We start from the raw sequence: 55,811 nt of genomic DNA on the forward strand, positions 1-55,811 counted from the left end.
CCAGACCCGCATGACGGGGTCGATACGGGCCGCGGTGTTCCGTACGTACTCCGAAGCGTCCGGCACCGAACGGTCGATCTTCACCAGGGCCCGGGTCTCGGCCTCCGGCAGCTGCGCCATGCTGATCGCGGACGGTGTGACGAGAATGCCGTCACGTTTCTCGCCCATCGGGTCGGTGCGGGCCACGACCGTGCGGGAACTCTTCGGGAGCGTCCACAGCACGGGTTCGTCGTCCAGGCTGACGTTCAGCTTGCCGCCCGGTCGCACGGTTTGATCGACCCAGTCGTTGGACTTCCGGTGGCCCTTGATGTGGGCGACGAAGGTGTCCCCGTCCCGGCAGGAGGGCAGCTGGGCGAGTTCGTGCAGGGTCGGGCAGTCGCCGACCGTGATGGTGGTGGTGGGCCAGGGGCCGGCCGCGTCGGCGTCGCCGCCCGGCTTGTCGGCGTAGGTCTCGATGGTGCCGAGGACCGCCTCGACGCCCTTGGTCGCGCGCAGCGCGGTGATCATCTGCTGGGCGCGTTCCCCGCTGGGGTACGTCGCGTCGATGTGCATCTGGGCCCGGGCGGGGTCCTGATCCGTGGTCTTGTTGAAGTCGTCGTGCAGTCCGACGAAGTACATCTGCAGCGCGACCGCGCCGGCCACCGCGATGGTGATGCCGCTGACCGCACGGGCCGCCGAGCCGCTGTTCAACTGAAGCCTGCGGGTGGCCAGCTGGAACGGGACGGGACCGCCGCTGATCCGGGCGACGACCGCCTCGACGACCCAGGGCAGCAGGGTGGTGAGCCCCACCAGGACCAGGAGCGCGCCGATCACGATGGGGTAGGGGTCGACAGCCGGGGCCTGGCCGGTGACTCGGCCCGTGCCCAGCAGGACGGCCGGCCCGGCGACCGGCATCACCAGCCGCCACCAGAGACGGCGTCGGCGGGTGACCCGCTGCCGGGTCACCCCGAGCGGTTCCATCACGACCGACCGCATCGCGGCCAGCGTGACGAGGACGGCGGACACCGGGACGGCCACCGAGAGCAGCACCGCCAGTGGGGTCACCGGGCTCAGGTCGGAGGGGAAGGCGGACATCCTCCACAGCTGGATGCCGCCGATGAACTGCCGTCCCACCAGGAAGAACACCCAGCCGAGCAGCAGCCCCAGCGTGGAACCGGCGAGCGCCTCGCCCGCCGCGACCCGCCGCGTCATCCGGATGTCCGCGCCGACGAGGCGCAGTGCGGCGAGCCGCCGGTCGCGGCTGTCGCCACCGAAACGCACGGCGGTCGCGATGAAGATGGCCACCGGAGCGAGCAGGACGACGCAGCCCAGGATGGTGAGCACGACGAGGAGGGAGGACATCGGCGCGCTCAGCGGGCCGCCACCGAAATGCGCGATGCGATGCGCGCCGGTGTGCGTGGTGAGGGTGGAGCTGCCCGCGTAGAAGTACAGCTCGCCCGGATCGCTCAGCCCGGCGTCACCGATGGTGCCGGTGATCCGGTACGGGAAGCGCTCGCGCAGCAGCTTTCCGTCCCCGGAAACCAGCAGGTCCTTCAGGGCGGGCGAGACGAGCATCGTGCCGGGGGCGGGAATCGTGCGGACACCGGGCGGGGTGATCGGGTGCGCACCGTCCGGGCGCAGCAGATAGCCGTCGACGGCTACGCCGTGGTACTCGCTCTCCGCGTGCCCGTACAGCAGGGTGGTGTCGCTGCGCGGGACCGAGTGCATGGGCGCGGACAGGGTGCGGGCGTGTCCGCGTGCCGACTGGGTGCTCACCGCGTTGGGCAGCGCGGATGCGGCGAGCAGCAGCGCCACCCCCAGCGCGACGCCGACGGCGGTGAGCGTGGTGCGGACCCAGGTCTCCCTGCCTCCGGTCACCGCGAACCGGACGCCGATGGTGAGGTCGTTGAGCCGGCTCATGCGGCGTACTGCGCGAAGCGGTCGCGGGACCTGCCGTCGCGTACGACGACCTCGCGGTCGGAGTAGGCGGCGACGCGTGCCTCATGCGTGACGAGCACGACGGCGGCGTCGGTGGAGCGGGCGGCCCGGGTGAAGAGGTCCATGACCAGTTCCCCGTTGAGCGAGTCGAGCGCGCCGGTCGGCTCGTCGGCGAACAGCACCCGGGGCCCGGTGACCAGCGAGCGCGCGATGGCGACCCGCTGCCCCTGCCCGCCGGACACCTCGCCGGGCCGATTGCGCCCGAGATCGGCGACCTCGAGACGCTCCATCCACTCAGCGGCACGGCGCGCGGCCTCCTTGCGCCGGACGCCGTTCAGCCGCAGCGGCAGCGCGACGTTCTCCGCGCAGGTCAGTTCGGGCACCAGCTGTCCGAACTGGAAGACGAAGCCGAAATCGGTGCGGCGCAGGGCGCTGCGCCCGACATCGTTCATACCGGCGAGATCCTGGCCGTCATAGCTGATGGAGCCGGCGTCGGGCTGGACGATCCCGGCCAGGCAGTGCAGCAGGGTCGACTTGCCGGACCCGGAGGGGCCCATGACGGCGACGATCTCGCCGGCCGATATGGCGAAGTCCGCTCCGTCCAGGGCGGGGGTCGGACCGTATGCCTTGTGGAGGGCGGTCGCGCTGAGCAACGGGGATTGCGGCGGGGACTGGGAAAGCATGGCGATGACTATACACAACCAGTATACCCATCGTGTATAGAGGCGACGAGCCTTTCATTGTTGGCGATAATTCGGTCCAAATGCTCTCAATTCCCCGAGAGATTGGTGAGAGATCGACCGGATCCGGCAACCTTGGGCGGTCCCTGAACGTCGGTTCTGGTGAGGCGGGTGCTGATTGTCACCACGGAGAAGGACGGGTGGGTGTCATGTGTCCGAAGTTGCGGTGTTAGCTTTCGACAGCTGATCTGGTGAGTAGAGAAGGCGGAGTCACAGAGCGATGGGCCGTGCGGATGATCGACGAGCCCGGCAGCGCGGGGCGCGCCGGGCCAAACCCAAGAAGGCCGGCATACGCCGGTTCTTCACCTGGAAGAAGATGCTGGGCACCTTCTTCGGGCTCTGCCTGCTGGCGATGGGCGCGTTCGTCGTGCTCTACCTGTATGTCCCCATACCCAAGGCCAACGCCGACATGGCGAAGCAGAGCAACGTCTTCAAGCTCAGCAACGGCAAGGTGTTGGTGCGCGAGGGCCCGGTCAACCGGGAGAACGTCCACCTCTCCGACGTCCCGCTCAAGGTGCAGCACACCTTCGTCGCCGCCGAGAACAAGACGTTCTACAAGGACAACGGCGTCGACCTGAGGGGCACCGCCCGAGGCCTCTACAACACCGTCAGGGGCCGGACGCAGGGTGGCTCGACCATCACGCAGCAGTACGTCAAGAACAACTACCTCACCGCTGACCAGACGGTGACCCGTAAGCTCAAGGAACTGGTGGTCTCCCTCAAGGTGGACCAGAAGTACTCCAAGTCGGAGATCCTCGAGGGGTACATCAACACCAGCTACTACGGCCGTGGCGCCTGGGGTATCCAGGCCGCCGCCCAGGCGTACTACGGGGTCGACGCCTCGAAACTGAACGTCAGCCAGGGCGCCTATCTGGCTTCCCTGCTCCAGGCGCCGAGCGACTACGACTGGTCTTCGGCGAGCCCCGAGGGAAAGAAACTGGTCAAGGCGCGCTGGGCGTACACGCTCAACAACATGACCGAAATGAACTGGCTCAGCGAGTCCGAGCGGGCCGCGCAGAAGTTCCAGATTCCGCAGGACCCCAAGCCGTCGAAGGGCCTGAAGGGTCAGACGGGCTATCTGGTCAAGGCGGCCAAGCAGGAGATGAAGGCACAGGGCGTCTCCGACGCGGAAATGGATGCAGGCGGCTGGACGGTCACGCTCAACATCGACCCGAAGAAGCAGGCGCAGCTCGAGAAGACGATGAAGCAGCAGCTGATCGACAAGCTCAAGCCCAAGACGCGTCCGGTCGATGCGGACCTCCAGGCGGGCGCGGTGTCGGTGGACCCGCACACCGGCAAGATACTGGCGCTGTACGGCGGCTGGGACTATCTGAAGCACGAGTACAGCAACGCCAAGCGCACCGACTACCAGCCCGCGTCGACCTTCAAGCCGATCATCCTCGCGGCGGCCATCGAGTCCGGGGCGAAGACGCAGAGCGGCAAGCTGATCACGGCGAACACCCTCTACGACGGCACCAGTAAGCGCCCGGTCGTGGACAGCAACGGCAACAAGGTGGGCTTCGCGCCGCCGAACGAGGACAACTACAGCCCCCCCGGACCGGTCACTGTGCAGACCGCCATGAACAAGTCGCTGAACGCGGTGTATGCGCAGATGGGCGTGGACGTCGGCCTCGAGAAGGTCAAGCAGATGGGCGTCGATCTCGGACTGAGCGGACTGGAAAGTGTGAAGGCCGTACCGGCGATGACGCTCGGTTCCTACGGTGCCAGTCCGATGGAGATGGCCGGGGCCTATGCGACGTTCGACAACCACGGCAAGAAGGTCACCCCGACCATCGTGAAGTCGGCGACCAACCCCGACCGGAGCCCGCTCACCCCGCAGAAGGCCATCGGCGATCAAGTCATGAGCCGGCAGACGGCGGACGCGATCACCTCGGTGCTGACCGGTGTGGTTCAGGAGGGCACGGGTACCGTCGTAAAGAACAAGGCCCAGAAGGTCGCGGGCAAGACCGGTACCTCGGACAACAACAAGTCCGCCTGGTTCACCGGCTACACCCCGGATCTGGTGACCTCGGTAGGGCTGTTCGGTGAGGCGGCCAAGACCCACAAGGGCCCGGACGGGAAGACCATCCTGCACGGCACCCAGGTCACCATGAGCGGCGCGGCAGGCAGCCCCACTGGGCGTATCAACGGTGCCGGCTTCCCCGCCCAGGTCTGGGCCGCGTACGTCTTCGGCCTCGACATGAAGCCCAGCACGTTCGACCTGGACACCGACCAGGGCGCCGCCGTCCAGCCCAGCTTCACGCCGTCGCCCAGCGCGTCGAACAGCCCCTCGTCGCCGGCATCCCCGAGCACGTCGAGCAGTCCGTCGCACAGTACGTCGCCCACGCCGTCCCACTCGGTTTCGCCGCCGCCGTCGCCCGATCCCAGCACCGACGGCGGCACGGACATGGGCACGAGCACGGGCACGAGCTCTGGTTCGGGCACAAGTACCGGCACCACCTCCGGAACCGGCACAAGTACCGGCACCAGCACGGGCACCAGTAACGGCGGCACCAACGGCACCAGTAACGGCAATGCCAACGGCGGCACCATCACCGGCCTGGGCGGCAACAGCAACCAGGCCGGGCAGTAAGGGAGCACGCAACGCGAGTGGGGCCCGCAGCAACTGCTGCGGGCCCCACTCACGTTCACCGTTCAGCGTCGTCGTCCTCGCTGCCATCACGGTCCTCGCTGTCCGGTGTGGGCAGGCGCATGCCACGGGACTCGGCGACCCGCAATACGTCGCTCAGGCACTCGGCGAGCCGGATCCCCGCGTACCGCACTTCGGCGTGCGGGGACATGGGGTCGTCCAGCACCTTCCGGCCGTGGCCGAGTACGTCGGTGCCCATGGCCAGTTGCACGGCTTCCATCTCGTCGGCCAGGCGCGACAGGTACCCCCCTGCACTGCCTGACACGAGAAAACACGGCTTGCCCTCGGGGGACGGCCACGGCAGCAGACGGGGCGCGGTGACGGGTTCCATCAGGCGGCCACCGTCCGGGCGCCGATCAGATGCCGGTCGAGATCGACCCCGAAGTCAGCGGCCAGTACGAGGGCGAGCCGCCGCCGACCCTGCCGCGCGCGTTCCTGTTCGTGCGCGACGAGGTAGGGGCGTGCCAGGGCGCTGGTGCCGCCGTCGAGCGGTCCGGCCTGGCTGTACGGGGATCGGTGGGTGGGGAGCCGCAGTGCGGAGGGGTCGGCTGTGCCCGGCCATGGGGGGAGCATGAGGGCCGCGAGGCGGGGGCCTGGACGGTGACGTCCGGCACCTGGGGCAAGCACCAGTCGCAGCCAATGGATGGACCTGCCGATAAAGTCGTACACGTCGACGCTCCTTCTAAGCGTGGGCCATGCCCCGGGAGGTCTAGCCACCTCGCCGGGGTCCTTCTGTCTGAGAAGCTACATCCGTGTGCAGCCCTCTGCATACAAGTAGAGAGGGATTCATCCGATCGTGCAGGTCAATGCCCGTCTACGTTGGACGTGTGAGCGATAACGAAAAGTCGCAGACGCCCCTGGATTTCATGAGCGCCAGACCGCTCTATGTCCAGTTGGCCGACATCATCACGGCGAAGATCAAGTCCGGAGAGTTGGCACCGGACAGGCCGATTCCCTCGGAGAACCATCTCGCCGACGAGTACGGCGTGGCACGACTGACCGCGCGGCGCTCCGCACAGGAACTACGTGAGCGCGGCCTCATCGTCACCGTGCGCGGGAAGGGCTCGTTCGTCGTCGAGCAGCCCCCCGCCGATGCGGGTAAGGGCGAGGGGTCCGCCGGCTGACCGCCTGACCGACGTCGGTCAGGCGTCATGGTGGGAGCCCCCAGGGGGCAGGCCCACCCCCACCGCCCGCACACTCAGTGCGGCGCCGCGACCTCGAACCAGACGACCTTGCCGGTGGAGACCCTGGTCGCGCCCCACCGTCTGGCCAGCCGGTTCACCAGGAACAGCCCGCGGCCGCCCTCATCCGTCTCCCTGGCCCGCCGTTGCCGCGGCAGCTGCGGGGAGTCGTCACCGACCTCGCAGCGCAGCACGTCGGTGCGCAGCAGCCGCAACGTCACCGGACGCTCGGCGTACCGCACCGCGTTGGTCACGACTTCGCTGACCAGCAGTTCCATCGAATCGGACAGGTCCTCAAGGCCCCAGCGTTCCAGCGCCGTGCGTACCAGCCGGCGGGCCCGGCCGGGGGCCTGCTCCTCCGGGTCGAGGAACCAGTACGCCACATCGCTCGGGGCGATCCCGTGGAACCGGGCGGCGAGCAGCGCGATGTCGTCGTCGCGGTCGCCGGGACCGAGCATGTCCAGCACGTCGTCGCAGAGCGCTTCGAGCGGCGGCGAGTGGTCGGGGCCGGTCAGCTCCGCCGTGGCGGCGAGCCGCTCACGCAGCTGCTCGATGCCCGTCCAGACATCCCGCAGCCGGGACTCGACCAGGCCGTCCGTGTAGAACAGCAGGGTCGCCCCGGCGGGTGCGTCCAGCTCGACCGCCTCGAAGTCCACGCCGCCCACGCCGATCGGAGCGCCCGGCGGGACTTTCAGTACCTCGGCGCGGCCGCCCAGGTGCAGCAGGACGGGCGGCGGATGGCCGGCGTTGGCGATGGTGATGCGGTGCACCACCGGGTCGTACACGGCGTACAGGCAGGTCGCCATCCGGTCGTCGCCGAGCCGCTGGGCCTGCTCGTCGAGATGGTGCAGGACCTCCGCGGGGGGCAGGTCGAGCTGGGCCAGGGTCTGCGCCGTGGTCCGGAGCTGGCCCATGATCGCGGCCGAGGTCATCGAGTGGCCCATCACATCGCCCACCACCAGCGCCACCCGGCTGCCCGGCAGCGGGATCGCGTCGTACCAGTCGCCACCGACCCGCGCGGTCTCGGCCGCCGGCAGATAGCGGGACGCCAGCCGGACGCCCGTCGGCTGGGGCAGCGAATCGGGCAGCATGGTGCGCTGCAGCTCGTCGGCGATGTAGGCCTCCCGCCCGTACAGCACGGCCTTGTCGATGCCGAGCGCGGTGTGGGTGGCCAACTGCGCCGCGACCAGCAGGTCGTTGGGCTCGAAGGCGGGCCGGTCGGGGCGGCGTACGAAGACCGCCGCGCCGATCACCCGGCGCCGGCCGCGCAGCGGGGCGAGGATCGTCCGGTGACCGTTCGGCATCGGACGGTCGGGGCCCAGCAGCTCGGGCAGCGCGAGGCGGGCCGCAGCGGAATCGCCGAAGACCGGGCGCACGCCCCGGAGTACTTCGGCGAGTGCGCCCCCGGACCGTACTTCACACAGCTCCGCGGCGACCGGCTCCAGCGGCTCCTCGGCCTCCTCCTCGTCGACTAAACGCAGCCGGTCGGTCCGGCGCAGCCGCAGGACGAACGGCACGGCGGGGCGTTCGTCGCCGACCGGCAGCGGGTCTCGGAGGAAGACGAGTATCGCGTCGGAGAACGTCGGGACGGTGGCCCGGCACAGGCCGAGCACGATCTCGTCGAGATCTATACCGCGGGCGATACGCCGGGTGGCGGCTCCCACGAACCGCAGTCGGTCGCCCTCGCTGCGTGCGGGGGAGGTCGGCGGGGTCGGCGGGGGCGCCGGGATGGCGCCCGCGGCCGCCACGTCCGTGTCCTGCTGCCGCGGGCGGGTGTGTTCGAGCGGCCTGGCAGCGGTGGGCTGCCGGCCTTCGTGGGAGGTGATGTGCTCCGTCACGCGAGGGATTCCGTCCGTCCGGGGCAGGTGTGTGATGCAACCGTTTCAAGGGGTCGTATACCCGCTGTCATGGCCGCACCCCCCTGTAGTGACATTCGGTCAGATCAACTGCTGCATTGCATCGTGGTAGGGCGCAGTCCTGCGGGGCACGATCCTACGGTTCACCCCCCGGGGCGCATCAAGGGTCTCACGACGGCATGCGCGCGGGCGTGCGATCCCAGTCGGCCGGGAGCGCGGGTACGGCCCACCGGGGATCGGGGCGCCACTCCTCCCAGCCGTCGGCGAACGGCCACCCCCAGGCCTCGATCAGCTCCACCGCGGCCCTGCCCGCCCGCCGTACCCGCCGGGCCTGCCCGGCGCCCATCAGACCCACCTGCTGGGCCTGGGCGAACTCGTCCTCGTCCAGCCACTGCCAACTGCGGTCGGGCAGCACCGCGATGTCGAGGAAGTGATCCTCGGAGTCGATTCCGCCCGCCCACCGGAGGTGTGGCTCCTCCAGATTCACGTACCAGTTCTTGAAGCGCCAGCCCTCGTCCCACCACAACCACACCGACCAGGGGTCTCCCGGCCGCGCCAGCTTCAACACCCCGGTGCCCCACCACTCCTCGCGCACCGTGACGCGCGGTTTGGTGTACCGGGTGGCCAGCGGCTCCCGGTACACGGGCGTCCCGTCGGCCAGCGCCGGTTTCACACATTCGGTACCGGGCGCGACCCACACGGCGAGCAGATCCTCGGTGTCCTGAACGACCGTCACCGGGCGGCAAATGTGCAGGTTGCGGGACCCGTTGCCGCGATAGCGCCAGAGAATGTGGTCTCCGGGCGCCCAGCGTTGTGTTCCTCCTGCACCTGTCATGCGGAGATCTTAGGAGTACGGGTGCGGTGGCGGAGCCCCAGGGGGCCGGACAGGACCTAAGGCCGCGTCATCCCCAGCACGTCCAGCGCCGCGTCGAGCTCCGCCTCGGTGAGGGCCCCGCGGGCCACGTACCCGCCTTCCACCACCGCCTCCCGGATCGTCATCCGCTCGGCCAGCGCCCGCTTCGCCACCTTCGCGGCCTCCTCGTAGCCGAGGTACTTGTTCAGCGGGGTGACGACCGACGGCGAGGACTCGGCGTACTCGCGCGCCCGTTCCACATGCGCGGTGATCCCGTCCACCGTGCGGTCGGCGAGCAGCCGGGAGACGTTGGCGAGGAGCCGGATCGACTCCAGGACGTTCTTGGCGATCACCGGCAGCATCACGTTGAGTTCGAAGTTGCCCGCGGCGCCGGCTGCGGCCACGGTCGCGTCGTTCCCGGTGACCTGTGCGGCCACCATCAGGACGGCCTCCGGGATCACCGGGTTGACCTTCCCGGGCATGATCGAGGAGCCGGGCTGCAGGTCCGGGAGGGAGATCTCGGAGAGGCCGGTGCGCGGGCCGGAGGCCATCCACCGCAGATCGTTGGAGATCTTGGTGAGGCCGGCGCCGATGGTCCGGAGCTGGCCGGAGGTCTCGACGATGCCGTCGCGGGCGCTCTGCGCCTCGAAGTGGTTGCGGGCCTCGGTCAGCGGCAGCCCGGTCACCCGGGCCACCTCGGCGATGACCGCGGCGGAGAAACCGGGCGGGGTGTTGATGCCGGTGCCCACCGCCGTACCGCCGAGCGGCAGTTCGGCGAGGCGGGGGAGGGAGGCGTGCAGCCGCTCCACGCCGTAGCGGATCTGTGCGGCGTAGCCGCCGAACTCCTGGCCCAGGGTCACCGGCGTGGCGTCCATCAGGTGCGTACGCCCGGACTTGACCACATCGGCGAACTCCTCGGCCTTGCGCTCCAGCGCGGCGGCCAGATGTTCCAGCGCCGGGACGAGATCGGCGGTCACCGCCGCCGTCGCCGCGATGTGGATGGAGGAGGGGAAGACGTCGTTCGACGACTGCGAGGCGTTGACGTGGTCGTTCGGGTGCACCGCGCGGCCGAGCCGCTCGGTGGCGAGGGTCGCGACCACCTCGTTCATGTTCATGTTGGAGGAGGTGCCGGAACCGGTCTGGAAGACGTCGATCGGGAATTCCGCGTCCCAGCGGCCCTCGGCCACCTCGTCGGCCGCCTCCTGGACCGCCCCGGCGATGTCCTTGTCGACCACCCCGAGATCGGCGTTGACCTTGGCGGCCGCGGATTTGATCCGGGCCAGTGCCTCGATGTGAGCGCGCTCCAGGTGCTGCCCGGAGATGGGGAAGTTCTCCACCGCGCGCTGCGTCTGCGCACGCCATTTGGCGTCGGCGGGCACCCGTACCTCGCCCATGGAGTCGTGCTCGGTCCGGAACCGCTCAGTCATGACGTGCCTCCCGCTCGGGTCGTACCTCCGCCTCGGACAGCAATGTCCTGCAGGAGCGTGTTCCCGGTCGGGCGCAAAAGGATCGCCCTCCTACCGCCGGACGGCGGTAGGAGGGCGATCGCGGAGCGGGGGACGGTTACGCCTGACCGGGCGCCCGTACCGGGATGTTCAGGATGGTCGGGGACTCGGCAGGGGCCCGGAAGAAGTCGTTGCCCTTGTCGTCGACCACGACGAAGGCCGGGAAGTCCTCGACCTCGATCTTCCAGACCGCTTCCATGCCCAGCTCCTCGTACTCCAGGACCTCGACCTTCTTGATGCAGTCCTGGGCCAGCCGCGCCGCGGGGCCGCCGATCGAGCCCAGGTAGAAGCCGCCGTGCGCGTCGCAGGCGTCGGTGACCTGCTGGGAGCGGTTGCCCTTGGCGAGCATCACCTTGGAGCCGCCGGCCGCCTGGAACTGCGCCACGTAGGAGTCCATCCGGCCCGCCGTGGTCGGCCCGAACGAGCCGGAGGCGTAACCCTCGGGGGTCTTGGCCGGGCCCGCGTAGTAGACCGGGTGGTCCTTGAGGTACTGCGGCATCTCCTCGCCCGCGTCGAGCCGCTCCTTGATCTTGGCGTGCGCGATGTCGCGGGCCACGACCAGCGGGCCGGTGAGCGAGAGGCGGGTCTTGACCGGGTACTTGGTCAGCTCGGCCAGCACCTCGTCCATCGGCCGGTTGAGGTCGATCTGCACGACGTCGCCGCCCGCGTCGAGGTGCTCGTCCGTGGTGTCGGGCAGGAAGCGCGCCGGATCGGTCTCCAGCTGCTCCAGGAAGACGCCGTCCGCGGTGATCTTGGCGACGGCCTGCCGGTCGGCCGAGCAGGACACGGCGATGGCGACGGGCAGCGAGGCGCCGTGGCGGGGCAGCCGGACCACCCGGACGTCGTGGCAGAAGTACTTTCCGCCGAACTGCGCGCCGATGCCGATCTTCTGCGTCAGTTCGAAGACCTTCTGCTCCAGCTCGGTGTCCCGGAAGCCGTGCCCGGTCGGCGAGCCCTCGGTGGGCAGCTCGTCCAGGTAGTGCGCCGACGCGTACTTCGCCGTCTTCAGCGCGAACTCGGCGGAGGTGCCGCCGACGGTGATCGCCAGGTGGTACGGCGGGCAGGCGGCCGTGCCCAGCGAGCGGATCTTCTCCTCCAGGAACTTCATCATGGACGCCTCATTGAGGACGGCCTTGGTCTCCTGGTAGAGGAACGACTTGTTGGCGGAGCCGCCGCCCTTGGCCATGAAGAGGAACTTGTACGCGCCGCCGTCGGTCGCGTACAGCTCGATCTGCGCGGGCAGGTTCGAGCCGGTGTTCTTCTCCTCCCACATGGTGAGCGGGGCCATCTGCGAGTAGCGCAGATTGAGCTTGGTGTAGGCGTCGAAGATGCCGCGCGAGAGGGCCTCCTCGTCGCCGCCGGCGGTGAGCACGTTCTGCCCGCGCTTGCCCATCACGATCGCGGTGCCGGTGTCCTGGCACATCGGGAGCACGCCGGCCGCCGCGATGTTCGCGTTCTTCAGCAGGTCGAGGGCGACGAACTTGTCGTTCGATGAGGCCTCGGGGTCGTCGACGATCTTCCGCAGCTGGGTGAGGTGGGCCGGACGCAGGTAGTGCGAGATGTCGTGCATGGCCTCGGCGGCGAGCTTGCGCAGGGCCTCCGGCTCGACCTTGAGGAACGTACGCCCGTCGGCCTCGAAGGTGGAGACGCCCTCGGCGGTCACCAGCCGGTACGGCGTGGTGTCCGCCCCCACGGGGAGCAGATCGGAGTACGCAAACTCTGGCATGACGGGCCATTCCTCACTCGGCAGACGCGGCTGGCCTCCATCGGCGCAGCGCCCACCAGCGTAGAACCCCGCGCGGACCGGGCGGCTGTGAGGTAGGGCTCAGTTCGCGGCGACGATGCGGAGGGCCTGTCCGGCCGACCTTTGCCGGGCCCGCGAGATCGACCGGACAGGCCCTGGTCGCGATCTATCGCGTTTGGGTACGCTGAGCCGGTGGACCTCGAAAAGCACCCTCAGCAGCCGCCGCCCGCCGTAGGTATCCGCGCGTCCGACGCCGACCGCGACCGGGTCGCGGACATCCTCAGGGATGCCCTGGCCGAGGGCCGGCTGGATGCCGACGAGCACGCCGAGCGGATCGACTCCGTCTACCGCGCCAAGACTCTCGCCGAGCTGGAACCGCTGGTCCAGGACCTGCCGGCGGTCGGCGGCCGCCGTGAGCCCGTCGGCGGGGCGACATACGCACCCGCAGACGCCCCGGACGCGGCGCCGGTCACTGCGGAGAATCTGGTCGCCGTCTTCTCCAGCTCCACCCGCAAGGGCCGCTGGCGCGTCGGCCGCAGGACCAACGCCTTCTCGCTGTTCGGGAGCGTGGAGATCGACCTGACCGAGGCGCTGTTCGAGCAGCGGCTCACGGTCATCAACGCCACCGCGATCTTCGGCAGCGTCGAGGTCCGCGTCCCGGAGAACATCACCCTGCGCGGCAGCGGCACCGGGATCTTCGGGAACTTCGAGGTGCGCACGCTGGAGTCGGAGGACCCGCAGGCGCCGGTGGTCGTGGTGAACGGCTGCGCGGTCTTCGGCAGCATCGAGGCGAAGCCGAGGCGCGGCAAGCTGATCGCCGACCTGCACGACCACATCCAGCAGAAACTCCGCAAACACCTGGGCTAGTGCGGGCTAGTGCTGTGTCGTCGGTGGCCGGTCCTGATCGGGCGCTTCGGAACTCAGTGCATAGGCGCGCGCACAGCGGGTAGGGAGCCCTGCATCGTCTCTCGCTCGCGAAGCCGTCGTCAGGAGTAGACCGTGCTGCATCCGCCGCATCAGTCCGTGCAGGTCGCTGCCGTCCCGTCGCAGCGCGGCCCCCGGGAGGATCAGGCAGGGCCCTGGCATGCCGACGCGGTGTGCCGCCGTGACGAGGCGGGGCTGTTCTTCGCCCCGTCCAAGGAGCCGACCGCCGCTCGGCTCGCCCGCGAGGAAGCGGCGAAGCGGGTCTGCGCCCGCTGCCCGGTGATGGTCGAATGCCGGGAGCACGCGCTCCTGCAGCCGGAGCCGTACGGGGTGTGGGGTGGTCTCACCGCGGCCGAGCGCAGAGTGGTGCTCGCCCGGCGCAGGCGTCGCGAGGTCGAGCTGCGCAGCGCGATACCGGACCCGATGGCCCAGGCCGGCTGACCGGCCGGACGCCGGTTCGGCCGCCGGGCCGGGAAGCAGCCGGGCCGGAAACCTGACGGAGAAAGAGCGAGGGGCGCCCCCGGCCGCACACCGGGGGCGCCCCTTCTCGCGCGTACGGACGCCGTTGTCCGTACGGGTCTGCTCGGCTCCGGCCGGCGCTACTTGGCGCGGTCGAAGTCCACCGTGCTGTAGGCGCGCAGCTTCGACAGCCGGTGCGTCGAGTCGATCTGGCGGATGGTGCCGGACTTGGACCGCATCACCAGCGACTGGGTCGTGGCGGTCTCGGCCCGGTAGCGCACCCCGCGCAGCAACTCGCCGTCGGTGATGCCGGTGGCGACGAAGAACACGTTGTCGCCGCTGACCAGGTCGGTCGTCGAGAGCACCCGGTCCAGGTCGTGACCGGCGTCGATCGCCCGCTGCCGCTCGGCGTCGTCCTTGGGCCAGAGCTTGCCCTGGATGGTGCCGCCGAGGCACTTGATGGCACAGGCGCTGATGATGCCTTCAGGTGTGCCGCCGATCCCCATCAGCAGATCGACGCCGGTGCCCTCCCGGACGGCCATGATCGAGCCGGCGACGTCGCCGTCGGAGATGAACTTGATCCGCGCGCCGGTCTCCCGGATCTCCTTGACGATGCCGTCGTGACGGGGACGGTCGAGGATGACAACGGTCACATCCTCCGGCGTCGAGTGCTTCGCTTTGGCGACTCGGCGGATGTTGACCGATACGGGGGCGTTGATGTCGACGAAGTCGGCCGCCTCCGGACCGGTGACCAGCTTGTCCATGTAGAAGACCGCGGACGGGTCGAACATGGAGCCGCGGTCGGCGGCCGCCAGCACGGCGATGGCGTTGGGCATGCCCTTGGCGTTGAGCGTGGTGCCGTCGATCGGGTCGACGGCGATGTCGACCTCGGCACCGGTGCCGTCACCGATGTGCTCTCCGTTGAAGAGCATCGGGGCTTCGTCCTTCTCGCCCTCCCCGATGACGACGACTCCGTTCATCGACACGGTGGAGACGAGCGTCCGCATCGCGTTGACCGCGGCGCCGTCCGCGCCGATCTTGTCGCCGCGTCCCACCCAGCGGCCTGCGGCCATGGCGGCGGCCTCGGTGACCCGGACGAGTTCCAGGGCGAGGTTGCGGTCGGGGGCCTCCGGAGAGACCTCGAGCTGGGAAGGGAGGTGATGCTCGGTCATCGGCACGCACCTTTCTGATACGACGACGGCCGTATGTAGAGGGTTCGTTCGATTCTATCGTCCGGTCGCCAGAATGAGCAGAGGACCCCACGGATGAGCGTGACGGTGACCTGAGACCATGGGGGAGTGGCAGCTACCCGAGGCAAGCAGACGGTGCGCGGACTGGTTCAGTCGATGGCGGTGATCGGCGCCGTCGTCGCGTGCATCTACGTATTCGTACCGCATGGTGGCAACTCCGAACCGACCAAGGCGGTCGACTACCGCGTCGAACTGCTTTCCGCGCAGCGCGCGGCCCCCTATCCGGTGGAGGCGCCGGTGGGGCTCTCCGCCAAGTGGAAGCCGACGTCGGTCTCCTACGCGGAGCAGGACGGCAACGCCTGGCACCTCGGGTTCCTGGACCCGGAGGGCCAGTACGTCGCGGTCGAGCAGTCCACCGGGGACGCGGAGAAGTTCGTGACGACGGTGACCCGGGACGCGTCGAAAACCGCGAAGACCCAGCAGGTGGACGGCAAGAGCTGGCAGCGCTGGAAGGGCCCGAAGTACGACGCTCTGGTGCGCCAGGACAAGGGCTCGACGACGGTGGTGATGGGGACCGCGCCGTACGACCAGTTGGCGGAGATGGCCTCGGCGCTGCAGGCGGAGGGCAAGCCGGCGCAGAGCTCCTGAGATACGGCCGAAGGCCGCCGTTCCCGGAGGGGAACGGCGGCCTTCCGCTTGCTGCGGGCCGGACTCAGACGGTGGTGACGACCTCGTCGAAGGCGAGCCGCGGGCTGCGCGGGAACCAGGCGTCCTCGCCCGGCTTGCCGATGTTGACGATCATCAGCGGGGTGTGGTCGTCATCCAGGAACTCCTTCTGGACGGCGGCGAAGTCGAAGCCCGTCATCGGTCCTGCGGCAAGACCGGCGGCGCGGACACCCACGATGAAGTAACCGGCCTGCAGGGCGGCGTTCAGCGTGGCGGCCTGCTCGCGGACCGGGCGCTCGGAGAAGAAGGCGTCCTTGGCCTGCGGGAAGTGCGGGAACAGCTGCGGGAGCTCCTCGTGGAACTCGTTGTCCGCGGAGAGGATCGCGACCAGCGGTGCGCTGCTGGTCTTCGGCCGGTTGCCCTCGGCCATCAGCGGCACCAGGCGCTCGCGCGCCTCGGGGGAGCGGACCAGGGTGACCCGCAGCGGCGACTGGTTGAAGGCGGTCGGCCCGTACTTGACCAGGTCGTAGATCGCCTGCACCTGCTCCTCGGTCACCGGCTCGTCGGAAAACGTGTTGGCGGTGCGGGCCTCACGGAAGAGGAGGTCCTGGGCGGCGGGGTCGAGAACGAGCGACATCTTTCGTACCTTCCGGGCATACGGTGGATCAAGCGATGCTCCGACTGTACGACCGCGATGTATTAAGTTTCAACTAAATCCGGGGTCGGGTGACGGGCCTCACAGCGTCGGCGACGCGGGCCGGGCGCCTCCCGCTACTCCTCCTCCGCTTCCGCACCCGCGAGCGCCGCGTCCAAACGCGCCCGCGCCCCCTCCAGCCACCCCCGGCACACCTTCGCCAGCTCCTCGCCCCGTTCCCACAGGGCGAGGGACTCCTCCAGCGTCGTACCCCCGGCCTCCAGCCGACGCACCACGTCGATCAGCTCGTCCCGAGCCTGCTCGTATCCCAGCGCCGTTTCATCCGGCTTGGCCTCGGCCATCTCATCCACCCTGAACTCGCCCCATCCGGTTCTTCCCGTTCCTCATCCGGCGACCGCCCTGCTCACCGTCATGGCTGACCGTCATGCGGCGACTGCCCCCGCGGCTGCCCGTCCGACTGGCCCGGCAGCGCGCCCCCGCGCGAAGCGACAGCGACGTGCAACTCCCCGCCGGACACCCGGGCCCGCAGCGGCTCCCCGTCCGAGACGTCGTCCGGCGACCGCACCACCGCACCGTCCGCCCGCTGCAGCACCGCATATCCCCGCTCCAGCGTCGCCGCAGGGGACAGCGCGACCACTCGGGCGCGGGTGTGCGAGAGCTCCGAGTCCGCGCGGTCGAGCAGATGCCGCAGGGTGCGTCTGCTCCGGTCGACGAGTGCGTCGACCATCTCCTCGCGCTCCTCCACCATCCGCTGCGGCCGCTCCATGCAGGGCCTGGCCAGCGCGGCCGCCAGACCGCGCTGCTCCCGGTCGAGCAGGCCCCGCAGCGTCCGCAGCGAGCGGTCCCGCAGCAGCCGCACCCGGTCGAGTTCCTCGCCGACGTCCGGCACGACCTTCTTCGCCGCATCCGTCGGCGTGGAGGCCCGCACGTCCGCCACCAGATCCAGCAGGGGCGAGTCCGGCTCGTGCCCGATCGCCGACACGACCGGTGTGTCGCAGGCCGCCACCGCCCTGATCAGCTGCTCGTCGGAGAACGGCAACAGGTCCTCCACGCTGCCGCCGCCCCGTGCCACGACGATCACGTCCACGTCCGGCAGCCGGTCGAGCTCCTGGACCGCATCGACTACCTGAGGCACCGCGTGGACGCCCTGCACCGCCACGTTCCGCACCTCGAACCGCACGGCGGGCCACCGCCGCCGCGCGTTCTCCAGCACGTCGCGCTCGGCCGCCGACGCCCGGCCGGTGACCAGTCCGATCAGCTGCGGCAGGAAAGGCAGCGGCCGCTTGCGGTCCAGGGCGAACAACCCCTCGCCGGCCAGCGACTTCTTCAGTCTCTCCAGCCGGGCCAGCAACTCGCCGATACCGACCGGCTTTATCTCCACGGCCCGCAGCGAAAGCTGCCCCCGCGGCGCGTACCACTCCGGCTTCGCGTACACGACGATCCGGGCACCCTCCGACACCACATCGGCAACCGCGTCGAACACCTGCCGGAAGCAGGTCACGGACACCGAGATGTCGTACGACGGGTCGCGCAGCGTCAGGAACACCACGCCGGCGCCCGGCCGGCGCGAGAGCTGAGTGATCTGACCCTCCACCCACACCGCGCCGAGCCGGTCGATCCAGCCACCGATCAGCCGCGACACCTGCCCCACCGGCAGGGGGGCATCCGCGGACGTGTTCACAGCCATGGTTGCGAGCGTATAGGCCGCCTCGGACAACCCGGCAGTGCCGAACGGCGCGTAGCCCGGACCTGGACGGCCCGGGCTACGCGCTGTGGAGTCCGCTCAGACGGTGGGAACGAGCCCCGTGAGGCCGCCGGCCAGGCCGGTGAGGCCGGTGAGCGCCGATATGTCGGCGCCGCCCTGGGTGGAGAGGCTGAAGCCGGCCGGCACGAGGCCGTCGACGCCGCCCGCCACGGTCACGCCGCCGCCGACGCCGCCGGACATGGCGTCCAGCTCGTTCTCGGAGATTTCCTGGGTCGCAATCTGGAAGGCCGAAGTCATGAGGTGCGTTCCCCTTCGAGTGGCATACGAGTGGCATGAGAAATGGATGCGACCGCTCCCTGGCCGGCGGGCCGGACAGGCTGCGATCGCGGGAGTGGTGCGTCACCGGGCCCGACGGGCGTGATCCGTCACCCGGGCTTCCGCACCGCGAAGAGCAAAGCATGTGCGAGGACCGCAAAGCCAGCAGGTCGAATTGCTCTCGTGAATCTCTTCTTCTCGGACGGCATTTCACGTGTCGGTTCGTCCATGAAGTGGTGGCACATTCTCCGCAGCACCGAAAGGTGCGCGTTTCCGGGCCTTCACACTCGGACCGATCGGCCGGGCACTCCACCGCGGGCTGCGTGACCTGGTGGTCGGTACGGCAAGAAGAAGCGAAGATCGTGTGTCGCCCGAGTGATCGGTGTGCAGATTCACTTCGGTGGCCGGACCCGGTCCGGCGTTTCGGACGAGTCCCGCCGCAGCGTCACGAACACCATCACCAGCCCCACCACCAGCCATACCGCTCCCACCACCAGCGCCGTCCCCGACGCCTCCCAGATCACCGCGACGATGATGGCCGCCCCCACCACCGGGGCCACCACATGCCGCCACCACCGCACCGGGCCGCCCAGCCGGCGCACCGCGAACCAGCCCACCACCGAGGCGTGCAGCAGGAAAAAGGCGGTCAGCGCCCCGATGTCGACCACCGACACCAGCCGGTCGAGACCGTCGTCGCGCCGGGCCGCCCACACCGCGGCCAGCAGCGTGATCACCGCGGCCAGCGACACCGCGATCCGCGGCACCCCGGAGGAGGCGCTCACCTTCGACAGCAGCCGCGGCAGCCGCCGTTCCCGGCCCATCGCGAAGAGCAGCCGGCCCGCGGCGGCCTGACCCGCCAGCGCCGCGAACGCGGCACCGATCGCCTTGCTCACCGCCACCAGGTCGTGCAGCCAACTGCCGACGGCCGAGTCCACCGTGTCGTAGAAGGCCGAGCCCTGAGCGACCGGCTTCGCAGCCAGTTGCAACGACGACATGGGCTCGAGCACCGCCGCCAGGTACGACTGCACGATGAACAGCACACCCGCGAGCACCAGACAGAACAGCACCGCCCGCGCCACCCGCGCAGAACCCCCGGTGACCTCCTCGGCGAACGCGGCGATCGCGTCGAACCCCAGATAGGAGAGCACCGCGACCGAGACCGCCCCCACCACGGCGCTCAGGGAGAACCCCGCATCGCCGGCGAACGGGGTCAGCCAGCCGCGCCGTTCCCCGCCCTCCGCGAGCACCACGACGGCCGCCGCCACGAACACCACCAGCGCCACGATCTCCAGCGCCAGCACCGCGAACCCCACCCGGGCGGCCGCCTTCACCCCCCAGAGATTCAGCAGCGTGGTCACCACCACGGCGATCGCCGTCCACACCCACCGCGACACCGAGGGCACCAGAGAGTTCATCGCGATCCCGGAGAACAGGTACGCGACCGCGGGAATCAGCAGATAGTCGAGCAGCGCCATCCACCCGGCGATGAAACCGGGGCCCCTCCCGAGCCCCTTGGTCGCGTAGGCGAACACCGAACCGGCTCGCGGAACGACCCGCACCATCTGTGCGTAACTGAACGCGGTGAACGCCATGGCGATGGTCGCCAGCACGTAGACCAGCGCCACGGCACCCTGCGACTTCGCGTCGAGCGTGCCGAAGATGCCGACCGGGGCCATCGGCGCGATGAAGAGCAGACCGTAGACGACAAGGTCACGGAATCCCAGCTCCCGCCGGAGGGTCGGCTCCTTGACCGCGCTGCTCGCGCCACCGCTGTCCGTAGTCATGCAGGCAGTCTTCCCGTAAGGCGGCCCCCCGGCCCCTCCTGCACGGCCTTACGATGGACGGCATGACTGCTACGACCGCCCGCCGTGTCCTCCTCGCCGCGCCCCGTGGGTACTGCGCCGGCGTGGACCGTGCCGTGATCGCCGTCGAGAAAGCCCTCGAGCAGTACGGTGCGCCCGTCTACGTGCGCAAGGAGATCGTCCACAACAAATACGTCGTGCAGACCCTGGAGAAGAAGGGCGCCGTCTTCGTCGACGAGACGCAGGAGGTCCCCGAGGGCTCCATCGTGGTCTTCTCCGCGCACGGTGTCGCACCGGTCGTCCACGACGAGGCCGCCCAGCGCAAGCTCGCCACCATCGACGCCACCTGCCCGCTGGTCACCAAGGTCCACAAGGAAGCCGTCCGTTACGCCAACGACGACTACGACATCCTGCTGATCGGTCACGAGGGCCACGAGGAGGTCGTCGGCACCAGCGGAGAGGCGCCCGAGCACATCACGCTGGTCGACGGACCCGAGGACGTCGCCAACGTCAGCGTCCGCGACGAGTCGAAGGTGGTCTGGCTCTCCCAGACGACGCTCTCGGTCGACGAGACGATGGAGACGGTCGACGCACTGAAGACCAAGTTTCCCCAGCTGATCTCGCCGCCCAGCGACGACATCTGCTACGCCACCCAGAACCGCCAGACCGCGGTGAAGCAGATGGGCCCCGACGCCGATCTGGTCATCGTCGTCGGCTCCAAGAACTCGTCGAACTCGGTACGGCTGGTCGAGGTCGCCCTCGGCGCCGGCGCCCGAGCCTCCCACCTCGTCGACTTCGCCGGAGAGCTCGAGGAGGCCTGGCTGGACGGCGTCACCACGGTCGGTGTCACCTCCGGCGCCTCGGTCCCGGAGATCCTGGTCGACGGCGTACTGGAGTGGCTGGCCGCGCGCGGTTTCGGCGACGTGGAGATCGTGAAGGCCGCCGAGGAGTCGATCACCTTCTCGCTGCCCAAGGAACTCCGCCGCGACCTGCGCGCCGAGGCGGCCGAGCTGTCCGGCGAGTAGCGGCCGCGGCAGGGCAGCGTCCCCTGCGTACAGCCGTCCCCTACGTAACGGCCTGCTCCGCGTCGTAACGTTGGGCCATGCAGATCTTCGGTGTGGACATCGGCGGATCAGGGATCAAGGGTGCTCCCGTTGACCTGGACCGCGGAGACCTGGCCCAGGCCCGCCACAAGGTGCTGACCCCGCATCCGGCCACCCCCGACTCCGTCGTCGGGGGTGTCGTCGAGGTCGTCCGTAACTTCGCCTGGTCCGGCCCGGTGGGGATCACCTTCCCCGGCGTCGTGGCGGACGGCACCGTCCGCACCGCGGCCAACGTCGACAGGAGCTGGATCGGCGTCGACGCGGCGAAGCTCATCGGTGACCGGCTGAGCCTGCCCGTCACCGTGCTGAACGACGGTGACGCGGCAGGCGTCGCGGAGATGACGTTCGGGGCGGGCGGCAAGCGCAAGGGCACCGTCATCCTGCTCACCTTCGGCACCGGCATCGGCTCGGCGGTCTTCCACGGCGGCAGCCTGGTACCCAACACCGAGCTCGGCCACCTCGAACTGCACGGCCACGACGCGGAGACCCGCGCCTCGACCAAGGCCAAGGAGGACGAGGGCCTGAGCTGGCAGCACTGGGCGCACCGGGTGCAGAAGTATCTGGCCCATGTGGAGATGCTCTTCTCGCCGGAGCTGTTCATCATCGGCGGCGGCGTGAGCCGCAAGGCGGAGAAGTTCCTTCCGCTCATCGAGGGCGTCAGCGCCGAGATCGTCCCCGCCCAGCTGCAGAACAACGCGGGCATCGTGGGTGCGGCGATGGCGGCGTCCAGCGGCTGACCGCTCCTCGACCGCCCTGCCCGGGTCAGCGGCCCGGATCCGCGGTCCGGGTCAGCGGTCCGGGTCAGCGGTAGCGCCGCCGGATGTGCCGTACCTTCCGTACGCTCGCGATGACCCCGGCGACCAGCGTCCCGCCGTACAGCCAGCCCGCGTTCAGCGCGAGGACGGTGATCAGAGCCGTGATCCGGCCGCCGAGCCCCCCGCTGTCGGTGATCGGCAGGGCGCCGAACGCGAAAGCGATCGGCACGCTGACCGGCGCGGTGACCAGGTCGGCGGTGCGCACCCACAGGGCGGTCAGCGCGCCGACCGGCACGAAGAGCAGTCCGTACATCAACGGAGCGCCGTCGAACAGCAGCGAGTCCAGGCAGCCGACCATGAACATCACCGCGCAGGAGAACAGCCCGCCGCCGAGCCCGGTCAGCCGCGGATTGGGCATCCGCCGCAGCGCCAGTACCACGGGCGGCACCGGCCGCCCCGCTCGGGACGCGGATGCCCGGTAGACGGTCGCGGGGGCTGTCGTCGTCGCCGCGATTCGCTTCTCGGGGGGCCCGTCGGGCCGAGAGGTACGCATACTCGGTTGCTGCTCCACCGGACCACGTTAGGTCGCAAGGGGGGAGGAATCCGGCGTTGGACACGCCCTTTGGACGAGCTTGGCGATGCGTTCGACGTCACGGGTCGCCGAGCACCGCACGACACGCCCGTAAACTGGGGGATCGGCCCACCTCCGGGCCGGGTACATCAGCTCTCGCTACGGGAAGTCGCCAACGTGTCGCTCACGATCGGAATCGTCGGTCTGCCGAATGTCGGCAAGTCGACCCTGTTCAACGCCCTGACCAAGAACGACGTGCTGGCGGCCAACTACCCGTTCGCCACCATCGAGCCGAACGTCGGTGTCGTCGGTGTCCCCGACGCGCGCCTGACGAAGCTCGCCGAGGTCTTCGACTCGCAGAAGACCATCCCGGCGACGGTCGACTTCGTCGACATCGCCGGCATCGTGCGCGGCGCTTCGGAGGGCGAGGGCCTGGGCAACAAGTTCCTGGCGAACATCCGTGAGTCCGACGCGATCTGCCAGGTCATCCGTGCCTTCAAGGACGAGAACGTCGTCCATGTGGACGGCAAGGTCTCGCCCAAGGACGACATCGAGACCATCAACACCGAGCTGATCCTCGCCGACCTCCAGTCCGTCGAGAAGGCGATCCCGCGCCTGCAGAAGGAATCGCGCCTCCAGAAGGACAAGGTCGCGGTTCTCGCCGCGGTCGAGGCCGCCCAGAAGATCCTCGAGGCGGGCGACACCCTCTTCGCGAAGGGCATCACCGCGTCCACCGAGCAGGGCCGCCTCCTCCACGAGCTGCATCTCCTCACCACCAAGCCCTTCCTCTACGTCTTCAACGTCGACGAGGACGAGCTGGTCGACGAGGACTTCAAGAACGAGCAGCGCGCCCTGGTCGCCCCCGCCGAAGCGATCTTCCTCAACGCCAAGATCGAGTCCGAGCTGATCGAACTCGACGACGAGGAGGCCCTCGAACTCCTTCAGTCGATGGGCCAGGAGGAGCCCGGCCTGGCCACCCTCGGCCGCGTCGGCTTCGCCACCCTGGGCCTCCAGACCTACCTGACGGCAGGCCCCAAGGAATCCCGCGCCTGGACGATCAAGAAGGGCGCGACCGCCCCCGAGGCGGCCGGTGTGATCCACACCGACTTCCAGAAGGGCTTCATCAAGGCCGAGGTCATCTCGTTCGCCGACCTGATCGAAACCGGCTCGGTCGCCGAGGCCCGCGCCAAGGGCAAGGCCCGCATGGAGGGCAAGGACTATGTGATGCAGGACGGAGACGTGGTGGAGTTCCGCTTCAACGTGTAGCCGGTGCCTTACCAGCAGTCGCTGATCTGCCAAACGTGCAAGGTGGGAAGGGCCCGGCTCTCCGGAGCCGGGCCCTTCCGGCTAGCGTTTGATGCCTACGCCTGCCAGCAGACTGATCTCGGCGTCCGCGATCTCCGGCCCGTCCGTGGCCGGTTTGCCGGGCCGCCAGCGGTGGCAGCAGCAGATGCCGGGGTCGATCAGGTCGAGTCCGTCGAAGAAGCGGCTGACCTCGCTGTGCGAACGGAACTGCACCGGGGACCCGGAGTTGGTGTAGGCCTCTGCGACCTGGTTCCAGGTGTCGGGGTCGAAGTCGGGCGTGCAGTGGTTCATGGCGAGGGCGCTGCCCACCGGGAGCGGGTCGAGCAGTTGACGGACGATGCTGTACGGGTCGTGCGGGTCGGTGATGAAGTGCATGAGCGCGTTGAGGGAGAGGGCGATGGGCTGGTCGAAGTCCAGGACCCCCGCGTCCTCCACGGCGCTCAGCAACGTATCGGGGTCGGTGACGTCGGCCTCGACGTAGGCGGTGCGTCCCTGCGTCGTACTGCGCATGAGGCGTTCGGCGTACTTGAGGACGAGCGGGTCGTTGTCGGCGTACACGACGCGGGCCTCGGGCACCACGGACTGGGCGATCTGGTGCAGGTTGGGCTCGGTCGGGATGCCCGTGCCGATGTCGAGCCACTGGCGGATGCCGTGCTCCTGCGCCAGCACATGGGTGGCCCGCTGCATGAACGCCCGGTTTTCGCGGGCGGTCAGGTAGAGACCCGGGTGGGCTTCAGCGGCGACCAGGGCCGCCGCCTCGTCGATTTCGAAGTGGTCCTTGCCACCGAGGAAGTAGTCATACATCCGAGCCGAGTGCGCCCTGCTCGTGTCGAGATCCCGGCCGGCGTGCCTGGTGCTCATGTTCTCCCCTTCACATGTGTGTCTGTCGGCCCGCAGGCCAGGAACGGGACCGGTGTCGTTGTCCCTGCTGCCCACCGCCGGTTCATCCGGCGGTCAGGTGATCGGCCAGGCCCTCCTTGACTCCGCGGACGAACGCGGCGATCTCCTCCGGCGCGTAGATCAGCGCCGGCCCGGCCGGGTCCGTCGACTGCCGGACGGCCACGCGGCCGTCGGTGAGTTGTTTGGTCTCGACGCACTGACCGCCGTTCGGTCCGCTCCAGGGGCGTTCCCAGCCCTGTTCGCCGAGGTCGCGGGCCGGCATGCCGTTGTAGACGCCCTCGCCGGTGGTCGTCATGAGTACTCCTTGCGCATGCGGTTCAAGAGCGCCTTGCTGTCCTCGGACGACGTCAGCAGCGCCATGCGGGAATGCGCCTCGAGATGGGAGACGACGTCCGCGCGCTGGTCGAGGTAGACGGAGGCGGACAGGAGTTCGCTGTAGACGATGTCGGGCAACTCTGGTTCCTCGAACCGGAAATACGTGAACGGAGCACACGCTCCGATATGCGCACCCGCGGTGAAGGGCACGATGTCGAGGCTGACGTGCGCGAGCTCGGAGACCTCCAGGAGCCGCTCGAGCTGCTCTCGCATCACCTGAGGGCTGCCCACCGCCCGGTGCAGGACGGCTTCCTCCATGACCACCCACAACGTGGGCGCGTCCTTTCGCTCCAGCAGGCTCTGGCGGCGCAGCCGCAGTTCCACCCGGCGTGTGAGCTCCTCCTCGCTGCCGTTCGGCAATCCGCCGCGCAGCACGGCGCGCGCGTAGTCGGGGGTCTGCAGAAGGCCGGTGACGTACTGGGGTTCATAGGTGCGGAGGGTCTTGGCGCCGGTCTCCAGGCTGACGTAGGCGGTGAACCAGCTGGGGACGGCGTCGCGATAGGAGTGCCACCAGCCGGGCTTGTTGGCCTGCTCGGCCAGGTCGATGAACTCGTCGATCTCCTCGCGGTCCGCGCCGAAGGTCTCCAGGAGCTTCTCCACGTAGAGAGGCTTCAGTGCGACCTCGGCCTTCTCCAGCCGGCGGATCGTCAGGGCCTTGACGCGCAGGGCCTTTGCCGCGTCCTCCAGCGAGGCACCGGCGTCGAGCCGCATGTCCTGCAGCCGGCGGCCGAGGATCATGCGCAGGACTGTCGGCGCGCTGGTGCCGGAACGGGCTTCGCTCACGCCCAACCTCCTGAGTGTCCGTCAATAATGCCATTCTGACACCGACTTGATCCGGACGCCAGGGTGATACCCGTGCTGCTGAAATTATCACCGAGTCGGTTGCAGTGTGAGTGCGATCACGCGCATAGTTGCTGTGTGAGCGGTCAAGTCGCACCTCGTCGTTCGGTTCCCGGCTGCCGGGCGCTTGCCTCGACTTGTGCTTCTCACTGCTCGAGTTGCAGCCCGCATCCCCACGCCGCGCCCGCTCCCGGAGGGCACTGGAAGGCGACATCCGTGACTCTGTCCATGCCCTCAGCCCCGGCCTCGACCCCTGCTTTAGTCAGGACCGTGCCGCGCCGGGAGTACTGGTTCGGCCTGCCCGGCCTGCGTACCAGCGCGAGATCCGCCCGCGACACCGTGCGCGACCGGCTCCGTGCTTGGAAGCTGCCCGGCGACACATGCTGCGACGCGGTACTGCTGGTCTCCGAGCTGACCACGAACGCTGTACTCCACACCGACAGCGGGCATGTCCTGTGCGGCCTCACGCTGACCGGCGACGAGCGGCGCCTGCGCATCGAACTCCACGACGAGGGCGGTACGCCGGTCCGTCCGCCCGAGCACCGCGCCGGCCCCGGCGAGGAGAGCGGGCGAGGGCTGTTCCTCGTCCAGCAACTCGCGGACAGCTGGGGCTCCGCACGCTCGACGCGGGCCGAAGGCAAGCTCGTCTGGGCAGAGTTGGCGATCCACCCGTGACGCCGCGGACATCGGACGACGCCGGGCACGGCGCCGATCCCGGCCGCGCCGGCCCTGCTGCATCCCTTCGCGCGGCGAGGAACCCCTCCTCCTCGGCCCATCGACAGAAGGCGCCCATGACTCCGCACGGTGAAACCGCTTCTCCCGTCGTGCTGTACGTATGCGCCGACCGAGCCCCGTGCCCGCCCGGGGGAGCCACGCAGCGCGCGCAGACAGAAGGCCATGCGTTCGCCCAGGAGCGCGGACTGACGATCGCCGAGGTCGTCACCGACACGTACGGGGAGCCCGACCCGGCCCAGCGCAGAGGGTGGCGGCGTGTGAGACAGCTGGCACAGACGGGCCACGTCACCGCGGTGCTCGTCCGCTGGCCCAGCGCCATCGCCCCGGAGTCCGCGCGCGAACTCCGGCACCGCGAGGCCGCCTGGCTCCGCGATCAGGGGGTGCGCGTCCGGTACACCTGGGCGCCTTTGTCATCGAAGGGTGTCGAGGCCCGGTGATCCTGCTTCGGCGGCCTCCTGACAAGTCGACGCTGCCTACGGCCCCGGCGATTTGCTGACCGCTCGGCCGCCGCTGACCTGCGCAGCCTCGTGGCGGGGTCCGTCGCCCTGCATGGATTTTTCCTGGCCCGGCACACCCGATCGGTTCGTTGCGCACGTCAGGCCGGATTATCCGGCGCCCACCGCGACGGGTCGCCCACGGCTGCCGCCGTGGTGGTGTCACTCGCAGAACACCTGGACCTTTCCTTCCGGGTCGTCGACGTCGACGACGACCGCTTGCTCAGCCGTGTCAGTGGCGGAGCAAGCGCCGGGCGCCGGACCGAGTCAGATCCCGTTCACCGCCGCGACGGTGAACGGTGTCTGCGGTGTCCCCTGCCCCAGGGGGCCGCCCTTGTCGAACTGTGAGCGGACGACCAGCAGGCGCCCGCCCTGGTGGACCAGGGTGGTGGGGACCTGGAGGGCGACATCGGCGATCTGCCGCTCGCGGCGTGCCCGGGTGCCGTCGGCGGAGAGGCGCCAACGACTGATCGCGTTACCGGTGTTGTGAGCCACCCAGAGGGTGTTCCGGCGCAGTTCGAGTCCGTCGGCCAGCGGCATGCTGCCGCCCTGCAGATCGACCCGGGCGATGGCACCGGACCCGAGGTCGAGACGGTAGAGGTCGCCGCCGGTCGAGTCGGCGGTCAGCAGATAGCGGCCCGATGCGTCCGAGACGATGCCGTTGAGGGTGTACGCGTCCGGCGCGTGCGGAGCGAGCGCGCCGGCGAGGTCGAAGCGAACGGTGAGCGCGGCGCGTCCGCCGTGTGCCTCGGCGCGCGCCAGTTGGCGTGGTGTGACGCGGTAGACCACCGCTCTGGAACTGTCGGTGAGATAGGCACTGCCGTCCGGGGCGATGGCCAGGTCATTGACGAAGGATGCGTCGCCGCCGGGCACGTCGAACCGGGCGAGCAGGGCGCGGGTCCGCAGGTCGTAGACGGCGACGCCCGCGGTGGAGTCGATAACCCACAGGCGTCCGGCGCGGTCCACCTTCAGGCCGTTGGCAGTGGTCCTGCCGTCGGCACCGGCACTCAGGAAGACCTTCGCGGCGGGGTGGCCGGCCTCGCCGCGACCAAGCACGCCGTGCTCAAGCCGGCCGGGCTGACCGTCCCGCAGTACGGCGCACTGCTGTTTCTCTCCGAGCAGCCGGGCGCCTCGGCCGCCGGGCTGGCCAGGGCGTGCGGTGTCACGCCGCCGACGATGAACACCGTGCTGAAGAATCTTCAGGAGCGCGGCCTGATCGTCCGCGCCCGGCACGAACTGCACCGGAACGTGCTGGAGACCCGGCTCACCGAAGAGGGGGAGCGGATCGTGGCCGACGGTGACTCCCGCGCCGTCCCGGTCGAACGCGCCCTCGCTGCTGAGTTCACCGCTGAGGAACGGGAGTCGCTGATCGCCCTGCTCGGTCGCTGCGTGGACCTCCTCGAATCGGTCCGGCCTGCCTAGACCTTCGCCCTGCGAGCACTACGGAGGCAAAGGACCGGCGGCGGCCGGACGCCCGTGACCGGGTTCGGTCAGCAGCCCCGCAGTACGACCTCGCTGGGGCCGTTGAACGCCGCCAGGCAGAGCACCTTGCGCGGTGTCCGCAGCCCGTCGTGCTCGGTGAAGAGTTTCCGTGCTGCGGCGAAGTCCGCCTCGTCGCCGGTGACGTCGGCCACCTGGTCGTACAGCTCGATCATCGCGTCCGTCAGCTGCTCGTTCTCGCCCGATCCGGGGCCCCAGATGTCCCAGAGCAGTGTCTCCGTGCCGTTCAGTGCGGCGAGGTCGAGGCGCATGTTGCCTGCCACGAAGGGTTCCCCGAGCAGCGAAAGCCCGGGGAGCCGGAGTCCGAACGTCCGGGGGTCGGCTTCGCCCGCCCGGATGGACCGCCAGGCGGAACCGGCGATCAGGAAGCGGTCGCGCGGGACGTCCATGGGGTCGAAGTCGATCCGGTGCTGTGCGGCGATCGCGGGGTCGGTGAGTTCCGCGTCGGCCAGCCGCCAGCCGCGCCGTTCGTCCCAGTACTCGGTGACCACATGGTCGCCGTGGAAGCCGTCGGTGTCGAAGTAGTCGGCGAAGCCGGAGCGGATGCGGGCGGGGATGCCGGCGTGGCGCAGGAACGAGCAGTGCAGCAGGGCGATGTCACGGCAGATGCCGACGAAACGGTCCCCGGGATCCCTGTGCTGGGTCAGAGGTGCGTCGTTGCGGGCGGTGATGATGCGCAGGATGTCGTCGATGTAGCGGGTCTCGGCGTCGTTGTGGAGGCGGTCCTGCGGGATGTCATAGCCGAAAGCGTCGCCCTCCAGCCGGTGGATGATCAGGTCCCGGGCCACCCGGGCGAGTCGCGCGGGGTCGGTGGGCAGGTCCGCGTAGCGGGCGGTGAGAGCACCGGGGCCGGAGAAGACGCTCTGCGCGGTGTAGAAGGCGGCAGCTTCCGGGGCGAGACGGACGGACGACATGAGGACCCCCAGCGAAATATCGGCCATGGGTTCGATTAGCGGGCCGGCGGCCCCACGGTGCCAAAATTCGCGGACGAATGTCCAGAGTTCCGGGCGGATACCCGCCGCGCCGCCCCCTGGAGGGAGTGCAGCGCGAACAGCAGTACGCCGATGTCGTCCAGCAGGATCGGATCCGGCAGCAGGTCCACCGGACTGACGGTGTAGATCAGTGCGCCCCAGAAGGCGAGCTTGCTGTGGAGGGGGATGCCCGCGTCGCGCAGGTGGCGGCGGGCGCGGACGAGGCGGATCGCGAGGACGACCGTCAGCGCCAGGGTCGCGAGGAACGCGAGCCCGGCGACCGCGAGCAGCGCTTCGGTGGAGTGGCTCATGGATGTAGGGATTCCCGCTGGGCGGAGAGCCACGCCGGGGCGGACGTCGCGCCGAGTGATCGTTCGGGCGCGGTACCCGTAAAGATGGACAGGGCAACTTGCAAGGCTGCCTGTCGAAATCGTACGGTGGCGACATGGCCGACAGCCCCGCCGAACATGCCGCCGACACCTTCGCCGAACATGCCGCCGCCACCCCCACCTCCGCCCAGGTCGCAGCCGAACTGGCGGTGGCGCTCGGGCGAGTGGCACGCCGACTGAGGCAAGCGTCGCCGGATCTCGAGCTGACGCACTCCCAGCGGTCCGCGCTCGCCCTGCTCGACCGGGAGGGGCCGTCCACCACCGCCGCGCTGGCGCGCGCCGAGCTGGTGCGGCCGCAGTCGATGCGGTTGACCGTCGGGGCGCTGGAGAGCCAGGGACTGGTGGCGCGGGCACCGCACCCCACCGATGGACGGCAGGCCGTCATGTCGGTCACCGACCTCGGCCGCCGCACCCTCGCGGGCGTACGGGCCGACAAGCGGGGCTGGCTCACCCGGGCCATCGACGAGGAACTGGACGACACCGAGCGGCGCACGCTCGCCGACGCGGTGGCGTTGCTCGAACGGTTGGTGCACCGGTGAGGACAGCCCCCGGTAAGCAGCGACAGCGGGGCTCGGTCGCGGTCGCGGGTACGGACCCGGACGTCCGGACCGGGACGGGGCCCGGGACCGGGTTCGGGGCGCGGCTGACGGCCCCGCTGCTGCTGGGGTCACTGCTCAATCCGCTCAACACCACCATGATCTCCACCGCGCTGGTGGCGATCGGCCACGACTTCGGGATCGGAGCCGCCAGGACCGTCTGGCTGGTGTCGATCCTCTACCTCGCCAGCGCCGTCGCCCAGCCGGTGCTCGGCAGACTCGCCGACTCGATCGGGCCGCGCCGGGTCTTCCTCGCCGGTCTCGTCGTGGTGGCCGCATCCGGCCTCGTCGGGGTGCTGGCCCCGGGTTTCGGCTGGCTGATCGCCTCCCGGCTGCTGCTCGGTGTCGGTACGTCCGCCGCCTACCCCGCCGCCATGGCCGTACTGCGCGCCGAGTCACGCAGGCTCGGTCGGCCCACACCGCGTACCGTCCTGGGCCGGCTCTCCTTCGCGGCGCTCGGCAGTGCGGCGGTCGGACCCACCCTCGGCGGGCTGCTGGTCGGCACCTGGGGGTGGCGCGCCATCTTCGCGGTCAATGTGCCGCTCGCGCTGATCGCCTTCGGCTGCGCGGTCGCCTGGATCCCCAAGGACGACCACGCCGCGGCGCCCAGCGAGCCGGCCGGGCTCGATCCGCTCGGCATCGTGCTGTTCAGTGGGGCGCTCACCGGACTGGTCTTCTTCCTGCTCGGCCTCGCCCACCCGGCCTGGTGGCTGCTGATTCCGGTGGCCGCGCTCTCCGCCGTCCTCACCTGGTGGCAACTGCGCTGCCCCCGGCCCTTCATAGACCTGCGCATGCTCGGCCGTAACCACGCGCTGGCCCGCACCTACCTGCGCCACGGCCTCGCCTACCTGGTCATCTACTGCGTGATGTACGGGTTCACCCAGTGGCTGGAGGAGGGCCGCGGCTTCTCCTCGCTGCACACCGGCCTGCTGATGCTGCCGATGTCCGTGACCGCGCTGGTCTGTTCGCTGCTCGGGGCCCGTACGAAGGGGATCCGCGCCCCGCTCTCGATCGCGGCCGTACTGCTCACCGCGGGCAGCGCGGTGCTGCTCTTCGCCTCCGGCGCGACCCCGCTGGCCGTGCTGCTGCTCGCCGGGGCGTGCTTCGGCATCCCGCAGGGGCTCATCGGCACCAGCAACCAGGCCGCCGTCTACCAGCACGCGCCGGCCGACGCCGTCGGCTCGGCGGCGGGGCTGCAGCGGACCGCGCAATATCTGGGCGCCATCACGGCGTCCAGCCTCATCGGCCTGGCCTACGGGCAACGGGCCGACGACGGCGGACTGCACCTGATGGCCGCCGTCTCCATAGTCCTCGGTCTGGTGCTCGTCGCACTGACCGTCTCCGACCGGGCGCTCCGTGCCCGCAACCGAAAGTGAGCCATCCCCATGACTGCCACCACCCTCGACCCGAAGACCGCGCTGATCCTGGTCGACCTGCAGAAGGGCATCGTCGGGCACCCGACCGTGCACCCGGCCGAGGAGGTCGTCGAGCGAGCCGCACGGTTGGCCGCGGCCTTCCGCGAGCACGACCTCCCGGTCGTGCTGGTACGGGTCACCGGCGGTGCCCCCGGCCGCAACGAGGGGTCCGGCCGACAGGGCACGCCGCCCGCCGACTGGGCCGAACTGGTCCCCGAGCTCAACCGGCAGGACAGCGACATCGTCGTCACCAAGCAGACGTGGGGGGCGTTCTACGGGACCGACCTCGACATGCAGCTGCGGCGGCGGGGGATCACGCAGGTGGTCGTCGGGGGCATCGCCACGGCGATCGGTGTCGAGTCGACGGCGCGGGGGGCGCATGAGCGGGGGTATCACGTGACGATCGCCACGGACGCGATCACTGACCTGGATGCGGAGACGCATCGGAACTCGGTGGAGCGGGTGTTTCCCCGGCTCGGGGAGACGGACACCACCGAGGCGATCGTCAAGCTGCTGGGCTGACAGGGGGTACTGGCGGGGCGGGGGCGGTAGCCGTTGCGCGGGGGCTCGGGCCGGACCCGTGGTTCACGCCAGGCCCGTCTTCGCCCCCGCGCCGCACAGCGGCACCACCGCCCGGCGCGTTCCGAGCGGCTCCGTCGCCATCGCGGCCCAGCAGGCCACACCGGTCGGCTCGACGAACAGTCCGCGTGCTGCCAGGTCCAGCTGGGCGGCGCGGATCCGGTCCTCCGGCACGGTGAGGAACGTACCGCCGGAGTCCCTGACCGCAGCGAGGATCTGGCGGGCGCGCGGTGGGCGGGGGATGGCGATGCCTTCGGCCAGGGTGGGCGCGGTGGCGGTTCCGGCGGGCAGGTCGTCGGTTCCGGCGTGGAAGGCGGTGGCCAGTGGTGAGACCGCCTCGGCCTGGACCGCGTAGAGCGCGGGGCGTTCGGTGATCAGGCCGAGGGAGTGGAGTTCGGCGATCGCCAGGGAGGCGCCGAGCAGCAGCGTGCCGTTGCCGACGGGGACGACGATCACCTCGGGGAGCCGGCCGCCCAGGTCCTCCCAGAGTTCGTAGACGTAGGTCTTGGTGCCGTGCAGGAAGTACGGGTTGAAGACGTGCGAGGCATAGAACGTGCCGGGCTCGTCGGCCGCGGTACGTGCGGCGGCGGCGGTGGCCTCCCGGTCGCCGGCCACGAGTTCGACGTGCGCTCCGTGAGCCCGGATCTGCTCGGTCTTCTTGGCGGACGTCGCGGCAGGTACGTACACCGTGCAGGGCAAACCGGCGCGTGCGCAGTACGCGGCGACCGCAGTTCCCGCGTTGCCGCTGCTGTCGGCGACGACCCGGCGCGGGGCGAGCCTGCGGGCGAGTTCCGCGAGCATCACCGCGCCGCGGTCCTTGAAGGAGAGCGTCGGCATCAGGAAGTCGAGCTTGGCGGAGACCGCGTCGGTGAGCGGTACGAGCGGCGTGCGGCCCTCGCCGAGAGTGACGGGGACCGGACCGCGCAGCGGGAGGGCCTCTTCGTACCGCCAGAGTGAGCCGACCCGTCCGCCGAGCGAGCCGAGCGGGACGGCGCCGGCGTCGAAGTCCAGGTCCCAGGGGCCCCGGCAGCGGGGGCAGCACCAGGGGGCCGCGTCGACGGGGGCGGTGGTGGAGTCTGCGGGGCAGCGATACAGGGGCTTCGTCACCAGGTGAGCGTAATCGTGGGGGGCATACTGCCGGTAAGCCCCCGCATGAAGAGGGGTCATCGCTTTGAGTGAAGCCATGGCCCTTGCTTGCGGTCGACAACCTACGGTTGCCACGCTGTTGCGGTCTGTCAATCTCTAGGGGGAGTGGCCAGTGACTTTCGGTGAGCAGCCGGCCTATCTGCGCGTCGCGAGCGATCTTCGGCAGAAGATCACCGACGGCTCGCTGGCACCGCACACCCGGCTGCCGTCGCAGGCCCGTATCAGGGAGGAGTACGGCGTCTCCGACACGGTCGCCCTCGAAGCGCGCAAGGTGCTGATGGCCGAGGGGCTCGTCGAGGGGCGGTCCGGCTCGGGGACGTACGTCCGCGAACGGCTCGTCCCGCGTCGTATCGCCCGATCCGGCTACCGGATGGCCACGGGCGCGACACCGTTCCGCCAGGAGCAGGCCGACGAGCGGGCCCATGGCACCTGGGAGTCCAGCAGCGAGCAGGACGCCGCGGGCGCCGACATCGCACTGCGGCTCGCCGTTGTGCAGGGGGCGCGGGTGATGCGCACCCGGTACGTCTATCGCGACGCCGGCGAGGTGATGATGCTCTCCACCTCCTGGGAACCCCTGGAGATCACCGGAAGGACGCCGGTGATGCTGCCCGAGGAAGGTCCGCTGGGCGGGTGCGGGGTCGTGGAGCGGATGGCCGCGATCGACATCGTGGTGGACAACGTGGTGGAGGAGGTCGGCGCACGGCCCGGCCTCGCGGAGGAACTGCTGCTCCTGGGGGGCGTGCCCGGCCATGTGGTGGTGGTCATCTCCCGCACGTACTACGCGTCGGGGCGCGCCGTGGAGACCGCGGACATCGTGGTGCCCGCCGACCGCTACCGCATCGCGTATCACCTGCCGGTGAGGTGACGGCGGGGAGGTGGACCGGGGCCCGACGGGGCGGCGTGTGCGGTCTGCACAGTGCAGAGTGGCCGAATCCGTACCTCTTTGTGTAAACACGTATCCGCTCCGTAAAGGTCAGGCGTACGCTCGGGCATATGCAGAACGCGGTTTCCCGGGGACTCTCAACGACCTGCACGCCGGCGCACCACGGGGGCGCACGATGACGGACAGTGCCGCCCTGCTGCCGTGGCAGGTGATACGTCAGGACGACAACGGCAACCGCTATCGCGTCGGTCAGTACGCGACCAGGGACGAGGCGCAGCGCATCGCCGACACGCTCGACGGCCGGGGGCACAAGCAGCTGTACTGGGTGGAGCGCATCGGCCAAGTGGTTCAGTAGGGCCGGGCGTTCAGCAGGACCGACCGTTCGGGAGGCCCCGGCCGGTCGATAGGCTGGCGCCATGGCGGACCGGGTAGTCGTGGTCGTGGGCGGAGCCCTGTACGACAGGGGCAGGCTGCTGGCCGCGCGCCGCAGCGCCCCGCCCGAGCTGGCAGGTCGATGGGAGCTGCCGGGCGGCAAGGTCGAGCCGGGGGAGTGCGCCGAGCAGGCGCTGGTGCGTGAGCTGCGCGAAGAGCTGGGCGTCGAGAGCGAGGCCCTGGACCGCATTCCCGGCGAGTGGCCGCTCAAGGAGGGCTACGTCCTGCAGGTGTGGACGGCCAGGCTGGTGGCCGGCGAGGCGCGGCCCCTGCAGGACCACGACGCGCTCCGCTGGCTGGGCCCGCACGAGATCGACGCGGTCGACTGGCTGGATCAGGACCGGCCCGCGGTGGCTGAGGCCGCGCGGCGGCTGGCGGCGGCGAGGGGCAATGACGACGAGCCGGGTGGCAGCTGAAAGCCGCCGAAAATGTGGGGCGTTCCACACGAAGGCTCCATAGTCGGCCAAGGTCGATATTTTGCGGGTCGATATTTTGCGGTCGATATGGGGTATTAGCTGATTAATCCCGCAGAACGGACGCACCTCCGTCGTTGGCCTTGGGAAGTGATCGGTGTGCTCGACCCCGAAGGTGGCTGCGTCGAGTGGACCTTCCCCCCGGAACCGGGCGCCGTACGCATCGCCCGCCGGTCGGTCCGGGACGCGCTGCACGGCTGGCGGCTCGACGGGGACCTGGGTGACGTCGCCGCGCTGCTGGTGAGCGAACTGGTGACCAATTCCCTGTGCCATGGCTCCGGGCCGATCGGGGTCCGGGTGGCGCGGCTGGATCCGGCCATTCTTCGGTTCGAGGTCTCCGATTCGCATCCGGAACCGCCCCGGGAACGCGCGGCGGGACCCGAGGACGAGGGCGGCCGGGGACTCCAACTGGTCGCGTGTTCCGCGCAGCGATGGGGCACCCGGCGCGGCAGATCGGGCAAGACGGTGTGGTTCGAGCTGGCTCAGCCTGGTTAGGAGTGTGTTGGGACATCGATCGCGGCAGTCTTGTCCGAAATCGACTGAGACCGTGCTGTGATCGTGAACGCCGTGCCGGTTGGGGCCGTAGTGCTGAATACTGCGGTAGCCACCTGGGCCGGTCCGGTGCGTGGTGAGCTGGAGGGGACGGTCGCGTGAGCGATATATCTGGTGCGACGGGCGATGTCGTATGGCAGAGCAGTCCGCCCGGCTCCATCTATGACTACATCAGAGTGGCCTCGTTCTCGATCGGCCCCGACGGGCTGGTGGAGCAGTGGAGCCGGCGGGCCGAGGAGCTCTTCGGCGTGCCTGCGCGCGAGGCCGTCGGCATGGACCCGGTCGAGGCGTTCCTGCCGCCGGAGCTGCGCGGAAGAAGCCACGGCAGAGTTTCCGAAATACTCGACGGCAAGGAGTGGACGGGCACCGTTCCGTTCCGGATGCCCGATCAGGACGGGGCCCACGGCCTCGCCGAGCTTTATGTGATGCCCAGCGAGACGGCGAGCGGTGAGCGCGCGGCGGTGTGCATCGTGGTCGACGTCAAGGTGCTGCGTCACATCGAGGCCGACCTCGCATCGTCACAGGCCATATTCGGCCAATCTCCTTTCGGCTTCCTGTTGTTCGGCACGGATCTCACGGTGCAGCGGGTCAACAGCCGCTTCGCCGCGATCTTCGGGGACGGCGTCAAGGCGCACCGCGGCCGTACGGTCCACGACTATCTCGCCCGCACCGAGGCCGACCGGATGACCGCAGCGCTCAAGCGGGTTCTGGAGACCGGCGAATCCGTCACCGACCTCCAACTCGTCGGATCGCCGCCGGGCGCCTCGGAACGCAGGCAGTGGTCGCTCAACCTCTACCGGGTCAACAGCGGATCGGGGCGCCCCATCGGCGTCGCGGGCCTGGGCACCGATGTCACCCGCCGTCACGTGCAGGCCCGCGAGGCGGCCAACGCCCGCCGTAACCTGGCCCTGCTGAACGAGGCGGGCGCCCGGATAGGGAACTCTCTCGACCTGGAGACCACCGCACGAGAACTCCTCGATGTGGCGGTGCCCGGCTTCTGCGACCTGGCGTCGGTGGACCTGTACCAAGGACTGCTCGAGGGCGACGAGTCCACGAAGGGCAGCGCCGACGGAAGCGCCGAGCTGCGCCGGGTGGCCTTCGCCAGCGCCGTCTCGGACATCCCGCTGCCGCGCACCGAGGACGCGCCGACGCTCGGCGCGGTCCACCGGTATGCCTTCCACTCGCCCTCCGCTGGAGCGCTGCGCACCGGAAAGGTGCAGTTGGTTCCGGGCGCCGACGGCAGTCCGGTCCGTTCCACGCTCGCCGTGCCGATGGTCGCCCACGACACGGTGGTCGGGTTGGTCCAGTTCTCCCGCACCAAGGGCAGCGAGCCCTTCGGGGAGCGGGACCGGGCCCTCGCGGTGGAACTCGCCGCCCGCGCCGCCGTCTGTATCGACAACGCGCGGCTCTACCGGCGCGAGCACGAACGCGCCCTGATCCTGCAGCGTTCGCTGCTGCCGCCCGGCGACCCCGAGGCGGCCGGACTCGACATCGCCTGCCGCTACCTGCCGGGCAATACGGCGACGGAGGTCGGCGGCGACTGGTTCGATGTCATCGAACTGCCCGGCCACCGGACCGCGCTGGTCGTCGGGGACGTCATGGGCCACGGACTGCGCGCCGCCGTCGCCATGGGTGAACTGCGCACTGCGGTACGGACGTTGGCACTTCTCGATCTGGAGCCGGCCGAAGTACTCGAAGCGCTCGACGAGATCGCCCGCGGTCTCGGCACGCCGAGCGGCACCCAGCAGGCATCACGCGCCGCCCACAAATCACGCGAGGCGGATCTCTCCGAGGTCTACCTGGCGACCGCCGTCTACGCGGTCTACGACCCGGTCACCCGGCGCTGTACCTTCGCCAACGCCGGCCATCTGCCGCCCGTCCTGGTCGAACCCGGCGAAGAGGCCCTGCTGCTGGACGTGCCGCCCGGGATGCCGCTCGGCGTCGGCGGCGAGCCCTTCGAGGAGGTCGAGATCGAGATCCCCGAGGGCGCGCTGCTGGCTCTCTACACCGACGGGCTCGTCGAATCCCGTGATCAGCCGCTCGACGAGGGCCTGCGTGCCTTCCGCGGCGCGCTCACCCACTCCGAGCGTCCGCTCGAAGACGTCTGCGACCATGTCCTCACCACCCTGGACACCGGCCACGGCGAGGACGACATCGCCCTCCTGATGGCCCGGATCCAAGGGCTGCCGGACGGCTCGGTCGGCGACTGGCGCCTGCCCCGCGAGCCACGCTCGGTGGGCCGGGCCCGCGAACTGGCCCGCGCCCAGCTGGTGTCATGGGACCTGGACGATCTGGTCGACACCACCGAACTCCTGGTCAGCGAGCTGGTCACCAACGCCCTGCGGTACGGCGAGGGCGAGATCAGGCTGCGGCTGCTGCTCGACCGCACCCTCGTCTGCGAGGTCTGGGACGCCGGACTGGTCCAACCCCGCAGGCGCCGGGCCCGTGACACCGACGAGGGTGGCCGCGGGCTGCAACTGGTCGGCATGCTCAGCGCGGCCTGGGGCTCCCGTCGCACCCCGCGCGGCAAGACCGTCTGGTTCGAACTGGCCCTCCCGGACGGAGCGCCGGCCGCCGAGCTGAGCGTGGAGCAGCTGCTGAGCATGTACTAGTGCCGTGACCGGCACCGGCCACCCGGGAGCGCATCACCACCGCTATCGCGATGCTCCTCGACCGCGGCGTACGAGCGGCGCACTCCGCGCGGGCGTCGAGCCCCGATGACGTCACCACCATGCTGGTCGGCGTTCTCCTCGCCACGGCGGCCGGCGCCGATCCGGGCCGGACGGCTGCTGGACCTCGTCGTCGACGCCCTGCGCTCCGGGGGCGAAGCGGTGGCAACGGGCGGGAGGTAGCACCGCACCTCCCGTTCACAGCTCCCGATCACAGCTCCCGATCACGGGTCCCGGTGCAGCGCCTCCGCGGCGAGGTGTTGTTCGGCCTCGGTGCAGAGCGCGACGATCTCGTCGAGCATCCGCCGCTCGGTGGTGTCGCTCTCCGGCGGGGCGTCGTCCAGCTGTTGGCGGATCCGGACGGCGGTGCTGAGCCGGTTGCCCGCGAAGGTCAGCGCCTCGGCGAACGGCACGGCGGCCTCCTGGCCGAACTGGGCGGTGACGACGGCGAGTTCCTCGGTGTTGCGGCGGATCGCCTGCTCCGTATCGGCCAGCAGTCGCCTCGCCTCGGAGTCCAGCCGATGCAACGGAGCCTGCGCCGGCTGCGTCGGTGCCCAGGTGCCGGTCCACCCCTGCTGCCGCCGGCTGCCGGCCGGCGTGGTCCTGGTCTCGGCGCGCCGCTTTCTGCGCGCGTAAGCGAAGATCGCCAGACCACCGGCCACCAGTACCACCAACAGGGGCACCAGCAGTGCACTGATCCCGGTGTCGGGGCCGCCGGCACCGGGTTCGGTGGCCGCGCGGGCGCCCGGAGCCGCCGCCAGCAGCACACCCGCCGTGGCGAGCGCGACCGCCGGAACGGGCGGCACGGCGGGGTACGGCCGGGCGGACAGGTCGGACGGCGTCACAGTGGGGAGCGTATGACCGTCCGCGGCCCGCCGCGACCGCAGCTCCGGCATCGCCTACGCTGTGGGGCCGGTACGGCGGAGCTCGTGGGGGGCATCGGTGCAGGCAGGGCGATTCGGGGCGTTCGTCGCACGTTTCAGACGTGTTCGGGTCCGCAGATGGCTGAAGTGGACGGCGCTCACGCTCGCCGTGCTGATCGTGGTCCCGATCCTCACCGCGGGCGTCGCGCTGCGGGTCAATGACGCCGGAGACTACCGGGACGGCACCCGCACCCGTGGCCGGGACGCGATCTGGCTCGGCCACGCCTGGGTCGACGGCCGTAAGAAGGCCGCCGACGTGGACGCCCTGGCGGTGCGGCTCAAGGGGACCGGGCTGCGCGACCTGTACGTCCACGCGGGCCCGCTGGAGCACAACGGCACCCTGCCCGCCGCCCGCTACGCCCGGGCGAAGTGGCTGATCGACGTGGTCCACCGCAAGGTGCCCGGCCTACGGGTGCAGGCCTGGCTCGGCGACAAGCTCGCCACCGAGAGTCCCGACGGCCTCGATCTCGACAGGGCCGCGTCGCGCAGCGCCATCGTGGTCTCGGCGCGGCAGATCATCGACACCGGCTTCGAGGGAGTGCATGTCGACCTGGAGCCGCTGCACTCCGGCGACCGCCACTACCTCGCGCTGCTGGACCGGCTGCGGAAGCTCACCAAGGACCGCGGGGTGCTGCTCTCGGTGGCTGCCCACCAGATCGACCCGCTGCCCGCCTTCCACACGGCCGCCGGGGCCCTCACGGGCCACCCCAAGTGGTGGTCGCAGCAGTTCTTCGGTGAGGTCGCCCGCCGGGTCGACCAGATCGCGGTGATGTCGTACGACACCGGGCTGCCGTTGCAGAGCCTGTACGGCGGCTACGTCGCCGAGCAGACCACCCTGGCCCTCGAGGTCACCCCCGCCACGACGGACCTGCTGATGGGGCTGCCCTTCTACCACGAGACGCGACCGGGCCACATCGGGTCCGCCGAGACCGTCGCGGCGGCGGTCCGCGGCGTCCGGCTGGCGCTCGGCCGCGAGGACCCCGACCGGGCACACTTCGGGGTCGCGCTCTACGTCGACTTCGCCGCCACGGAGACCGACTGGACGTCCTACCGGAAGGGCTGGAACCGAGTGGTCACCGCCGGGTGATTACTTCCCGCGCCGTCCGATCCTGTTCCCCAGCCAAACCAGCGGATCGTACTTCCGGTCGGCTGCCCGTTCCTTCAGCGGGATCAGCGCATTGTCGGTGATCTTGATGTTCTCGGGGCAGACCTCCGTACAGCACTTGGTGATGTTGCAGTAGCCAAGACCGTGCTCGTCCTGCGCACTGCGCTTCCGGTCGAGGCCCGTCTCGGCGGCCGCGTCCAGCGGGTGCATGTCCAGCTCGGCGATCCGCATCAGGAAGCGCGGCCCGGCGAAGGCCGCCTTGTTCTCCTCGTGGTCGCGCACCACATGGCAGGTGTCCTGGCACAGGAAACACTCGATGCACTTGCGGAACTCCTGGGGACGCTCCACATCGATCTGCTGCATCCGGTACTCGCCGGGCCGCACACCCTCCGGCGGTACGAAGGAGGGCACCTCGCGCGCCTTGGTGTAGTTGAAGGACACATCGGTCACCAGGTCCCTGACCACGGGGAAGGCCCGCAGCGGGGTCACCGTGATGGTGTCCGCGCGGTCGAAGACCGACATCCGGGTCATGCACATCAGCCGGGGCCGGCCGTTGATCTCCGCGCTGCAGGAGCCGCACTTGCCGGCCTTGCAGTTCCAGCGCACCGCCAGATCGGACGCCTGGGTGGCCTGGATGCGGTGGATGATGTCGAGCACCACCTCTCCGTCGTTCACCTCGACGGCGTAGTCCTCCAGGTCCCCGCCGTCGGTGTCCCCGCGCCAGACCCTGAACTTGGCTTCGTACGAACTCAACTCTGGAGCTCCTCTTCGGCGAGGTACTTGACCAGCTCTTCCTTCTCGAAGAGGTCAAGCAGGTCCTGACGGATCGGCACGGTGTTCTGCCTGACAAGGGTGATCCGACCGCGCGCCGGGTCGTCGGTCGCCGGGTCCGCCGGGGGCTCGGCGAGCCGGCACAGCAGGTTGACACCGCGCCAGCTGCGCTCCATGGCCGGACAGTCCTCGCGGGTGTGGCCGCCACGGCTCTCGGTCCGCTCCAGCGCGGCGCGCGCGATGCACTCGCTGACCAGCAGCATGTTCCGCAGGTCGAGCGCGAGGTGCCAGCCGGGATTGAACTGCCGGTGTCCCTCGACGCCGGCCCGCCCGGCTCGGACGCGCAGCGCGGCCAGCCGTTCGAGGGCCTCCTCCATCTCGCCCTGGCGGCGGATGATGCCGACCAGATCGTTCATGGTCTGCTGGAGCTCCTGGTGCAGGGTGTACGGATTCTCCGGCAGCTCCCCGTCCGTGGGGTCCGCCGCCTTGAAGGGCCGCAGTGCCTCGGCCGCCGCCGCGGCGAGCTGGGTCGCGTCGATCGACGGACGGGCGCCGGCCGCGGTCTCCCGCGCCGCGTGCTGGGCCGCGTGCAGCCCGGCCCGGCGGCCGAAGACCAGCAGGTCGGAGAGGGAGTTTCCGCCGAGCCGGTTCGAGCCGTGCATGCCGCCCGCGACCTCACCTGCCGCGTAGAGACCGGGCACCGCGAGGGCGGCCGCGGTGTCGGACTCCACCGCGATGCCGCCCATGACGTAATGGCAGGTGGGGCCGACCTCCATGGCCTCGGCGGTGATGTCGACGTCGGCCAGCTCTCTGAACTGGTGGTACATCGAGGGCAGCCGGCGCTTGATCACCTCGGCGGACATCCGGGTCGACACATCGAGGTATACGCCGCCGTGCGGGGAGCCGCGCCCCGCCTTCACCTCGGAGTTGATGGCGCGGGCCACCTCGTCGCGCGGCAGCAGTTCGGGCGGGCGCCGGTTCTCGTCCGGGGACTCGTACCAGCGGTCGCCCTCCTCCTCGGACTCGGCGTACTGCTCCTTGAACACGTCCGGCACGTAGTCGAACATGAAGCGTTTGCCCTCGCTGTTGCGCAGCACCCCGCCGTCCCCGCGCACCGACTCGGTGACCAGCAGCCCCTTCACCGAGGGCGGCCAGATCATGCCGGTCGGGTGGAACTGCACGAACTCCATGTTGAGCAGCGGCGCCCCCGCGAGCAGGGCGAGCGCGTGACCGTCGCCGGTGTACTCCCAGGAGTTCGACGTCACCTTGAAGGACTTGCCGATGCCGCCGGTGGCGAGGACCACGCTGGGTGCCTCGAGGACGAAGAAACGGCCGGACTCGCGTTCGTAGCAGAAGGTGCCGGCGACCTTCTCGCCCTCCTTGAGCACCCGGGTGACCGTGCACTCCTGGAAGACCTTCAACCGGGCCTCGTAGTCGCCGAACTCCCGTTCGTCCTCCTGCTGGAGCGAGACGATCTTCTGCTGGAGGGTGCGGATCAGCTCCAGGCCGGTGCGGTCGCCGACGTGCGCCAGGCGCGGGTACTCGTGGCCGCCGAAGTTGCGCTGGGAGATCTTCCCCTCGGGCGTCCGGTCGAAGAGCGCCCCCCAGGTCTCTAGCTCCCAGACCCGGTCGGGCGCCTCCTGGGCGTGCAGCTCCGCCATCCGCCACTGGTTGAGGAACTTGCCGCCGCGCAGCGTGTCGCGGAAGTGCACCTGCCAGTTGTCGCCGGAGTTCACATTGCCCATGGAGGCGGCGATACCGCCCTCGGCCATCACCGTGTGCGCCTTGCCGAAGAGCGACTTGCAGATCACGGCGGTGCGGGCGCCCTGTTCGCGGGCCGCGATCGCGGCCCGCAGCCCGGCACCGCCCGCGCCCACCACTACGACGTCCCACTGCTGCGGGTCGAGCTGTGTCATGCAGAGCCCCTGCTCATCAGAACCATCAGAACCATCAGAAGAACCGCGGATCGTCGAAGACGCCGGACGCGACCAGATAGACGTAGAAGTCGGCGACCCCGACGCTGATCAACGACGCCCAGGCGAGCTGCATGTGACGGGCGTTCAGTTTGCCGACCCACCCCCACAGCCGATAGCGGACCGGGTGTTTGGAGAAGTGTTTGAGGCGGCCACCGACGATGTGCCGGCAGGAGTGGCACGAGATGGTGTATGCCCAGATCAGCGCGATGTTGATCAGGAAGACCAGGGAGCCGAGCCCCATATGGCCCCACCGGTAGTGCGTGTCGCGGAAGGAGAGCACGGTGTCGTACGTCAGGACCCCGGCGACGAGCACCGCCGCGTAGAAGAAGTACCGGTGGATGTTCTGCAGGATCAGCGGGAAACGGGTCTCACCGCTGTACTTCCGGTGCGGTTCGGCGACGGCGCAGGCCGGTGGGGACGCCCAGAAACCCCGGTAGTAGGCCTTGCGGTAGTAGTAGCAGGTCACCCGGAAACCCAGCGGGAAGATCAGCACCAGCAGCGCGGGGGAGATCGCCCACCAGCTGCCGAAGAGGTCCCAGTTGGGGCCGTGCCGCATGGTCTCGCAGTTGTTCGCGAGACAGGGGGAGTAGAACGGCGACACATAGGGCGCCGAGTAGTAGTCGGTGTTCGCGAAGGCCCGCCAGGTCGAGTAGACGACGAAGGCGAGCAGCCCGGCGGCGGTGACGGCCGGTGCCAGCCACCAGCGGTCGGTGCGCAGGTGCCGGGCGCTGATGGCGGCGCGCGAGGCGTCGTGCACGCCCGTGTCCAGCCGGGGCTGTGGTTCCGTGCCAGTTGCCAACGGGGACTCCAGTCGAAGTCGGAGGCGAGGCGCTCGACGCCGACGCGCCCCGCGCCGGACGTGCACGTGCCTCAGGGTGCGCCCGGCACCGGACGGTCTCCCGACGTCGGGCGCCGGACGACGTCAGGTGCTGCTCGGCGTCAGGTGCGCTGTGCTGTCAGAAGCGCTGTGGTGTCAGGTGCGCCGGGGTCAGGGGGCGTGCCGGTCGCGGGCGCCGATGCCCTCATCGTCCATGTCCTCGGCCGACGACCACAGCTTGCTGTCGTACGGCGTGTCGGGGATGGACACCAGCTCGGGGCCGATCCGGGCGTGGGCCGCGGGTACGGCTTCCCGCAGCAGTGCCAGGCTCTCCCGCAGATGGGCGGCGTCGGTGCGGACCCGCCGTATCTCGAGACCACTGCCGAGCTGTTGCTCCAGCGCGCCCAGCGAGCGGGCCAGATCGTCCAGAGACCGTTGTACGGCTGTCAAATCGTCCTGCAGAGTCATGACTTGCCTCACTTCCGCTGGTGCGGACGGCAAACGATCGTGCGTCGGAGAGTCTTGCGCCTCACATCCCCGCTTGTGAAGGGTGATGCACCGGATTCCCGGCGCGCGGGGCTCCGTACGCCCCCCATTGCGCCGCACGGGTGGGGTTCGGGCGGCGCACCGACGTGTCTCCCACGGACCAGGCGAAGCCTCCACTTCAGTGAAGGGGTCATACGTGTGATCAAAATCAAATGCCACCATACCCGAAGATTCTCGTTCATTCCCTACCGGAGTGGACGGAGTCCGCCCCGGAGGTATCAGCCATGTCCCACGTCGGCGTTTCACACGGGAGAGCAAAGCGGCGCAGCGTCGCGCTCCTCGCCACCGGTGTACTGGCGCTGCCCGTGCTGGCGGGCTGCGGCGGGAGCAACGACCACGGAGGCAACGCGGCAGCGACCGCCCCCGACATCGCCACGGCGGCGCGGCAGCTGGTCGCGGACGGCGGCACCATGCACTGGGCCGTCGACACGATGCCCGTCACGCTGAACACCTTCCAGGCCGATGCCGACGCGTCGACCGCACGCATCGCGGGCGCGGTGCTGCCCGCCCTCTTCACCCTCGACTCCTCGGGCCGTCCGCAGCGCAACGCCGACTACCTCGAGTCGGCGGACGTGATCAAGACCGAGCCGAAGCAGGTGGTCCGCTACCGGATCAACCAGAAGGCGGTCTGGAGCAACGGCCGAGAGATCGGCGCCCCCGACTTCGTCGCCCAGTGGCGTGCGCTGAGCGGCAAGGACTCCGGGTACTGGACCGCACGCAACGCCGGATACGACAGGATCGAGAAGATCGAGAAGGGCAAGGACGACCTGGAGGTCGAGGTCACCTTCGACAAGCCCTACGCCGACTGGCGTTCTCTCTTCTCCCCGCTGTATCCGAAGGAGGTCACGGGCACCCCCGCGTCCTTCAACGAGGGGGCCCGGAAGAAGCTCGCCGCCACGGCCGGCCCGTTCACCATCAAGTCGACGGACCGGGATGCCGGAGAGGTGACCCTGGTGCGCAATCCGCACTGGTGGGGAGACCGGGCCAAGCTCGACTCGCTGGTGCTGGACGCCGTATCCACCGGCGAGCGCACCACGGCGCTCGCCGCGGGCAAGCTCGACCTGGCGGAAGTCGACGTCCCGGTCGCCCGGCGGATCGCGCTGGCCGTCAAGGACGGGAACGGCCTGCAACCGCTGACGCACGGCCCCGGCAGCGACGTGAAGCCGGCCGACGCCATCATTTCCTGGGCCGTGGCCCACGGCGCCGACGGCCCCAAGGCGGCGGCAGCCGCGAGCAAGGCCCGCAAGCAGACGCAGCAGGCCCGCAAGGACTATGCCGAGCAGCAGAAGGCCCTGAGCGGCTACACGCTCCGCAAGTCCCTGGAGCCCGCCTACACCCAGCTCGCCATGAACGGCAGCTCCGGCCCGCTCGCCGATCAGCGGGTACGCCGGGCGGTCGCCAGGGCGCTGGACCGCCAGGAGATCGTGAACGAGGTACTGAAGCCGCTCGGCCTGCCCGCGAAGCCGCCCGGGAGCCACCTCGCGCTGGCGGGCCAGCGGGACTACAAGGACAACAGCGGCGCCGTCGGAGGCCATGACACCGCGAAGGCCCTGGCCCTGCTGGCCGACGCCGGCTGGACGGCCGAGGGCGCCCGGGAGACCACCGAGAAGAGCAAGGCCGGAAGCAAGGCCGACTCGGAGAAGGCCAAGAAGGCCGAGAAGGCGGCAAAGGAGAGGGCCGACAAGGAGAGGGCAGATAAGGAGAAGGCCGCCAAGGCGGCCAAATCCCCGGCGGACGACTCGAAGGCCGGCAGCGCGTCCGGGGACCAGAAGCACCAGGTGGCGGGCGCCTATGCGCCTACAGGCACCCAGGCCCCGGCGGCCGCGGCCGCAGCGCCGGCTGTCGTCGGAAAGAAGGGCAAACCGCTCAGTCTGCGTTTCGTGCTACCCACCGGCCCCGGGTCGGAGCAGCTGAACGCCGTCGGCGCCCAGATCACGCAGATGCTGGACGCCGTGGGGATCCGTACCGAGGTCATCAAGGTCGACGGAGCCGGCTACTTCAAGGACCACATCGCGTCCGGCGACTACGACCTGGGTCTCTACTCCTGGCCCGCCACCGCCTACCCGGCCACCGACGCCCGCCCGATCTACGCCAAGCCGGGGGTGGCCTCCGACGGATCGCTGCTGGTCGACCAGAACTACACCCGGGTCGGTACGGACCGTATCGACCAGCTCTTCGACCGTGCGGCCGGCGAGCTGGACCAGGGGACGGCCCGTGACCTGGTCGAACAGGCGGACGCCCGCATCTGGGCCGCCGCAGGATCGATCCCTCTCTACCAGCGTCCGGAGCTGGTGGCCGCGAAGCCGGCCGTCGCCAATGCCGGAGCGTTCGGTTTCGCGACGCCCCGCTACCAGGACATCGGCTTCCTGAAGTCCGCCAAGAAGTCCTGAACGAGAAAATCCTGACCGAGAAAACCCTGAGCAACAAGCAGCTCGATGGCCTTGCCCGCCGACCCCTCGGCGGGCAAGTTCGTGCCCGGGAAGCCCCGGACGCGGCGGCCCCGTACCATGGGACTAGCCGTGGCGCGTCCGCCCGGCGGGCGTACCAAGGACAGACGCCGCATCCCACGAGCTGAGAGAAGCGCAAGCCACCCATGCCCACGCGCCACGACATCCGTAACGTAGCCATCGTCGCCCACGTCGACCACGGCAAGACCACCCTGGTCGACGCCATGCTCAGGCAGGCCGGCGCCTTCGCCGCGCACGCCGCCGAGCACCTCGACGACCGGATGATGGACTCGAACGACCTGGAGCGTGAGAAGGGCATCACGATCCTGGCCAAGAACACGGCCGTGAAGTACCACCCGAAAGATGGCGGCGACGTCATCACCATCAACATCATCGACACCCCGGGCCACGCCGACTTCGGCGGCGAGGTCGAGCGTGGTCTGTCGATGGTGGACGCGGTGGTTCTCCTCGTCGACGCCTCCGAGGGACCGCTGCCGCAGACCCGCTTCGTGCTCCGCAAGGCACTGGACGCCAAGCTGCCGGTCATCCTCTGCGTGAACAAGACGGACCGCCCGGACTCCCGGATCGACGAGATCGTCAACGAGACGTACGACCTCTTCCTGGATCTGGACGCCGACGAGGACCAGATCGAGTTCCCGATCGTCTACGCCTGCGCCCGCGACGGCGTCGCCTCGCTGACCAAGCCCGAGGACGGCACCGTCCCGCAGGACAGCGACAACCTGGAGCCGTTCTTCTCCACGATCCTCTCCAGCGTCCCGGCGCCGGAGTACGACGCGGACGCCCCGCTGCAGGCGCACGTCACCAACCTCGACGCGGACAACTTCCTCGGTCGTATCGCGCTCTGCCGCGTCGAGCAGGGCGAGCTGAAGAAGGGGCAGACGGTCACCTGGATCAAGCGTGACGGCACGATGTCCAACGTCCGGATCACCGAGCTGCTGATGACCGAGGCACTCACCCGCAAGCCGGCCGAGAAGGCCGGCCCCGGTGACATCTGCGCCATCGCCGGCATCCCGGACATCATGATCGGCGAGACACTGGCCGACACCGAGAACCCGATCGCGCTGCCGCTGATCACCGTCGACGAGCCGGCCATCTCGATGACCATTGGCACCAACACCTCGCCGCTGGTCGGCAAGGGCGGCAAGGGCCACAAGGTCACCGCGCGCCAGGTGAAGGACCGCCTGGACCGCGAGCTGATCGGTAACGTCTCGCTCCGCGTGCTGGACACCGAGCGCCCCGACACCTGGGAGGTCCAGGGCCGTGGCGAGCTGGCGCTCGCCATCCTGGTCGAGACCATGCGCCGGGAGGGCTTCGAGCTCACCGTCGGCAAGCCCGAGGTCGTCACCAAGCAGATCGACGGCAAGACGCACGAGCCGATCGAGCGCATGACCATCGACTCGCCCGAGGAGCACCTCGGCGCCATCACCCAGCTGATGGCGACCCGCAAGGGCCGTATGGAGACCATGACGAATCACGGCTCCGGCTGGGTCCGCATGGAGTGGATCGTGCCGTCCCGAGGCCTCATCGGTTTCCGTACGGAGTTCCTCACCCAGACCCGCGGCACCGGCATCGCGCACTCCATCTTCGAGGGCCACGAGCCGTGGTTCGGCGAGCTGCGCACCCGCCACAACGGCTCGCTGGTCGCCGACCGTTCGGGTTCGGTCACGCCGTTCGCGATGGTCAACCTGCAGGAGCGCGGTGTCATCTTCACCGAGGCAGGCACCGAGGTGTACGAAGGCATGATCATCGGTGAGAACTCGCGCGCCGACGACATGGACGTGAACATCACCAAGGAGAAGAAGCTCACCAACATGCGTGCGGCCTCCGCCGACACCACCGAGAACGTGGTGCCGGCCAGGAAGCTTTCGCTGGAGCAGTCGCTGGAGTTCTGCCGCGACGACGAGTGCATCGAGGTCACCCCGGAGACCGTGCGTATCCGCAAGGTCGTGCTGGACCAGAAGGAGCGTGGCCGCAGCGCCTCGCGCGCCAAGCGCTGACACCCGGCGCCCGTCAGTACAACGGCCCGGCCGCACCGATTCGGTGCGGCCGGGCCGTCGCGTTGCCGAAGCGGGCGGCCCCTCGTAGCGGTGCACCATGAAACACAAAGCTGTTGCGGGGCACGGGCCGGGCCTGTTCAGTGGCCCGATGGACGATGGCATCGATGACCGCAGGGCGCGCGCCGTAGCACGGGCGGTCGAGGCGGCCCGTAACAACGCCGAGTGGTGCGACACGTTGTGCCGTACGCACGGGGTGCAGGGCGCCTTCTCGGCCGCCTTCTGGGCGAGCGCCGTGCGGACCCCGCCGCTCTACCCGGACGCCGTGACGCTGGTTCCCGGCGCGTCGGCGGCCGGTGTGCTCGCCGGGATCGACACCGCGGCGCCCGGATGCACCGTCAAGGACAGCTTCGCCGAACTGGACCTGTCGGCGGCCGGTTTCGAGGTGCTCTTCGACGCCGAGTGGATCCACCGCCCGGCCGAGCTGCCCGCACCGGCCGGTCCGGCGGGTGTGTGCTGGGCGGTGGTCCGTGCGGCCCAGGAGCTGGCGGAGTGGGAGCGGGCGTGGGGCGGCGGGGCCGACGAACTCTTCCGGGCCGGACTGCTCGGCGACGCTTCCACCCTCGTGCTGGCAGGCCGACGCGGCGGCCGGGTCGTCGCCGGAGCGGTGCTGACCCTTGGTGACGCCGTGGTCGGCGTCTCCAACCTCTTCGCCGCTGACGGGGATCTGGACGCCGCCTGGGCGGGCTGTCTGTCGGAGGTGGCGCGCCACCGGCCGGACGCCCCGGTCGTCGGTTACGAACACGGCCCGGACCTGGCGGCGGCACTCCGCCTCGGATTCACCGCGGCGGGCCCGCTGCGGGTCTGGCTGCACACCGGCCGTCCGGGGCGTGCGTGACGCCGGGGAGGTGGAACGGCTGCGCCGGGGCCGCGCCCCGCAGAGGGGGGAGCGGCCCCGGCGCACGGACCGGATCAGACCACAGGCGTGGGCTCTTCGGGGAAGTGGCAGGCGGTGAGGTGGCCGTCCTTGCTGTCCGAGAGCCGGACCAGCGGGGGCTCCTCGGTGGCGCACTTCTCCGTGGCCTTCCAGCAGCGCGTACGGAAACGGCAGCCGGACGGGGGGTTGAGCGGCGAGGGGACGTCGCCGACGAGGCGGATGCGGTTGTCCTCCTTCTCGGTGCCCTCCTCGGAGACCGTGGCCTCGGGGACGGCCGAGAGCAGCGCCCGCGTGTAGGGGTGGCGCGGGGCCTTGTAGAGGGTCTCGCGGTCGGCCACTTCGACGATCTTGCCGAGATACATGACGGCCACGCGGTGCGAGAAGTGCCGCACGATCGCGAGGTCGTGGGCGATGAAGAGGAACGAGATGCCCAGATCGCGCTGGAGTCCCTGCAGCAGGTTGACGACCTGGGCCTGGATGGAGACGTCGAGGGCGGAGACCGGCTCGTCGGCGACGATCAGCTTCGGTTCCAGCGCGAGGGCGCGGGCCACCCCGATGCGCTGCCGCTGACCGCCGGAGAACTCGTGCGGGAAGCGGTTGTAGTGCTCGGGGTTGAGGCCGACGATCTCCAGGAGCTCCCGGATGCGGTGTTCCCGGCCGCCCTTGGGGTTGATGTTGTTGATCTCCATCGGGCCGCCGACGATCTTGCCGACGGTCTGACGGGGGTTGAGCGAGGAGTACGGGTCCTGGAAGATCATCTGGATCTCGGAGCGGACCGGCGCCAGCTGCGTGCGGGAAGCGTGCGTGATGTCCTTGCCCTGGTACGTGATCCGGCCCGCGGTCGGCTCCATCAGGCGGGTGATCAGCCGTCCGGTGGTCGACTTGCCGCAGCCGGACTCGCCCACCAGGCCGAGTGATTCGCCGGCGTTGACGGTGAAGTCGAGGCCGTCGACGGCCTGGACGTCCGCGACCTTGCGCTTGAAGGGGAAGCCGCCCATCACCGGGAAGTACTTGGTGAGGCCGGTGACTTCGAGCAGGGGGGTAGGGGTGGTCATGTTGGTTTCCCTTTGGCTCTGGGTCAGCTCAGCCGGGGCTGGATCTGGTGGGCGAAGAGGTCCTTCTGCTGTTCCGCGCTGAGATGGCACGCGGAACCGCGGCCGTCGGCGAGTTCGAGCGGCGGCCGGTCGACGGAGCAGCGTCCGCCCTCGACCTGGTCCTTGAACGTGCAGCGGGGGTGGAAGCGGCAGCCCGTCGGCGGGTTGAGCATGCTGGGCGGCGATCCCGGGATCGGCATCAACGGTACGTCGAGCGGCCCGGTCAGGCTCGGCATCGAACCGAGCAGCCCCCAGGTGTACGGGTGCTGGGGCGCCCTGAGCACCTCGCGCTTGGTGCCCCGCTCCACGCAGCGGCCGCCGTACATCACCAGCACGTCGTCGGCGATGTCGGCGATGACGCCGAGGTCGTGCGTGATGAAGACGATCGCGGTGCCGAACTCCTGCTGCAGGTCCTTGAGCAGGTCCATGATCTGGGCCTGGACGGTGACGTCCAGCGCGGTCGTCGGCTCGTCGGCGATCAGCAGCTCCGGGTCGCAGACCAACGACATCGCGATCATCGCGCGCTGCCGCATCCCGCCGGAGAACTGGTGCGGGTAGTCGTCCACCCGCATGTTCGGCTGCGGGATGCCCACCCGGGTGAGCATCTCGATGGCCCGCTTCCGGGCCTCCTGCTTGGAGGCACCGGTGTGCTTCCGGTAGGTCTCGCTGATCTGCTGGCCGACGGTGTGGTACGGCGACAGCGAGGCCAGCGCGTCCTGGAAGATCATCGCCATCTTGTTGCCGCGCAGCCGCTCCAGGTCCCGCTCCCTGGCGCCGAGCAGCTCCTTGCCGTCCAGCATGATCTCGCCGGTGATCTCGGTGCGGTCGGGGTCGTGCAGTCCCAGGATGGTCAGGTTGGTGACCGACTTGCCCGAGCCGGACTCGCCGACGATGCCGAGGGTCTTGCCCTTCTCCACATCGAAGGAGAGGCCGTCGACGGCTTTGACGACGCCGTCCTCGGTCGAGAAGTGGACGTGCAGATCCCTGACGGAGAGGAAGGCTTGCTGATCGGTGCTCGTCACGAGGACGCTCCAGGAAGTGTTGCGGAGTGAGGGAATGGGGCGGAGGGGCAGGAGCGGGTCAGGCGAGTCGGATCCGCGGGTCGATGAGGCCGTAGACGGCGTCGACGAAGATGTTGAAGAAGACGATCGCCGCGGCCGCCACGAGGGTGACGCCCAGCAGCATGGGCAGGTCGCTGGTGTCGACGGACTGCACGGCGAGCCGGCCGATCCCCTGGATGCTGAAGGTCTGTTCGGTGATGATCGCACCGCCGATCAGGACACCCAGGTCGATGCCGAAGATGGTGACGATCGGCCCCATGGCGCCGCGCCAGGCGAAGCGGAAGAAGACCGAACTCCGGGACAGGCCCTTGGCGCGCGCCGTCCGGACGTAGTCCTCGCTCAGTTGCTCGACCAGTTGGGAGCGGGTCATACGGGTGTAGTTGGCGGTGAAGATGATCGACAGCACCAGCCACGGCAGCAGCAGACCGGACGCCCACTGCACCGGGTCCTGCGTCAGCGGCGTGTAAGAGGGCTGGTCGAGCAGGCCCAGCTGCTGGACCAGGACGAACATCGCGATGTAGCCGACGAAGTAGATCTGCAGCGAGGAGCCGAGCAGCGAGACGGAGCTGGCGATCTTGTCGAGCGCCTTGCCCTGCTTGACGGCGGCGAGCATGCCCGCGCCGATGCCGATCACCAGGAAGAAGACGGCCGAGCCCAGCGCGAGCGAGATCGTCAGCGGCAGCCGGTCCATGATCGTGCCGAGGACGGGCTGGCGGTTGGTGAAGGAGTAACCGAGGCAGGGGGCCGGGCAGTGGCCGTAGTTCCCGTAGTCACGGCCCATGAAGATGCCGACCAGCCAGTGCCAGTACTGGACCGGCATCGGGTCGGCGATCCCCAGGTTCTGCTTGATCTGGGCGAGCAGCTCGGGGGTGCAGGTCTTGCCGCAGGCCATGCGTGCGGGGTCACGCGGGATGGCGTAGAAGAGGTAGAAGGTGATGGCGCTGATGATCAGCAGGATGACGATAGCGCCGGTCACGCGGCGGAAAAGAAATCGGTACATGGGGTCGTGACTTTCCGGGTGGGGCGCCGTCGCCGAGGTGTAGGGAGCGGGGAAGGGCCGGATACGGGGGTGGGTGACCGGTCGGATCACCCACCCCCGGAGCGGACTTACGCCATGGCGTAGACCTTGCTGATCGAGATGCCGGTGTTGCCGGAGTCGTAGACCATGCCGCCGACCTTGGAGCCGTGGAAGTAGTTACGGATCGGCCAGTAGTCAGGAACGACAGCGGCCAGTTCCATGATCTGACGGTCGATCGCGCCCCAGGCCTTGTTGGCCGCGTCCGGGTCGGCGACCTTGGCTGCGGCGTCGATCGCCTTGTTGACGCCGGTGTTGTTCAGCTGCGGCCAGTTGGACGCGCCGTTGGCGATCACGCGGCCGTCGAAGGTCGGCTGGAGCGCGGTGTAGCCGCCCGGCCAGTCGGCGGACCAGCCGGCCCCGAACATGTCGTACGTGTTGTCGAGCTGGGCGATCTGGGTGTAGAAGGTCGACTTGTCGACCTGCTTGGTCACCGGGGTGAAGCCCGCCTTGGTGAGCGCGTTCTTGATCGCGACGGCCTGCTTGACCTGGATGTCGGACTGCTGGAAGGCGATGACGACCTTCTGGCCGAGCTTGCCGGCCTCCTTGAGGAGCGCCTTGGCCTTGGCCGGGTCGCCGCCCGGCTTCTTCTTCTTGCCGTAGAGGTCGAAGTCCGTGTGACCCGGGGTGAGCGGGCTGATGATCGTGGTGGCGATCTCGGAGGTGGCGGTGCCACCACGGATCAGCTGGCACTGCTGCGACGGCCACGCGTAGTTGAGCGCCTGGCGGACCTTGACGTCCTTGATACGCGTGGTGTTGATCGCGTAGTAGTAGGTCGCCGCGTCCAGGTGCGTCACCACGCGCTTCTTCAGCGTCGCGTTGCCCAGCACGTTCTGGATGCGCTCGGGCGCGACCTCGTTGAGCAGCGACAGCGTGTGCTGGTCGTTGCCCTTGTCCGCGATGTAGCGGTCGGTCGAAGCCAGCGACTGGAAGCCGTACTGGAACTTGAACTGGTCCGGGTACGCGCTGCGGATCGGGTCCGTCTTGGGGTCCCAGTGCGGGTTGCGCGAGCACACCATCGACTTGCCGATCGAACGGCTGTCGATCTTGTACGGGCCGCAGGAGAACGGCTTCTTGTCGTAGTCCTCCTTGGTGTCGTGCTTCTTGGGCACCAGGGAGAAGGCACGCATGCTCAGCGTGAAGTTGAAGTCGGTACGGGGCGTGTTGAGGTGGAAGGTGACGGTGTTGCCGGAGGTCTCGATGGAGTCGAGGTGCTTGCCCTCATAGGGACCCTTGTACTTCTCGCCGCCGGCCAGCCACTGCTGGGGGTAACGCGGGCCGTACGTGATGAATTTGGCGAAGAGCCGCTCGAAGGTGTGCTTGACGTCATCGATCGTGACGTCGGAGCCGTCCTCCCACTTGCAGCCGTCCTTCAGGGTGAAGGACCAGGTCTTCCCGGCGTCCTTCATCGTGCCGGTGTCGGTGGCGAGGTCACCCACCAGCTTGGTGGTGCCGTCGTCGGTGACCTGGAAGCCGACCAGGCCGCGCATGAAGAGCGGAGTGATCCAGCCCTCGTAGCTCGACCAGATCTGCGCGGGGTCCAGGTGGTCGCAGTCGATCTGGTCCATCGTGTAGATCGTGCCGCCCTTGACCGCGCCCGCGGTGGCGGGGGCGGGGCCGGTCGAGTCGGCCTTGGTGCCGACCGCGATCGTGGTGGCCTTGCTGCCGCTGACGTGCGGGGCGTCACTCTTGCCGCTGCCGCTGCCGCCGCCCGCGTTGCCGCTGCTGCACGCGCTGAGAACGGAGGAGCTCGCGGCCACCACACCAGTGGCGATCAGGAAGTTTCTGCGGGAGAAAGACATGGCGTATCGGTCCTTGGGATCGGTGGACGAGGCAGGTGTGCGGGACGTCGGACGACGGTGGTGCTGGCCGGCCTGCTCAGCGCTTCGACTTGGGGTCGAGCGCGTCGCGTACCGAGTCGCCGAGCAGGTTGAAGGCGAGTACGAAGACGACCATGGTGATGCCCGGGAAGAGCATGAAGGTGATGTCGTCCGTGTAGAAGGACGAACCGCGCGCGATCATCACGCCCCAGTCGGGGGTCGGGTCGATCATGCCGACACCGAGGAACGCGAGGCCCGCCTCGGCCGTCACCATGGCGGGCAGCGCAAGCGTGGACTGGATCAGGATCGGCGTCCAGAGGTTGGGCAGCAGTTCCTTGAAGATGATCCGGGCAGGCGACGCACCGGTCACCTTCGCGGC

Annotated in this window: 55 protein-coding genes (2 of these 55 cut by a window edge); 23 read left to right on the forward strand and 32 right to left on the reverse strand. The window is 69.6% G+C overall.

Going from position 1 to position 55,811, the window contains the following annotated elements; all coding sequences use genetic code 11:
• Both AB0436_RS15840 and AB0436_RS15845 read right to left on the reverse strand, forming a co-directional pair.
• Positions 1–1,899, reverse strand: partial view of an FtsX-like permease family protein gene (locus AB0436_RS15840; protein ID WP_366468440.1) — the 5' portion only. Its footprint begins 420 nt before the window's first position; the window shows 1,899 of its 2,319 coding nt (coding positions 1–1,899); its start codon is at positions 1,897–1,899; its stop codon lies beyond the left edge, outside the window.
• On the reverse strand, positions 1,896–2,600 hold the full coding sequence (locus tag AB0436_RS15845; protein ID WP_366468441.1) for an ABC transporter ATP-binding protein: 705 nt from the start codon (positions 2,598–2,600) through the stop codon (positions 1,896–1,898). The genes AB0436_RS15840 and AB0436_RS15845 overlap by 4 nt, the downstream gene beginning before the upstream one ends.
• A gap of 277 nt (positions 2,601–2,877) precedes the next feature.
• Here AB0436_RS15845 and AB0436_RS15850 point away from each other — a divergent pair, with 277 nt between their 5' ends.
• Positions 2,878–5,250, forward strand: coding sequence for a transglycosylase domain-containing protein (locus AB0436_RS15850; protein ID WP_366468442.1), 2,373 nt, complete (start codon positions 2,878–2,880; stop codon positions 5,248–5,250).
• Positions 5,251–5,305: 55 nt separating this feature from the next.
• On the opposite strand, the gene AB0436_RS15855 is transcribed toward AB0436_RS15850, so the two are convergent.
• On the reverse strand, positions 5,306–5,638 hold the full coding sequence (locus AB0436_RS15855) for a hypothetical protein (RefSeq protein ID WP_366468443.1): 333 nt from the start codon (positions 5,636–5,638) through the stop codon (positions 5,306–5,308).
• Entirely contained in the window at positions 5,638–5,976 is a 339-nt protein-coding gene (locus AB0436_RS15860; protein WP_366468444.1) for a hypothetical protein, read from the reverse strand. Before AB0436_RS15860 ends, AB0436_RS15855 begins: the two co-directional genes overlap by 1 nt.
• A gap of 197 nt (positions 5,977–6,173) precedes the next feature.
• On the opposite strand from AB0436_RS15860, the gene AB0436_RS15865 reads away from it, so the two are divergent.
• Entirely contained in the window at positions 6,174–6,431 is a 258-nt protein-coding gene (locus AB0436_RS15865) for a GntR family transcriptional regulator (protein ID WP_366468724.1), read from the forward strand.
• A gap of 74 nt (positions 6,432–6,505) precedes the next feature.
• Here the strand turns inward: AB0436_RS15865 and AB0436_RS15870 are convergent, their stop codons facing one another.
• The 4 genes from AB0436_RS15870 to AB0436_RS15885 form a co-directional block, all read right to left on the reverse strand.
• Positions 6,506–8,326 (reverse strand): SpoIIE family protein phosphatase, encoded by a 1,821-nt coding sequence (locus tag AB0436_RS15870; RefSeq protein WP_366468445.1) that lies wholly within the window; start codon positions 8,324–8,326, stop codon positions 6,506–6,508.
• A 187-nt stretch (positions 8,327–8,513) separates the two neighbouring features.
• On the reverse strand, positions 8,514–9,179 hold the full coding sequence (locus tag AB0436_RS15875; RefSeq protein ID WP_366468446.1) for a DUF402 domain-containing protein: 666 nt from the start codon (positions 9,177–9,179) through the stop codon (positions 8,514–8,516).
• 56 nt (positions 9,180–9,235) lie between these two features.
• Positions 9,236–10,624, reverse strand: coding sequence for a class II fumarate hydratase (locus tag AB0436_RS15880; protein WP_366468447.1), 1,389 nt, complete (start codon positions 10,622–10,624; stop codon positions 9,236–9,238).
• A gap of 136 nt (positions 10,625–10,760) precedes the next feature.
• Positions 10,761–12,428: a fumarate hydratase gene (locus tag AB0436_RS15885; protein WP_366468448.1), complete on the reverse strand. Its 1,668-nt coding sequence runs from the start codon at positions 12,426–12,428 to the stop codon at positions 10,761–10,763.
• A 210-nt stretch (positions 12,429–12,638) separates the two neighbouring features.
• Here AB0436_RS15885 and AB0436_RS15890 point away from each other — a divergent pair, with 210 nt between their 5' ends.
• Together AB0436_RS15890 and AB0436_RS15895 are read left to right on the forward strand one after the other, a co-directional pair.
• On the forward strand, positions 12,639–13,313 hold the full coding sequence (locus AB0436_RS15890; protein ID WP_366468449.1) for a DUF1707 domain-containing protein: 675 nt from the start codon (positions 12,639–12,641) through the stop codon (positions 13,311–13,313).
• Between the two features lie 132 nt (positions 13,314–13,445).
• Complete coding sequence (locus tag AB0436_RS15895) at positions 13,446–13,811, forward strand: WhiB family transcriptional regulator (protein WP_365849807.1); 366 nt, start codon at positions 13,446–13,448, stop codon at positions 13,809–13,811.
• Positions 13,812–13,969: 158 nt separating this feature from the next.
• Here the strand turns inward: AB0436_RS15895 and glpX are convergent, their stop codons facing one another.
• Entirely contained in the window at positions 13,970–15,001 is a 1,032-nt protein-coding gene (gene glpX, locus AB0436_RS15900; RefSeq protein ID WP_365849805.1) for a class II fructose-bisphosphatase, read from the reverse strand.
• Positions 15,002–15,127: 126 nt separating this feature from the next.
• Here glpX and AB0436_RS15905 point away from each other — a divergent pair, with 126 nt between their 5' ends.
• Positions 15,128–15,667: a DUF4245 domain-containing protein gene (locus AB0436_RS15905; protein ID WP_366468450.1), complete on the forward strand. Its 540-nt coding sequence runs from the start codon at positions 15,128–15,130 to the stop codon at positions 15,665–15,667.
• 64 nt (positions 15,668–15,731) lie between these two features.
• Here AB0436_RS15905 and AB0436_RS15910 read toward each other — a convergent pair whose 3' ends face one another.
• The 5 genes from AB0436_RS15910 to AB0436_RS15930 form a co-directional block, all read right to left on the reverse strand.
• The gene (locus tag AB0436_RS15910) at positions 15,732–16,322 is read right to left on the reverse strand and encodes a malonic semialdehyde reductase (RefSeq protein ID WP_366468451.1); all 591 of its coding nucleotides are present in this window, start codon (positions 16,320–16,322) and stop codon (positions 15,732–15,734) included.
• 134 nt (positions 16,323–16,456) lie between these two features.
• A complete protein-coding gene (locus tag AB0436_RS15915) occupies positions 16,457–16,681 on the reverse strand; it encodes an exodeoxyribonuclease VII small subunit (protein WP_366468452.1) in 225 nt (74 codons plus the stop codon).
• Positions 16,682–16,749: 68 nt separating this feature from the next.
• A complete protein-coding gene (gene xseA / locus AB0436_RS15920; RefSeq protein WP_366468453.1) occupies positions 16,750–18,027 on the reverse strand; it encodes an exodeoxyribonuclease VII large subunit in 1,278 nt (425 codons plus the stop codon).
• 96 nt (positions 18,028–18,123) lie between these two features.
• Complete coding sequence (locus tag AB0436_RS15925; protein WP_365849798.1) at positions 18,124–18,342, reverse strand: hypothetical protein; 219 nt, start codon at positions 18,340–18,342, stop codon at positions 18,124–18,126.
• Positions 18,343–18,752: 410 nt separating this feature from the next.
• Complete coding sequence (locus AB0436_RS15930) at positions 18,753–20,144, reverse strand: APC family permease (RefSeq protein WP_366468454.1); 1,392 nt, start codon at positions 20,142–20,144, stop codon at positions 18,753–18,755.
• A 62-nt stretch (positions 20,145–20,206) separates the two neighbouring features.
• Between AB0436_RS15930 and AB0436_RS15935 the strand changes: the two genes are divergently transcribed.
• Together AB0436_RS15935 and ppgK are read left to right on the forward strand one after the other, a co-directional pair.
• Positions 20,207–21,187 (forward strand): 4-hydroxy-3-methylbut-2-enyl diphosphate reductase, encoded by a 981-nt coding sequence (locus AB0436_RS15935; protein WP_366468455.1) that lies wholly within the window; start codon positions 20,207–20,209, stop codon positions 21,185–21,187.
• Positions 21,188–21,264: 77 nt separating this feature from the next.
• Positions 21,265–22,002 carry a polyphosphate--glucose phosphotransferase gene (gene ppgK / locus AB0436_RS15940; protein WP_366468456.1) on the forward strand — a complete coding sequence of 246 codons (738 nt, stop codon included), beginning with the start codon at positions 21,265–21,267 and terminating at the stop codon, positions 22,000–22,002.
• A gap of 64 nt (positions 22,003–22,066) precedes the next feature.
• Here ppgK and AB0436_RS15945 read toward each other — a convergent pair whose 3' ends face one another.
• On the reverse strand, positions 22,067–22,438 hold the full coding sequence (locus AB0436_RS15945; protein WP_366468725.1) for a DUF6542 domain-containing protein: 372 nt from the start codon (positions 22,436–22,438) through the stop codon (positions 22,067–22,069).
• Positions 22,439–22,768: 330 nt separating this feature from the next.
• Between AB0436_RS15945 and ychF the strand changes: the two genes are divergently transcribed.
• A complete protein-coding gene (gene ychF, locus AB0436_RS15950) occupies positions 22,769–23,857 on the forward strand; it encodes a redox-regulated ATPase YchF (RefSeq protein ID WP_366468457.1) in 1,089 nt (362 codons plus the stop codon).
• Positions 23,858–23,938: 81 nt separating this feature from the next.
• Here the strand turns inward: ychF and AB0436_RS15955 are convergent, their stop codons facing one another.
• From AB0436_RS15955 to AB0436_RS15965, 3 genes are all read right to left on the reverse strand, one after another.
• Positions 23,939–24,757: an SAM-dependent methyltransferase gene (locus AB0436_RS15955; RefSeq protein WP_366468458.1), complete on the reverse strand. Its 819-nt coding sequence runs from the start codon at positions 24,755–24,757 to the stop codon at positions 23,939–23,941.
• An 82-nt stretch (positions 24,758–24,839) separates the two neighbouring features.
• On the reverse strand, positions 24,840–25,091 hold the full coding sequence (locus AB0436_RS15960) for a DUF397 domain-containing protein (protein WP_365849783.1): 252 nt from the start codon (positions 25,089–25,091) through the stop codon (positions 24,840–24,842).
• Positions 25,088–25,954, reverse strand: coding sequence for a helix-turn-helix transcriptional regulator (locus AB0436_RS15965; RefSeq protein ID WP_366468459.1), 867 nt, complete (start codon positions 25,952–25,954; stop codon positions 25,088–25,090). The genes AB0436_RS15960 and AB0436_RS15965 overlap by 4 nt, the downstream gene beginning before the upstream one ends.
• Before the next feature lie 327 nt (positions 25,955–26,281).
• Between AB0436_RS15965 and AB0436_RS15970 the strand changes: the two genes are divergently transcribed.
• Together AB0436_RS15970 and AB0436_RS15975 are read left to right on the forward strand one after the other, a co-directional pair.
• Positions 26,282–26,686, forward strand: coding sequence for an ATP-binding protein (locus AB0436_RS15970; protein WP_366468460.1), 405 nt, complete (start codon positions 26,282–26,284; stop codon positions 26,684–26,686).
• A 116-nt stretch (positions 26,687–26,802) separates the two neighbouring features.
• A complete protein-coding gene (locus AB0436_RS15975) occupies positions 26,803–27,183 on the forward strand; it encodes a hypothetical protein (protein WP_366468461.1) in 381 nt (126 codons plus the stop codon).
• Between the two features lie 324 nt (positions 27,184–27,507).
• Here AB0436_RS15975 and AB0436_RS15980 read toward each other — a convergent pair whose 3' ends face one another.
• Entirely contained in the window at positions 27,508–28,296 is a 789-nt protein-coding gene (locus tag AB0436_RS15980; protein ID WP_366468462.1) for an SMP-30/gluconolactonase/LRE family protein, read from the reverse strand.
• Between AB0436_RS15980 and AB0436_RS15985 the strand changes: the two genes are divergently transcribed.
• The gene (locus AB0436_RS15985) at positions 28,270–28,662 is read left to right on the forward strand and encodes a MarR family transcriptional regulator (protein ID WP_366468463.1); all 393 of its coding nucleotides are present in this window, start codon (positions 28,270–28,272) and stop codon (positions 28,660–28,662) included. The genes AB0436_RS15980 and AB0436_RS15985 overlap by 27 nt on opposite strands.
• A 68-nt stretch (positions 28,663–28,730) precedes the next feature.
• Here AB0436_RS15985 and AB0436_RS15990 read toward each other — a convergent pair whose 3' ends face one another.
• The gene (locus AB0436_RS15990; protein WP_366468464.1) at positions 28,731–29,681 is read right to left on the reverse strand and encodes a transglutaminase domain-containing protein; all 951 of its coding nucleotides are present in this window, start codon (positions 29,679–29,681) and stop codon (positions 28,731–28,733) included.
• Between the two features lie 8 nt (positions 29,682–29,689).
• Positions 29,690–30,022 carry a YkvA family protein gene (locus tag AB0436_RS15995; RefSeq protein WP_366468465.1) on the reverse strand — a complete coding sequence of 111 codons (333 nt, stop codon included), beginning with the start codon at positions 30,020–30,022 and terminating at the stop codon, positions 29,690–29,692.
• A 134-nt stretch (positions 30,023–30,156) separates the two neighbouring features.
• Between AB0436_RS15995 and AB0436_RS16000 the strand changes: the two genes are divergently transcribed.
• The 3 genes from AB0436_RS16000 (at position 30,157) to AB0436_RS16010 (ending at position 32,633) form a co-directional block, all read left to right on the forward strand.
• The gene (locus tag AB0436_RS16000) at positions 30,157–30,639 is read left to right on the forward strand and encodes a MarR family transcriptional regulator (protein ID WP_366468466.1); all 483 of its coding nucleotides are present in this window, start codon (positions 30,157–30,159) and stop codon (positions 30,637–30,639) included.
• A gap of 104 nt (positions 30,640–30,743) precedes the next feature.
• Entirely contained in the window at positions 30,744–32,072 is a 1,329-nt protein-coding gene (locus AB0436_RS16005) for an MFS transporter (protein ID WP_366468726.1), read from the forward strand.
• 9 nt (positions 32,073–32,081) lie between these two features.
• On the forward strand, positions 32,082–32,633 hold the full coding sequence (locus AB0436_RS16010) for an isochorismatase family protein (protein WP_366468467.1): 552 nt from the start codon (positions 32,082–32,084) through the stop codon (positions 32,631–32,633).
• Positions 32,634–32,696: 63 nt separating this feature from the next.
• Here the strand turns inward: AB0436_RS16010 and AB0436_RS16015 are convergent, their stop codons facing one another.
• Positions 32,697–33,797, reverse strand: a complete 1,101-nt coding sequence (locus AB0436_RS16015) for a threonine synthase (RefSeq protein WP_366468468.1) — start codon at positions 33,795–33,797, stop codon at positions 32,697–32,699.
• Positions 33,798–33,948: 151 nt separating this feature from the next.
• On the opposite strand from AB0436_RS16015, the gene AB0436_RS16020 reads away from it, so the two are divergent.
• The 5 genes from AB0436_RS16020 to AB0436_RS16040 all read left to right on the forward strand — a co-directional run bounded on the left by AB0436_RS16020 (position 33,949) and on the right by AB0436_RS16040 (position 38,788).
• Positions 33,949–34,701, forward strand: coding sequence for a GntR family transcriptional regulator (locus AB0436_RS16020; protein ID WP_366468469.1), 753 nt, complete (start codon positions 33,949–33,951; stop codon positions 34,699–34,701).
• Positions 34,702–34,894: 193 nt separating this feature from the next.
• Positions 34,895–35,074 (forward strand): SPOR domain-containing protein, encoded by a 180-nt coding sequence (locus AB0436_RS16025; RefSeq protein WP_365849762.1) that lies wholly within the window; start codon positions 34,895–34,897, stop codon positions 35,072–35,074.
• 61 nt (positions 35,075–35,135) lie between these two features.
• A complete protein-coding gene (locus AB0436_RS16030) occupies positions 35,136–35,567 on the forward strand; it encodes a (deoxy)nucleoside triphosphate pyrophosphohydrolase (protein ID WP_366468470.1) in 432 nt (143 codons plus the stop codon).
• A gap of 147 nt (positions 35,568–35,714) precedes the next feature.
• The gene (locus AB0436_RS16035) at positions 35,715–36,119 is read left to right on the forward strand and encodes an ATP-binding protein (protein ID WP_366468471.1); all 405 of its coding nucleotides are present in this window, start codon (positions 35,715–35,717) and stop codon (positions 36,117–36,119) included.
• A 155-nt stretch (positions 36,120–36,274) separates the two neighbouring features.
• Positions 36,275–38,788 carry a SpoIIE family protein phosphatase gene (locus AB0436_RS16040; protein WP_366468472.1) on the forward strand — a complete coding sequence of 838 codons (2,514 nt, stop codon included), beginning with the start codon at positions 36,275–36,277 and terminating at the stop codon, positions 38,786–38,788.
• A 281-nt stretch (positions 38,789–39,069) separates the two neighbouring features.
• Here the strand turns inward: AB0436_RS16040 and AB0436_RS16045 are convergent, their stop codons facing one another.
• Positions 39,070–39,690 (reverse strand): hypothetical protein, encoded by a 621-nt coding sequence (locus AB0436_RS16045; RefSeq protein WP_366468473.1) that lies wholly within the window; start codon positions 39,688–39,690, stop codon positions 39,070–39,072.
• A 97-nt stretch (positions 39,691–39,787) separates the two neighbouring features.
• Between AB0436_RS16045 and AB0436_RS16050 the strand changes: the two genes are divergently transcribed.
• The gene (locus tag AB0436_RS16050; RefSeq protein ID WP_366468474.1) at positions 39,788–40,855 is read left to right on the forward strand and encodes a hypothetical protein; all 1,068 of its coding nucleotides are present in this window, start codon (positions 39,788–39,790) and stop codon (positions 40,853–40,855) included.
• Here AB0436_RS16050 and AB0436_RS16055 read toward each other — a convergent pair whose 3' ends face one another.
• The 4 genes from AB0436_RS16055 to AB0436_RS16070 form a co-directional block, all read right to left on the reverse strand.
• The gene (locus AB0436_RS16055) at positions 40,856–41,626 is read right to left on the reverse strand and encodes a succinate dehydrogenase/fumarate reductase iron-sulfur subunit (protein WP_366468475.1); all 771 of its coding nucleotides are present in this window, start codon (positions 41,624–41,626) and stop codon (positions 40,856–40,858) included.
• The gene (locus tag AB0436_RS16060) at positions 41,623–43,560 is read right to left on the reverse strand and encodes a fumarate reductase/succinate dehydrogenase flavoprotein subunit (protein WP_366468476.1); all 1,938 of its coding nucleotides are present in this window, start codon (positions 43,558–43,560) and stop codon (positions 41,623–41,625) included. Before AB0436_RS16060 ends, AB0436_RS16055 begins: the two co-directional genes overlap by 4 nt.
• 34 nt (positions 43,561–43,594) lie before the next feature.
• Positions 43,595–44,419 (reverse strand): hypothetical protein, encoded by an 825-nt coding sequence (locus tag AB0436_RS16065; RefSeq protein WP_366468477.1) that lies wholly within the window; start codon positions 44,417–44,419, stop codon positions 43,595–43,597.
• A 189-nt stretch (positions 44,420–44,608) separates the two neighbouring features.
• On the reverse strand, positions 44,609–44,905 hold the full coding sequence (locus tag AB0436_RS16070) for a hypothetical protein (RefSeq protein WP_366468478.1): 297 nt from the start codon (positions 44,903–44,905) through the stop codon (positions 44,609–44,611).
• Between the two features lie 302 nt (positions 44,906–45,207).
• On the opposite strand from AB0436_RS16070, the gene AB0436_RS16075 reads away from it, so the two are divergent.
• The 3 genes from AB0436_RS16075 (at position 45,208) to AB0436_RS16085 (ending at position 50,343) form a co-directional block, all read left to right on the forward strand.
• Entirely contained in the window at positions 45,208–47,373 is a 2,166-nt protein-coding gene (locus AB0436_RS16075; protein ID WP_366468479.1) for an ABC transporter family substrate-binding protein, read from the forward strand.
• A 203-nt stretch (positions 47,374–47,576) separates the two neighbouring features.
• Positions 47,577–49,448: a translational GTPase TypA gene (gene typA, locus AB0436_RS16080; RefSeq protein ID WP_366468480.1), complete on the forward strand. Its 1,872-nt coding sequence runs from the start codon at positions 47,577–47,579 to the stop codon at positions 49,446–49,448.
• Positions 49,449–49,596: 148 nt separating this feature from the next.
• Positions 49,597–50,343: a hypothetical protein gene (locus AB0436_RS16085; RefSeq protein WP_366468481.1), complete on the forward strand. Its 747-nt coding sequence runs from the start codon at positions 49,597–49,599 to the stop codon at positions 50,341–50,343.
• A 74-nt stretch (positions 50,344–50,417) separates the two neighbouring features.
• Here the strand turns inward: AB0436_RS16085 and AB0436_RS16090 are convergent, their stop codons facing one another.
• The 5 genes from AB0436_RS16090 to AB0436_RS16110 all read right to left on the reverse strand — a co-directional run.
• Positions 50,418–51,437: a dipeptide ABC transporter ATP-binding protein gene (locus AB0436_RS16090; RefSeq protein WP_366468482.1), complete on the reverse strand. Its 1,020-nt coding sequence runs from the start codon at positions 51,435–51,437 to the stop codon at positions 50,418–50,420.
• A gap of 23 nt (positions 51,438–51,460) precedes the next feature.
• Positions 51,461–52,498 carry an ABC transporter ATP-binding protein gene (locus AB0436_RS16095; RefSeq protein WP_366468483.1) on the reverse strand — a complete coding sequence of 346 codons (1,038 nt, stop codon included), beginning with the start codon at positions 52,496–52,498 and terminating at the stop codon, positions 51,461–51,463.
• 58 nt (positions 52,499–52,556) lie between these two features.
• On the reverse strand, positions 52,557–53,537 hold the full coding sequence (locus tag AB0436_RS16100) for an ABC transporter permease (protein ID WP_366468484.1): 981 nt from the start codon (positions 53,535–53,537) through the stop codon (positions 52,557–52,559).
• Between the two features lie 107 nt (positions 53,538–53,644).
• A complete protein-coding gene (locus AB0436_RS16105; RefSeq protein ID WP_366468485.1) occupies positions 53,645–55,414 on the reverse strand; it encodes an ABC transporter substrate-binding protein in 1,770 nt (589 codons plus the stop codon).
• Positions 55,415–55,490: 76 nt separating this feature from the next.
• Positions 55,491–55,811: the 3' end of an ABC transporter permease gene (locus AB0436_RS16110; protein ID WP_366468486.1), read on the reverse strand. It continues 714 nt past the right edge of the window; 321 of the gene's 1,035 nt are visible here — the last part of the coding sequence; its start codon lies off the right edge, out of view; the stop codon is at positions 55,491–55,493.

Origin of the sequence: Streptomyces sp. NPDC051322, from assembly GCF_040689485.1 — a bacterium.
Lineage (GTDB): Bacteria > Actinomycetota > Actinomycetes > Streptomycetales > Streptomycetaceae > Streptomyces.

Excerpts from the sequence above, each read along its gene's own strand:
- AB0436_RS15845 (WP_366468441.1), bottom strand. The coding sequence starts at position 2,600 with ATGCTTTCCCAGTCCCCGCCGCAATCCCCGTTGCTCAGCGCGACCGCC.
- AB0436_RS15850 (WP_366468442.1), top strand. The coding sequence starts at position 2,878 with ATGGGCCGTGCGGATGATCGACGAGCCCGGCAGCGCGGGGCGCGCCGG.
- AB0436_RS15855 (WP_366468443.1), bottom strand. The coding sequence starts at position 5,638 with ATGGAACCCGTCACCGCGCCCCGTCTGCTGCCGTGGCCGTCCCCCGAG.
- AB0436_RS15865 (WP_366468724.1), top strand. The coding sequence starts at position 6,174 with ATGAGCGCCAGACCGCTCTATGTCCAGTTGGCCGACATCATCACGGCG.
- AB0436_RS15875 (WP_366468446.1), bottom strand. The coding sequence starts at position 9,179 with ATGACAGGTGCAGGAGGAACACAACGCTGGGCGCCCGGAGACCACATT.
- AB0436_RS15880 (WP_366468447.1), bottom strand. The coding sequence starts at position 10,624 with ATGACTGAGCGGTTCCGGACCGAGCACGACTCCATGGGCGAGGTACGG.
- AB0436_RS15885 (WP_366468448.1), bottom strand. The coding sequence starts at position 12,428 with ATGCCAGAGTTTGCGTACTCCGATCTGCTCCCCGTGGGGGCGGACACC.
- glpX (WP_365849805.1), bottom strand. The coding sequence starts at position 15,001 with ATGACCGAGCATCACCTCCCTTCCCAGCTCGAGGTCTCTCCGGAGGCC.
- AB0436_RS15910 (WP_366468451.1), bottom strand. The coding sequence starts at position 16,322 with ATGTCGCTCGTTCTCGACCCCGCCGCCCAGGACCTCCTCTTCCGTGAG.
- AB0436_RS15915 (WP_366468452.1), bottom strand. The coding sequence starts at position 16,681 with ATGGCCGAGGCCAAGCCGGATGAAACGGCGCTGGGATACGAGCAGGCT.
- xseA (WP_366468453.1), bottom strand. The coding sequence starts at position 18,027 with ATGGCTGTGAACACGTCCGCGGATGCCCCCCTGCCGGTGGGGCAGGTG.
- AB0436_RS15925 (WP_365849798.1), bottom strand. The coding sequence starts at position 18,342 with ATGACTTCGGCCTTCCAGATTGCGACCCAGGAAATCTCCGAGAACGAG.
- AB0436_RS15930 (WP_366468454.1), bottom strand. The coding sequence starts at position 20,144 with ATGACTACGGACAGCGGTGGCGCGAGCAGCGCGGTCAAGGAGCCGACC.
- AB0436_RS15935 (WP_366468455.1), top strand. The coding sequence starts at position 20,207 with ATGACTGCTACGACCGCCCGCCGTGTCCTCCTCGCCGCGCCCCGTGGG.
- ppgK (WP_366468456.1), top strand. The coding sequence starts at position 21,265 with ATGCAGATCTTCGGTGTGGACATCGGCGGATCAGGGATCAAGGGTGCT.
- AB0436_RS15945 (WP_366468725.1), bottom strand. The coding sequence starts at position 22,438 with ATGCCCAATCCGCGGCTGACCGGGCTCGGCGGCGGGCTGTTCTCCTGC.
- AB0436_RS15955 (WP_366468458.1), bottom strand. The coding sequence starts at position 24,757 with ATGAGCACCAGGCACGCCGGCCGGGATCTCGACACGAGCAGGGCGCAC.
- AB0436_RS15960 (WP_365849783.1), bottom strand. The coding sequence starts at position 25,091 with ATGACGACCACCGGCGAGGGCGTCTACAACGGCATGCCGGCCCGCGAC.
- AB0436_RS15975 (WP_366468461.1), top strand. The coding sequence starts at position 26,803 with ATGACTCCGCACGGTGAAACCGCTTCTCCCGTCGTGCTGTACGTATGC.
- AB0436_RS15990 (WP_366468464.1), bottom strand. The coding sequence starts at position 29,681 with ATGGCCGATATTTCGCTGGGGGTCCTCATGTCGTCCGTCCGTCTCGCC.
- AB0436_RS15995 (WP_366468465.1), bottom strand. The coding sequence starts at position 30,022 with ATGAGCCACTCCACCGAAGCGCTGCTCGCGGTCGCCGGGCTCGCGTTC.
- AB0436_RS16000 (WP_366468466.1), top strand. The coding sequence starts at position 30,157 with ATGGCCGACAGCCCCGCCGAACATGCCGCCGACACCTTCGCCGAACAT.
- AB0436_RS16010 (WP_366468467.1), top strand. The coding sequence starts at position 32,082 with ATGACTGCCACCACCCTCGACCCGAAGACCGCGCTGATCCTGGTCGAC.
- AB0436_RS16025 (WP_365849762.1), top strand. The coding sequence starts at position 34,895 with ATGACGGACAGTGCCGCCCTGCTGCCGTGGCAGGTGATACGTCAGGAC.
- AB0436_RS16030 (WP_366468470.1), top strand. The coding sequence starts at position 35,136 with ATGGCGGACCGGGTAGTCGTGGTCGTGGGCGGAGCCCTGTACGACAGG.
- AB0436_RS16060 (WP_366468476.1), bottom strand. The coding sequence starts at position 43,560 with ATGACACAGCTCGACCCGCAGCAGTGGGACGTCGTAGTGGTGGGCGCG.
- AB0436_RS16070 (WP_366468478.1), bottom strand. The coding sequence starts at position 44,905 with ATGACTCTGCAGGACGATTTGACAGCCGTACAACGGTCTCTGGACGAT.
- AB0436_RS16075 (WP_366468479.1), top strand. The coding sequence starts at position 45,208 with ATGTCCCACGTCGGCGTTTCACACGGGAGAGCAAAGCGGCGCAGCGTC.
- typA (WP_366468480.1), top strand. The coding sequence starts at position 47,577 with ATGCCCACGCGCCACGACATCCGTAACGTAGCCATCGTCGCCCACGTC.
- AB0436_RS16085 (WP_366468481.1), top strand. The coding sequence starts at position 49,597 with ATGGACGATGGCATCGATGACCGCAGGGCGCGCGCCGTAGCACGGGCG.
- AB0436_RS16090 (WP_366468482.1), bottom strand. The coding sequence starts at position 51,437 with ATGACCACCCCTACCCCCCTGCTCGAAGTCACCGGCCTCACCAAGTAC.
- AB0436_RS16100 (WP_366468484.1), bottom strand. The coding sequence starts at position 53,537 with ATGTACCGATTTCTTTTCCGCCGCGTGACCGGCGCTATCGTCATCCTG.
- AB0436_RS16105 (WP_366468485.1), bottom strand. The coding sequence starts at position 55,414 with ATGTCTTTCTCCCGCAGAAACTTCCTGATCGCCACTGGTGTGGTGGCC.